The following is a 55,203-nucleotide window of genomic DNA, read 5'->3' on the forward strand; positions in this document are numbered from 1 at the left end:
ACTTCTCCTCGTCGGACACCGCCGCGTGTACTGCCGCCCGGGTCAGTTCGCCGGCCTCGGCCAGTATGGCGGCCAGGTCCGGATCCGGGCCGGAGTCGGAGGAGGCACCGTCGTCGTCGTGCGCCGCACTTGCGGAGGCACCGCCGTCGTTGTCCTTCGCCGCGCGCCGCTCGGTAAACCGCGTCACCATGCCGATCAGCGCCGCTGCCTGCGCCGCGTGGATTGCGCCGACCGCTCCGGCGCCGGGCGTCGGCTGGTTGGAACCGAGCCGTCCCAGGTACTCGTCGATGGTCTCGGATCCGCTCACGGCCCGGCTCCTTCCGTTGATCCAGCGGCCGGGCCGCTGCTGCCTGCTTCCATGTCTGCATCATGCCCAACAACGGATCGGCAGGAAAGTGCCGGCCGGGCTGGTGGACACAGGACAGCCATCCCCTGGACTGAAAACGGGAGCTGCCGTGCGGCGAGCTCCCGTTTTCTACCCGAGGAATTTGTTGCTGATCAGGCGCCTTCGATGGCCGCCCTGGCGTTCGGGTCCGAGTCGGCCAGGAACTTGCCGATCCGATCCACTTCTTCCGCCTCGCCGATGGCACCGGCGGCGCGGCCCAGGGCGTAGAGCGCCCGCAGGAATCCGCGGTTGGGCTCATGCTCCCAGGGGATCGGACCAGCTCCGCGCCAGCCCGCCCGGCGCAGAGAATCGAGACCGCGGTGGTAGCCCACGCGGGCGTAGGCGTACGACTCGATGGTCCGGCCTTCGGAGTAGGCCTCGTCGGCAAGGATTGCCCAGACCAGCGAGGAGGTGGGGAACTTCGCGGCCAGGTCCTGAGCTTCGTCGCCGGCCTCCAGCCGGGCCAGGACGTCGGTCTCCTCCGGCAGGTAGGTCGGCTCGGGGCCCAGCAGGTTGGTGCGGAAGGGCTCGGTCATCACTTCACCGACTTTCCGGCCGAGCCCAGGCGCTCGGCGGCCTCCACGACCCGGGCGGCCATCGACTTCTCGGCCGCAGCGCCCCAGACACGGGGGTCGTAGGCCTTCTTGTTTCCGACCTCGCCGTCCACCTTCAGAACGCCGTCGTAATTGCTGAACATGTGGCCGGCGACCGGACGGGTGAAGGCGTACTGGGTATCGGTGTCCACGTTCATCTTGATGACGCCGTACGCCACGGCGTCGGCGATCTCCTGCTCGGAGGAGCCGGAGCCGCCGTGGAAAACCAGGTCGAACGGATTGGTCTTGCCGATCTTGGCGCCGACCTCGGCCTGGATCTGCTTGAGCAGCTCGGGGCGCAGTTTCACTCCGCCCGGCTTGTACACGCCGTGCACGTTGCCGAAGGTCAGCGCGGTGATGTAGCGGCCCTTCTCCCCTGCGCCAAGCGCCTCGATGGTCTTCAGGCCGTCGTCGACAGTGGTGTAAAGCTTTTCGTTGATCTCGTTTTCGACGCCGTCTTCCTCGCCGCCGACGGTGCCGATCTCCACTTCCAGGATGATCTTGGCCGCGGCAGTGCGGGCCAGCAGGTCCTCGGCGATGCGCAGGTTCTCCTCCAGCGTCTCCGCCGACCCGTCCCACATGTGCGACTGGAAGATGGGGTCCTCGCCGCGCTTCACGGCAGCCTCGGACTCGGCCAGCAGCGGCAGCACAAAGCCGTCCAGCTTGTCCTTCGGGCAGTGGTCGGTGTGCAGCGCCACGTTGACCGGGTACTTCTTGGCCACTTCGCGGGCGAAGGCGGCGAAGCCCAGCGAGCCGGCGACCATGTCCTTGACCCCGGCGCCGGACCAGTAGGCGGCGCCGCCGGTGGAGACCTGGATGATGCCGTCGGAACCGGCGTCGGCAAAGCCCTGCAGGGCTGCGTTGAGGGTCTGCGAGGAGGTCACGTTGATGGCCGGGTAGGCGAAGCCGCCCGCCTTGGCGCGGTCAATCATGTCGGCATAGATCTCAGGGGTTGCAACGGGCATGCTGACTCCTTGGCTAGCGATACGGATTCGAAGGCGTTGCCTCTGAGCCCATCCTATCGACTCGTGTCCGGGCAGCAGCGGCGGCGGCGACTGTGAAGCGGGGTTACACCCGTTGCCTGGTGGAGCCGGCGGGCCTTGCATCGCTCTCAACCTCGGCCGTGCCGCGTTCTTCATGTGGCCGTTCCTCGGTCTCGACCTCGGCCGTGCCGACCCTCCACCTCGCCGTTCCTAGGCTCCGTGTGGCCGTTCCTCACTCTCCGCCCGGCCGTTCCTCGCTCTCCACGTGGCGCCGCCGACCGTGGCAAGCTGGAATCATGACTGAAACCCCGCCGCCATTCCACGGTCCGCGCGATCCCGGCGACGCCTGGGTGGAGGGGCCGGACGGCACGCGGATGTGGGGCCGGTTCGGATCCGCCGGGCTGTTGGCGGTGGATCGCGAGCGCGGCATCCTGCTCCAGCACCGCGCGCAGTGGAGCCACTTCGGCGGCACCTGGGGAATTCCCGGCGGGGCCCGGCATCAGGACGAGCCGGCCGTCGATGCCGCCCTGCGCGAGGCTAACGAAGAAGCCGACGTCCCTGTCGACGCGCTGGCGCCATTGTTCACTTCGGTCCTGGACTTGGGCTTCTGGTCCTACACAACCGCCGCCGCCAGGACCGTTCGCCCCTTCGAACCGGAAATTACCGACGCCGAGAGCCTGGCCCTGGCCTGGGTCCCGCTGGATGAGGTGGACCAGCTGCCGCTGCATCCGCACTTCGGCGAGGCGTGGCCCCGGCTCCGGACGCTACTGGAACACCCGCCGGTGCTTGTGGTCGACGCGGCAAACGTCGTCGGCTCCCGGCCGGACGGCTGGTGGAAGGACCGCCCCGGCGCGGCGCGCCGGCTGCTCGCCTCGTTGCACGCCACCCTGGAGGCGGGGCTTCCCGCCAACCTGCTGGAGGTGCCCGCCGGCACCGTGTGGCCGCGCACCGTCGTCGTGCTGGAAGGCGCCGCGAAGGAGGCCGCCCCGGCGGGGCCGGCAGGTGCGGCACGTACGGAGAGCCCGGATGGGCAGGCACGTCCGGCAGAATTAGCAAGCCAGGACGGGCACGACGGCGGGGCAGCAGCCCAGGCCTCGGCCGCGCGCCGCCGAGGTGTGGAGCTGGAGGTGGTGCACGCGGCCGGGTCGGGCGACGACGAGATTGTGGCCCAGGTGGAGAAGGCGTTCGGCACCGACCCCGAGGCGCGGGTGACAGTGGCAACGTCGGACCGCGGGCTGCGCGAACGGGCCGAAAGCCTCGGGGCGCGCACCGTCGGCGCCGGAGCGTTGCTGGACCTGCTCGGCTGACTGCGGGGCCTTTCCCCGAAGCGGCACCCGGCGCGTCCCCCACCCGCTCCCTTCGCTCCCACGTTTCGGATGGCCCGGAGAACGTTTCCGCACGTCAGGGGCAGATGGACAGCCCCAAACATGGGCAGATACGGCTATACGTGGGAAGTTAGCTACGGGACCGACCGCTGGGGCCGGCTACCCGAGGCCGGACGCGTGACCTGCACGCTAAGGCGCGGTCGGAACCACCGGCTGGGCGAAAACGTGGCGCCGGATCCACGCGTGCATCGCGATGGCCGCGGCGGCCGAAGCGTTGATCGACCGGGTCGAGCCGAACTGCGCGATGGACAGCGTGGCATCGGCTGCGGCGTGGACCTCCGGGGTCAGCCCGGGCCCCTCCTGCCCGAACACCAGCACGGCGTTCTCCGGCAGATCGTAGGTCTCCAGCGGCACCGAGTCGGGGAAGTTGTCGATCCCGATGATCCGCAGGCCCTCGCCCTGCGCCCACGCCACGAAGTCCTCCACGGTGGGATGGTGCCGGACGTGCTGGTAGCGGTCGGTGACCATTGCCCCGCGCCGGTTCCACCGCCGTCGTCCGATGATGTGCACTTCCTTGGCCAGGAAGGCGTTGGCGCACCGCACCACCGAGCCGATGTTGAGGTCATGCTGCCAGTTCTCAATGGCCACGTGGAAGTTGTGCCGGCGTGTGTCCAGGTCCGCGACGATCGCCTCGTGCTTCCAGTAGCGGTACTGGTCAGTCACGTTGCGTCGGTCGCCTTCGGCCAGCAGTTGTGGGTCCCATTGGTCGCCTTCGGGCAACGGTCCGTCCCACGGTCCGACGCCGATGGCCGGCTCCGGCCCGCCAGTTTCGGAACCGTTCGGGGCGGCCTCGCGCCCGCCAGTCACGGAACCGTTCGGGGCGGCCTCGCGCGCGCCGGTCTCGGAACCGTTCGGGGCGGCTTCGCGCGCGCCGGTTTCGGAGCCGTTCGGGGCAGCCTCGGGCCCGTCGGTTTCGGAGTCATTGGGGGCCGCCTCCGGGGCGGCCGGCCGTTCGCCGGAACCGCCGGTCACCCTCGGTCCACCCCCGGTTTCACCTGCTTTTTCTTCCACCCCACAAGCCTAGGGGACAGACCGCAGCCCCATGCACCGTGGCGCGGAAGGGCCGCGGCAGGAGCCGCCCGACGGGCCTGCGGCAGGTTGTGCACGATCAATCGGGGATGATAAGCATGCTGAGTAACGATTCATCGGAAAAGGAGTTTCAATGGCTGAACTGACCACCCCCGAGGAACTTTTCGCTTTCAAGCTGGGCGTCGCCCTGCGGTCGGAACATGACGTGCTCAAGATGCTCGAAGAGAACCAGAAGGTTGCACGGAGCCAAGAGCTGAAGGAAATGCTCAGCCACCACCAGGACGAGACCCGCGAACAGATCACGTATATCGAAAAGTGCTTCAAGGTCCTGGGCCTGGAGGCCAAGGAGCAGCGCTCCCCGGTGAGCAAAGGCCTGGCCGAGGAAGCGCAGGCCGCCTTGGACAAGGTGGACCCCAGCTTGGTGGACATGGTCATCGTGGCCGGGGCGCTGGACACGGAACACCATGAGGTCGCCTGCTACACCACTCTGATTACCTCCGCGGAGGCCCAGGGCCAGACCGAAGTCGTGGAGCTGCTTCAGCAGATCCTGGGCCAGGAGGAAAGCACTCGGGACAAGCTGACCGAGTTCGGCCGGAAGCTCGCCCAGGAAGCCGTCGCCAAGTAGGCCGGCCGGGAAGCGCGAGGGCCGGGTCGGCGCACGGATAACGTGGCCGGCACGTAATTAACCCGGCCGGCCCACGCGGACATACCAAAGGGGAGCGGAGCCGTGCAGCGGCACCGCTCCCCTTCACGTGCCTGCGGCATCGCTCCCCTCCGCATGTCTGCCGCTCCGCTGCCCGAGGCGGCCCCTCAGCTTCCAGCGGCGCCGCTCCCCTTCGCGTGCCTGCCGCCCCGCTTCCCGTGACGCTCGGCCGGTGGAACCTCGCCGTCGCCGCTGCTCTTGTCAGTAGTAGCGCTTGCGGGCGCCGACCACCGGCAGCGGGAAGAATTCGTCCGCCACCTGCTGGATGATCGGCACGTAGATTGCTGAATTCCACTGCGGGCTGGCATGCGCCGGCCGGGCGCCTTCGGTGACCAGATTGTTGGTGAGGAAGTTCGCCTCGTAGTTCACCTGCCAGCTGCGCCGGGCGGTCGAATAGTTGACCGTCTGGTCTCCCGGGTTGCCCATCCAGGCGATGCGGGTGTCGCCGATACTGTGGCGGAAGCGATGCGCGTCGAAGTGATAGATGTACGAGGACTGGGACTGGATCAGCGTGCTGGACACGGCCAGCGGCGACAGCTGCTCCATGGTCTGCTCCACGATTTGCCGCCAGGTGCGCTCGTCCTTGTGCACGATCCGCTCGCCCAGCTCGTATCCGCCCCGCAGGTAGCTGGGCACCCGGTAGCCGGCCTCGTACAGGAAGACCACGCCTTCGAACATGGTCTTGTCCAGCACATCGAAGCGGCTGTATGGGGACGAATCCATCAGGATCAGCTCCACCGGGAAGCCCTTGGCGCGCAGCCGTGCGGTCATTTCCACGGCCACCATGCCGCCGAAGCTGTGCCCGTAGAAGTAGAGCCGTTGCAGGTCGTTGTCCTGGATGTGCTTCTGCAGCACCTCGGTCAATTCGGCCAGGTCAAGGCCGCGGTTCGAATACCCCGCCACCGCCAGCCGGCCGCGGTCCACCAGGCCGCCACGCAAGGAGTTCAAGATCCACAGGCCCTCTTCCCAGCTGGTCTTGTACCCCGGGAAGAGCACCCAGCTGGTGCGGGGGAAGCGCCGGTCCGCGCGTTCGTCGTCCAGCGTGAGGATCTGCGCTTCGTTGCGCATCTCCTGGATGACCCGGGTGGCCGCCAGGTCCGCGGCGGTGCCCAGTCCGAAGGCGGCACCGATCAGGAACGAGCGGCGCGAAACCCGGTGCAGGCTGCTGGCCAGGCGCAGCTGGCGGAAGGCGTGGTTCCTGCGAACATCCATCATGTGAGCTGGCCGGCCACCGGCGGCTAGTCCAGCTCCAGTTCGTCCTTGCCGAAAGCAAAGAGATACGGCACGCCGGCTTCGGCCTCGATGCGTTCCTTCGCGCCGGTGTCGCGGTCCACAATGACGGCCACCGCCTTGACCTGCCCGCCGGCCTGGCGCACGCCTTCCACCGCGGTCAGCGCGGAGCCGCCGGTAGTGGAGGTGTCTTCCAGCACGACGACGGGGCGATCCTTCACCTCCGGGCCCTCCACCTGGCGGCCCATGCCGTAGGACTTCTGCGCCTTGCGCACGACGAAGGCGTCAACGGCCCGCCCGTCGTCTCCGGCCGCGTGCATCAGCGCCGTCCCCACCGGATCGGCCCCCATGGTCAGGCCGCCGGCCGCCTGGAATTGGATTCCGGCCTCGTCGAGCATCGCCAGCATGACCCTGCCGACCAGGCGGGACGCCTCATGGTGCAGGGTGACCCGGCGCAGGTCGATGTAGTAGTCGGCTTCGGCGCCGCTGGAGAGGGTGACCCTGCCGCGCACCACGGCCAGTTCCTTAATCAGTTCGAGCAGGCGGGCGCGGTCGGCCGCTGGATCGGCCGCAGGAGTCTGGGTCATGGCTCTTAGTCTATGGGGTTGCCCCCGCCGCACCCGGAATCCATGACAGGTCGTGCGGGCCCAGGGCTGGCCCCAGACCCGACGCCGCCGGCCCCCAGACCGGACGCCGTCGGACGGCGCCTGAGCCGGCTAGAGCCCGCGGACCAGCAGGTTCGGGTGCAGCTGCTCCCAGCCCTCGGCGAGGTCTTTGCCGGCGTCGTAGTTGTCCTGGACCAGCTTGGCCCACACCCCGGAGGTGCCGAGTTCAACCGGCTCCTGCCCAGTGCCGCCGCAGCTGCTTGACGCCCCGGCAGCCTCCACATCCACGATGATCACACACACGCCGTGGTCGGCCGGGTTGTCCGGGACGGCAGCATAGAAGGCGAAATCGCCCTTTTCCGCCAAGGACCGGACGCTGCCTGCCGCCACGCGCAGGACTTCGGCTCCGCCCACCAGCTTGTCATCCGGGCCGGCCGGAGCCTCCAGCGCGCCGATTCCGGACGTCGACCCGGCGCAGCCGGCGAGCGACAGCAGGACGGCGGCACCGGCCGCTAATGTGGTTAATCTGCGCATGGCGCCCCAGCCCCCTCGATAGACGTTTTGTCTCACGCTAGCCGCGGAGGCACGCGCCCGGGAGGCTCGCCCCCTTACGAAGCGATAACTTCGCAGTCAGGCGGACGCGGCCGCTTCGATCGCTTCGGGCGAGAGCACATGCCCGATGGCCAGCGCCACCGCCCCCAGCACGCCGGCGCGCTGCCCGGCCACGGACGGGGCGATCCGCAGATGCTCGGTCGCCAGCGGCAGCGAGCGCCGGTAAACCACTTCCCGGATCCCGGCCAACAGGTGCTCGCCCGCCTGCGCCAGCCGCCCGCCGATCACGATGACCGAGGGGTTGACCAGGTTCACGCAGGTGGCCAGCACGTCGCCAATGTCCCGGCCGGCCTGGCGCACCGCCTGGATCGCCTGCGGGTCGCCGGCGCGGACCAGATCGATCACGTCCTGGCTGCTTTCGGCCTTCTTCCCCTCCGCCGAGAGCACGGCCGCCAGGGCCGGCCCGCCGGCGAGCGCCTCCAGGCAGCCGGTGTTCCCGCACCGGCACACCACGTCGTCGCCCCGGGGCACGCGCACATGCCCCAGGTCCCCGGCGGTGCCCTGGGCGCCGCGCTGCAGCTGCCCGGAGGAAATGATGCCGGCCCCGATCCCCGTGGCCACCTTGATCAGCATCAGGTCGGCGGTGTCGGGCCAGGCCATTGCCTGCTCGCCCAGCGCCATGATGTTGACGTCGTTGTCCACCAACACCGGCACGGCGAAATGCTGCTGCACCAGTGCCGGAACGTCCACCCGGTCCCAGCCGGGCATGATCGGCGGATTGATCGGCCGTCCCGTGTCATGTTCGACCGGCCCCGGCAGCCCGATGCCGAACGCGCCCAGGTCCTCCGCACTCCGCCCGGCCTCGTGCAGCAGCCGCGCCACGGCGTCGGTCAGCCAACCCAGCACGATGTCCGGGCCGCTGGCGATGCTCAGCTCGGCGCGCTCCTCGGCCAGCACGTCGCCGGAGAGGTCGGCCACGACGACCCGGGCGTGCGTGGCGCCGAGGTCGGCGCCGATCACCAGGCGGGCGGCCGGGTTGAGCGCAAACAACGACGGCGGCCTTCCGCCGGTGGAGGTCGCTCCCCCAATGGGGGCAATAAGCCCCAGCCGCATCAGCGAATCCACCCGGGCGGTCACCGTGGACCGCGCCAGGCCGGTCAACTGCGCCAGCTCGGCGCGGGTGCGCGGCTGGCCGTCGCGCAGGAGTTGGAATACCTCGCTTGCTCCGGCGGCCGGCTGGGTGGCCAGGCGTTGCGGCGGGGCGACATCGGACTTCAACACGCTTTCAGTACAGCACGCACCACTTCTGTTTGTCTCTAGCGAAACTAACAATTCGTGTTCAAACAACTTTTGCCTGACTCTCGACAAAACTATGTGACCCGTGCCACAGTAAGTGGGTGGAGCAGACGAGCAACACTGTGGCCGACAGCGGCGCCGGACGGGGGGAACCCGTTCTCGAAGTCCGCGGCCTGACCAAGAGTTTCTTCGGCAATCCCGTGCTGCAGGACGCGTCGCTGACGCTGCATGCCGGCGAGGTCCACGGCGTCGTCGGGGAAAACGGGGCAGGAAAGTCGACCCTGATGAAGATCCTGGCGGGCGTGTACCAGCGCGACTCGGGAACGGTGCTGCTGGACGGCCAAAGCGTCCAGTTCAGCCATCCCACCCAGGCGCACGAAGCCGGCCTGTCCACTGTCTTCCAGGAATTCAACCTGCTGCCGGACCGCACGGTGGCGGAGAACATTTACCTGGGCCGCGAGCCCCGCAAGGGCCTGCTGGTCAACCGGGCCAAGATGAACGCCGCCACCGCGGAACTGCTGGAGTCGCTGGGCATCGGCTCCATCCGACCCACGGCGCTGGTCCGGTCGCTCTCCGTGGCCGAGCAGCAGATCGTCGAGATCGCCAAGGCCGTCAGCTACGACGCCAGGATCATTTCCATGGACGAGCCGACCGCCGCATTGTCCGGGCCGGAAGTGTCCCTGCTGTACGGGATCGTGCGGAGGCTGGCCGAACGCGGCACCGCCATCCTCTACGTCTCGCACCGGCTGCGCGAGGTCTTCGACCTCTGCCACACCATCACCGTGCTCAAGGACGGGCGGATCGTCGGAACCAAACCGGCAGCCGAACTCGACGACGCCTCGCTGGTGCGGATGATGGTCGGCCGCCCCATCTCCGCCTATTTCCCGGACAAGCTTCCGCCCGCGCCCGCGGCACCAAGCCCCGATACCAACGCCCCGTTGCTCGAACTCGCCGACGCCGGCAACGACCAGCTGGACGGCATCAGCCTGCGCCTCATGCCCGGCGAGATCGTCGGCATCGCCGGACTGCAAGGGTCCGGCCGCACCGAACTGCTGCAGGCGATCTTCGGCGCCGCGCCGTTCAACCGCGGCAGCATGCAGCTGGGCGGCCGTTCGGTCCGTCCGCATTCTCCCCGCCAAGCAGTGCGGCACGGCATCGCGCTGATCACCGAGGACCGCAAGGCGCAGGGCCTGAGCCTGAACCAGTCCCTGCTGGACAACGCGCTGGGCGTGGTCCGCGCCGTGTTCCCCAAGCGAACCGCAACGGTGCGCCGCGCCGTCGCCGGCTCGTTCAGCGCCTTGGAAGTCGTCGCCCGGGACCTGGACCAGGAGGTGCAGTACCTCTCCGGCGGCAACCAGCAGAAGATTGTGCTGGCCAAGTGGCTGGCGGTGTCCCCCGGCGTGGTGCTGCTGGACGAACCGACCCGGGGCATCGACGTCGGGGCCAAGGTGGCGGTGTACCGGCTGATGCGCCAGCTGGCGGCCGAGGGAAAGGGCGTCCTGATGGTTTCCAGCGAGCTGCCCGAGGTGATCGGGATGTCCGACCGGATCCTGGTGATGCGCGACGGACAGATTGCCGGCGAACTGCCCGCCGGCGCCACCGAGGAGGAGATCCTGCGGCTGGCCACCGGCGCGCGGGTACCGGGCGCGGCCTCCGACGGCCCGCCGCCGGCTCCGGATAACGACGGCGGCGCCCCTCTTCCGGACGCGGGGAACGACGGCGGGGATCGCCGCGCGGAAGCGAAGCACGACGGCGGTGCCCGGCTTGCGGACGCAGGGAGCGACGGCGGTGCCCGCCTGGCTGACGCAGGGCACGAGGGCGGGTCACACCTCGCGGAGGACCGCGGCACCACGGGAGGGACACCATGACGACCACGCAAACCCCGGCCCGAACCAAGCGGGCACGGGTCGGCGGCGGCATCTTCGCGCGGCTGACCTCCACCCAAATCGTGTACCTGGTGGCCCTGCTGACCCTGATCGCCGGCAGCATCCTGGTGGCTACGGCCGGCCGGAACTTCTTCAGCCCGGGCAACATCTCCGCCATCCTGACCGGCACCAGCGTGCTGGGCTTCATCGCCATCGGCCAGACCCTGGTGATCCTGGTCGGCAGCCTGGACCTCTCGGTGCCCTACGTGACCAGCCTGGCCAGCCTAATAGCTGCCGGGGTGATGGCCAACCGGAGCGAAAACGTGCCGGCCGCCGTGCTGCTGGCATTGGGTGTCTCCGCCGTCATCGGTCTGGCCAACGGACTGATTGTTGCCGGCCTCAAGGTGCACGGCTTCATCGCCACGCTCGGCATGGGCCTGGTGATCAGCGGCTACCTGGGCACCAACTACAAGGGCAGTTTCGGCCAGACGCCGTTCTCCTTCCGGCTGATCGGCGCCACCGGCATAGGGCCGGTGCCGATCTCCACCCTCATCATGCTCGCCTGCGCCGCCCTCGTGCTGCTGATGCTGCACCGCACCCGCATGGGGCATCACATCTACGCCGTGGGCGGTGACAGCAACGTGGCCCGGATGTCCGGCATCCGCGTCCCGGGAGCGGTGATCACCGCCCACGTCATCTGCTCCACACTCTCCGGCATGGCCGGACTGCTGCTGGCCAGCCGGCTGGGCGTCGGCAGCCCCACCGTGGGCTCGCAAGGCGGCTATGACCTGCTCTCGATCGCCGCCGTCGTCCTGGGCGGAACCCTGCTGGCCGGCGGCAAGGGCTCCGTTACCGGCACCCTGGGCGGCGTGCTGATCTTCGCCATGCTGGACAACATCATGTCCGTGCTCCAGATCAACCCGTTCCTTAAGGACGTGGTCCGCGGCGTGGTGATCGTAGTCGCCGTCGCCGTCTATGCCCGCCGAACCATCGTCGCCCGGCCGCCGCGTTACGGGCACGGCGGCCAACAGCAGGAGGCGCAGGCATGAGCACAGTTCTGGACTCGGAGGCTGGCGGCAGGGTCCTGCAGCACAACCGGGCCGGCCTCGGCCAACGCTTCCTGCGCGGCCTGCGGACTCCCGGCGGCGGCATCTTCGTGCTCCTGGCCGCGCTGCTGGTCGCCATCATCATCCTGAACCCGTCGTTCGGCGAGCCCGGGTCCTTCATCCGCTTCATCGGCCGGACCGCGCCGATTGCGATCGCCGCCATCGGGCAGTACTTCGTGATCGTTTCCGGCGAGTTCGATCTGTCCATGGGATCGGTAGTGACCATGCAGGTGATCGTGGCCGGCAACCTGATCGGCCAGGACGACGCCAAGGTCCTCCCCGTGCTGGTGCTGATGTTTGTCCTCGGGGCGCTCATCGGGCTGATCAACGGCCTGGTCACCACCTTGCTCAAGGTCCCCAGCTTCATTGTCACCCTGGGCATGATGCTGGCGCTGCTGGGCCTGGTGCTCAACTGGACCGGCGGCGCCGCCCAGGGCAACCCGGCGGACAGCTTCCGGCAAATCGGCCGCGGCGGCATCGAAAACGTGCCGGTGCTGGAGGTCATCCCCTATCCGGTGATCATCCTGGCGGCCGTCGCCGTGCTCGCCGTCTGGATGATGCGCCGGCCCTACGGGCGCACGCTGGTCGCCGTCGGCGACAACGACGTGGCCGCGGCCCTGACCGGCGCCCGGGTCTGGTGGGTGCGCACGCGGGCTTTCATGCTTTCGTCGCTCGCGGCCACCGTCTCGGGGATCCTGCTCGTCGGGTATGCCGGGGTCCATCCGTCGGTGGGCCAAGGCTACGAGTTCACGGCGATCACCGCCGTCGTCCTGGGAGGGGTGGTGCTGGGCGGCGGCCGCGGCTGGGTGCTCTCTGCCGCAGCCGGTGCGTTCGCCCTGGAGTTGCTGTTCACGCTGCTGAATTTCCTGGGCGTGGCGTCCACCTGGCGGGACACCGTGCAGGGCGCCATCATCATCGTCGCTGTTGCTGCCGCCGCGCAGTCCTGGCAGCGCAAGCGGCGCGGGGGCTCTGCGGCCGCGCATTCCGAACAACACATCATCGCGGCACCAGAGCCCGCTGAGGGCACCGACAAGGGAGGGAACTGACATGACGGGAAAACGTCTAAGTACCGCGGTCGCGCTCACAGCGGCCGCGTCGTTAATGGCCATGACCGGCTGCACCACCGATCCGTCCATCACCGAGGAGACCGGCGGCCCCGGCGGCGCGGCCAGCCCGTCACCGGCGGAAACCACCGCGGCTTCCACGGAATGGTTCGACCAGGCCGTGTACGACGAACAGTTCGAACAGCGGACGGCGGAATTCCAGGGCGATCCGGAGCAGCCGTGGCTTCAGTACATCGACGGCGAGATGACCGACACCGCCGACTTCGCCTCCGAGGGCGCCAAGAAGGTCTGCTTCGCCAACGCGTCGATTTCCAACCCGTGGCGGCAGACCGGCTGGATCACCATGAACCAGCAGTTGCAGGTGCTGCAGGACGAGGGCGTGATTTCCGAGATGGAAACCCGCGATGCGCAGGACGACTCGAATACCCAGATTGCCGACATCGATTACTTCATCAGTGAAGGCGACTGCGACGCGTTCATCATCTCGCCGAACGCTACCGCGGCGCTGACGCCGGCGGTGGAGCGCGCCTGCGAGACCGGCAAGCCGGTGGTGGTGTTCGACCGCGGCGTGGAAACCGACTGCGCCACCACGTTCATCCACCCGATCGGCGGGTTCGCCTGGGGCATCGACACCGCCAACTTCCTGACCGAACGGCTGCAGGAAGGCGACAAGGTGGTGGCACTGCGCATCCTGCCCGGCGTGGATGTGCTGGAGCAGCGCTGGGCCGCGGCGGAGAAGATCTTCGAGGAGAACGGCATCGAAGCCACCGATTACTTCACCGGCGCCGACCCGACCGAGATCAAGAAGATCATCTCCGACGAACTCGCTACCGGCGACGTCCAGGGCGTCTGGATGGATGCCGGCGACGGCGCGGTGGCTGCGATCGAGGCGTTCGAGGACGCCGGCAAGGACCTGCCGGTCATGACCGGCGAGGACGAGCTGAGCTTCCTGCGCAAATGGAAGGACACCGGCATCGAGGCGCTGGCTCCGGTCTACTCCAACTTCCAGTGGCGCACGCCGCTGCTGGCCGTGCAGAAGATCTTTGCCGGCGAGGAAATCCCGGCCGAGTGGGTGCTGCCGCAGGTTCCGATCCCGGCCGACGAGCTGGACGACTGGCTGGAACGCAACGACGGCATGCCTGACGGCCACTACGCCAAGTTCGGCGGCGAGGACCTGCCGGGCTACCCGGAGGTCTGGCAGCAACGCCAGATTCCGTAGAACTTGCGGGCCGGCCGGGCCCGGGAGGGTGCCCGGCCGGCCCGCAACTTCCCGTTCGGACGCATGTCCGCCGGGAGCCCCGCGGGAGCCCGGGCCGCCGGCGCGGACCCGGCAGGTTCCCGCGGGACCCCTACGGTCCGGCACGACGGCGTCCGGCGGCAACCGGACGAGGTGCCACCAGCAGCCGCAGACATAAGGAGACGGATCAATGGACCGGCCGATCGGCGTCAACACCTGGGTGTGGCAGTCGCCGCTGCGCGACGCCGAGCTGCCCGGGCTGCTGGCGAAGATCGCCGGCATGGGCTTTGACGGCGTCGAACTGCCGCTGGAGAACGTCGGCGACTTCACCGCCGGCACCGCCCGGGACGCCCTCGCGGCTGCCGGCTTGAAGCCCTACATCGTGGGCGCCATGGCACCCGGCCGCGAATTGGTCCTGGCCGACGCCGGGTCGGTGCAGGCAACCCAGGACTATCTGGCGGCCTGCATCGACCTGGCGCACGACGTCGGTGCGCCGGCGGTGTGCGGTCCGTTCTACTCCAGCACGGGGCGGGTGTGGCGGATCGACGCGGAAGACCGCGCCGAAGCGTACCGCCAGCTGCGGGAGAACCTGGCGCCGCTGGCCGCCCAAGCCGAGGCGGCCGGCGTCGTGCTGGGAATTGAGCCGCTCAACCGGTACGAGACCTCGCTGGTCAACACCGTGGAACAGGCGCTCCACGCGCTGGGACCGCTGCTCGGCCACGGGGTGGGGCTGGCGCTGGACAGCTACCACCTGAACATCGAAGAACGCTCCAGCGCCGCCGCCATCCGCGCCGCCGGTGAACACCTGGTCCACCTGCAGGTGTGCGGCAATGACCGCGGGACGCCCGGCGGCGACCAGACCGACTGGCCGGCGCTGGTCAAGGCGCTGGACGACGTGGGCTACGCGGGCCCGCTGAACATCGAGAGTTTCACCGCGGACAACGCGGCCATCGCGACGGCCGCATCGATTTGGCGGCCGTTGGCGCCGAGCCAGGATCAACTGGCAGAGGACGGGCTGGCATTCCTGCGCAGCCTCTAGCCCGTCCCGGCGTCGAGGTGCAGCCCGGACCCGGACGTCAGCCCATCCCGCCGCACCACCGACCGACGAGCACGAAGGAGAAGACGATGACCGCCAATCCGGAGTCGCCGCCGCTGGGGGTGGCGGTGCTGGGACATGCCTTCATGGGCAAGGCACACTCCAATGCCTGGCGCAACGTGTCCGCCTTCTATCCCGCTGGGCCCGCGGTGGCCCGGCGGGTCCTGGTCGGCCGGAATGCCGACGGGGTGGCCACGGACGCGGCCCGGTACGGCTGGGCGGAGGGCTCCACCGACTGGCGTGCCGTGCTCGAGCGCGACGATGTGCAGATCGTGGACATCTGCACCCCCGGCCACCTGCATGCCGACCTGGCCGTGGCCGCGCTGGAGGCGGGCAAGCACGTGCTGGTGGAGAAGCCGCTGGCCAACTCGGTGGCCGAAGCCGAGCGCATGGCGGCCGCGGCGCGCGCCGCCGGAGCGGCCGGCGTCCGGTCGATGGTCGGCTTCAACTACCGGCGGGTCCCGGCGCTGGCGCTGGCGCGTCAATTGATCGCCGAAGGAAGGATCGGCGACGTGCGGCAGGTGCGCGTCGCCTACCTGCAGGACTGGCTGGCCGACGACACCGCCCCGATGACCTGGCGGTTGCGCCGGGAGACCGCCGGCTCCGGGGCGCTCGGCGACCTGGCTTCGCACGCGGTGGACCAGATCCACTTCCTGCTCGGCGCCCGGGTCACGTCGGTCTCCGCAACGCTCAACACGTTCGTCGAAACCCGGCAGGGACCGGGCGGGCCCGAACCGGTGACGGTCGACGACGCCGCGTGGGCGACCCTGCGGCTCGATTCCGGCGCGGTGGCCAGCCTGGAGGTCAGCCGGATGGCCGCGGGCCGCAAGAACGCGCTGCGGATCGAGGTCTACGGGTCCGCCGGGCACCTGACCTTCGACCTGGAGCGGCTCAACGAGCTCTCCTATTACGACGCCGGTGCCCCGCCGGGGCTCGCGGGTGCGGCGAGGATCCTGGTCACCGAGGAGACGCACCCCTACCTGCAGGCCTGGTGGCCGCCCGGGCACGTGCTCGGCTGGGACCACACGTTCACCAGCCAGGCCGCCGATTTCCTGGCCGCGGTGGCGACCGGCCGGGCGCCCAGCCCAAGCTTCGAGGACGGCCTGGCGGTGCAAAAGGTGCTGGACGCCATGGTGCGCAGCTCCGCGCAGGCGGGCGCCGCCGTCGTCCTTGCCGAAACCGACACCCGCGCCGATTACGCAGGAGCAACCGATGGCACGTAATTTCACGCTGTTCACCGGCCAGTGGGCGGACCTGCCCCTGGAGAAGGTGGCGGAACTGGCCGCGGGCTGGGGCTACGACGGCCTGGAGATCGCGGTCTCCGGGGACCACCTGGATGCGTGGCGCTGGGACGACGACGACTACATCGCCGAGCGGCTCGGCATCCTGGAGCGCTACGGGCTGCGGGTGTGGGCGATCTCCAACCACCTGAAGGGCCAGGCGGTGTGCGACGACCCGATCGACTTCCGCCACCAGGCGATCGTCGGGGCACGCGTGTGGGGCGACGGCGAGCCGGAGGGCGTGCGGGCGCGGGCGGCCGAGGAGATGAAGCACACCGCTCGGCTGGCACAGCGGCTCGGGGTGAAGACCGTGGTGGGATTCACCGGGTCCTCGATCTGGCAGTACGTGGCAATGTTTCCGCCGGTTTCCGCTGATGTGATCGACGCCGGCTACCAGGACTTCGCCGACCGGTGGAACCCGATCCTGGACATGTTCGACGAGTGCGGGGTGCGGTTCGCGCACGAGATCCACCCCTCCGAGATCGCGTACGACTACTGGTCCACGGTGCGGGCGCTGGAGGCCCTGGGGCACCGCGAGGCGTTCGGCATCAACTGGGATCCCAGCCACATGATGTGGCAGGACATCGACCCGGTCTCGCTGATCTGGGACTTCAAGGACCGGATCTACCACGTGGATTGCAAGGACACGAAGCTGCGGATCACCGGGCGCAACACGCGGCTGGGGTCGCATCTGCCGTGGGGCGACCCGCGGCGCGGCTGGGACTTCGTCTCCACCGGGCGCGGTGACGTGCCGTGGGAGGCCAGCTTCCGCGCCCTGACGGCGATCGGCTACGACGGGCCGATCTCGGTGGAGTGGGAAGACGCCGGCATGGACCGGCTGCAGGGCGCGCCGGAAGCCCTCCGGTTCCTCAAGCGGTTCGACTTCGATCCGCCGCAGTCGTCCTTCGACGCCGCGTTCAAGCAGTAGGGGCGGCGCCGGGTGGCACCGTGGCCGACCCGTTCACTCCCAGGTATGGGCCTAACTTCCCACGTCTAAGAGCCCCGCAAGCCGCTGACCTGCGGCGATGCCGGAAGCCTATTCAAGACGTGGGAGCGAAAGTGCTCCCTGCCTGCTGCCAGCCCCCCTGCCTCCCGAACACGCTGGCTGTCCAAGTTCAACAGGAATTGTCCACGTTCTGGAAACCGATGCGGCCCTGACCTGCGGCGATGCCGAACGGCCGCCCAAAACAAGGACAACCGGGTCCTCTGGCTTGAGCCGTGCGGACCTGCCCGCCGGATTCTCTGCAGCTGGCCAGGATCCTTTAGTAGGCTGTGGCCATGCGCGAACTCCAGGCCACGATCATTGACGAACTAGGCGTCCAGCCCTCCATCGACCCGTCACAGGAAGTCGCACGGCGCGTCGGATTTTTGAAGGACTATCTCAAGACCACCGGCACGAAAGGCTTTGTGCTGGGCATCAGCGGCGGCGTCGACTCCAGCCTCGCCGGCAAGCTGGCCCAACTGGCGGTCGACGAACTCGAAGCAGAAGGCGTCGACGCCAACTTCGTCGCGGTGCGCCTGCCCTATGGGGTCCAGCACGATGAAGCCGACGCGCAGGCAGCCCTGGATTTCATCCGGCCGAAAGCTTCGTGGACGTTCAACATCAAGTCGGCGGTCGACGGCTTCGAAGCCGAATTCACGACGACGACCGGCGAAGAGATCACCGACTTCAACAAGGGCAACATCAAGGCCCGGGCCCGGATGATGGCCCAGTACGCGCTGGCCGGCCAGCACAACTACCTGGTGCTGGGCACGGACCACGGCGCCGAGTCGGTCACCGGCTTCTTCACCAAGTTCGGCGACGGCGCCGCCGACGTGCTGCCCCTGTTCGGGCTCAACAAGCGCCAAAACCGTCAGCTTTTGGAGCACCTTGGTGCCAGCAACCAGGTGGCGCACAAGGTCCCGACGGCAGACCTGCTGGACACCACGCCCGGCCGCACCGACGAGGACGAGCTGGGGATCAGCTACGACCACATCGACGACTACCTTGAGGGACGCGCAATCCCCGACGAGGTCGCCGAAAAGATCGAGCAGCGCTACCTGATGACCCGGCACAAGCGGACCACGCCGGTGTCAATCCTCGACAAATGGTGGCGGAGCTAGGCTGAAGCGTCAGCCGGCGAGGCGCTGCTGGCCGAAGCCTTTGACACCGTTGGCCCGGGCACCCGCTGAACCGTCACCCGGCCAGGTAAAGCGCAGCCGGCCCGCTGAACCGTCACCCGGCCAGGTAAGGTGCGGCCGACCCGCTAAACCGTCAGCCGACCAGGCTCTTCGCCCGCATCACTGCCTTCCGGAACTCTTCCTGGTTCTTCCTGCTGATCATCGCCCTGCCGCCGGGGCTGGGCGCCTTGATGACGGTCGGGCGGGTGAATGCACCCATGTGCTTCGCCCACTGGGTCTTGGTGAAGGTCCCGCACAGCACGACGGCTTGGAGACGAGGCAGCAGCCCCAGGACGGACTTCAGTGCCTTGACGCCGGCGATTGTCTGGACGGCTGTCGGTTCGGCGCCGTCGAGGAAAAACGGCACCGTATTCCAGAGGAGAACCCCCTCGTGCAGCCCCGCTTCCCGGCGTTCGTTCCAGCACCGCTCGGCCGCTTGGTCGGGGTTGTCTACTGAAACGAATCCCGGCCCCTCGGCGGGGACCGTTTGGCTCCCGGGACTATCGAGCAGAAAGAGCACCCGCGCCTCGACGCCTGCATCCGCCGGGTCAAAATGCGGAACGGGCTCCGTGCGGGTCTGCGCGTAGGCGTCCCGCCATTCCTCAAGCTTCTGTATGGACGGCTCCGACGACAGCATGGCTTGCCGCCGCTGCCGTTCGAGTGGATCTGCTAAAGACTGCGGCTTATCGGCAAACATCTGTCCAACATACCCTGAAGCCAGAACGCCGTTGGAGGTCCGACGGCGAGCGCAGCCGCCCGGAGCGGCGAGCCCGGTCGCCCCGAACGGCGAGCACAACCGCACCGAGCGGCGAGCCCAGCCGCCCCGAGCGGCGAGCACAGCCTGCCGCCGTTGGGTAACGTAGCTGTTGTGAAGATTGCTACCTGGAATGTGAACTCGATTCGTGCCCGCGCCGACCGCGTTGAGTCTTGGCTGCAGCGCTCCGACGTGGACGTGCTGGCCATTCAGGAGACCAAGGCCAAGGATGAGAACTTCCCGTGGGACCTGTTCGAGAAGAACGGCTACGAGGTGGCTCACTTCGGCCTGAACCAGTGGAACGGCGTGGCCATCGCCTCCCGCGTGGGCCTGGATGACGTGGTCCGGACCTTTGACGGCCAGCCGCACTTCGGCAAGTCGGAGGACAGCACCGCCGCCGAGGCCCGTGCCATCGGGGCAACCTGCGGCGGTGTTCGGGTGTGGAGCCTGTATGTGCCCAACGGCCGGGCGGTCAACGATCCGCACATGCCCTACAAGCTGAATTGGCTCAAGGCCCTCAAGGAAGAGGCCGCCGGCTGGGTTCAGGAGGACCCGACGCTCAACCTCGCGCTTATGGGTGACTGGAACATCGCCCCGACGGACGACGACGTCTGGGACATCGATTGGTTCCGCGCGCAGAACGCCACGCACGTGACCGAACCCGAGCGCGCCGCCTTCCGCGCGTTCGAAGAAGCCGGATTCGTCGACGTCGTCCGCCCGCACACGCCCGGGCCCGGCGTCTACACCTACTGGGACTACACGCAGCTGCGCTTCCCCAAGAAGGAAGGCATGCGCATCGACTTCATTCTGGCCTCCCCGGCGCTGGCCGCCCGCGTCACCGGGGCGATGATCGACCGCGAAGAGCGCAAGGGCAAGGGCGCCTCGGACCACGCACCGGTCATCGCGGAGCTGGACTGAGATGAAGTTCCCGTACGTCTCCTACCTGCGGGTCTTCGAACCACTGGATGTGTTCGACGACGACCAGCAGCTGCTCATCATGAGCCAGCGCGGCCGCGGCCGGGACGTGACGGAGGATATGGACCGCGGTGACTCGCTGCGCCGGATCACGCGCACGGTGTCGGACCCGTTCCCGCACTCCAGCGACGACCTGATCCGGGTCCTGCATTATCCGACGCCCGAGGGCATCACCACGCCGCGGTACTGCCCCAACCAGCTGGCCGTCCGCAGCACCCTGGCCGCCGAATCGCTCTCCAGCAGCCTGCGCGATCCGCTGCTGGGGCTGCTGGTGCCCGAAGCCGCGCGGGACGCCCAGCAGTCCCGGCTGGACCCGGACAACTTCGTGGACGCACTGGCCAAGCTGCACACGCGCAGCTCCACCTGGGGCATCCCGTTCGGTTGGTTCGTGCTGTTCCGCGAGGACGACCATACCGAAAAGGTGGAGAGCGACCACACGCTGCAGACGGTCCGCCTGGCCGCCCCGGTTCCGCAGTGCATCGACCGGGCCCGCTATGCAGCGGCTTCCCTGGCCCTCGCGGCCCCGGGTTTGGACCTGCTGGAAGAACTGACCGAGTTGACCGAATGGCTGGAAACCTTCACCGCGGACGGCATCGTGGAACTGGATTACGGCCGCGTGGCCGAGCTGGTCTACCCGGACGAATCCCCCTCGGACGTGCACGCCGGCATCGAATCGCTGGCCGACGGCGACATGACCGGCGCCGCCGCCGCGTACCGCCGCCTCGCCGGCCGCTGGATCAAGATCCGCCAGCTGGCCCGCGCGTCCTGACCGCCGGCATGACGCCGGCCGACAATTACGACGACGGCGGCGCGGTCGAGGCCCGGACCACCAGTTCGTGGGGCTGGATCCGCGGCACGTCCAGCCGGGCCTTCCCCTGCAGTTCGGCCAGCAGCAGCCGCGCCGCGTAGGCCCCCTGCTCGTCCGGCCGTTGCCTCACGGTCGTCAGCCCCATCGGCTCGGCGAACTCGTGGTCGTCGATGCCCACCACGGAAACGTCCTCGGGGACCCGCAGTCCGCGCTCCTGCGCGGCCCTGAGCGCGCCGAAGGCCATCTCGTCCGCGGAGGCGAAGATCGCCGTCGGCCGTTCCCCCGGTGTATCGAGCAGCGTGCCGGCGGCAATCCTGCCGCCGGCGAACCGGAAGTCCCCCATGGCCAGCCATTCCGGCCGCACCCGCAGCCCGTGCCGGGCCATTGTGTCCCGGAAGGCCAGCTCCCGCCGGCGCGGCACGTCGAAGTCGATCCCGTAGGCGCCGCCGCCCTGCAGGTGCGCGATCCGCGTATGCCCCAGCCCGATGAGATGCTCGACGGCGTCGGCGGCCGCGGCGTTGTCATCCACACTCACGCTGCGCAATCCGTCCACCTGCCCGCCCACGATCACGTTCGGATACTCCAGCGCCTGCAGCGCCGCCAGTTCGTCCGGGGTCAGCTGCATGCACATAATTAGCAGCGCGTCGATCCGCTTGCGCAGCATGGACCGGTGGAACACCCGTTCGCGGTTGGTGCCTGTGCCGCCCAAGCTGAACACGATCAGGTCGTAGCCGGCCGCCCGCAACACACGATCCACGCCTTCCAGGGCGGACGCGAAGTACCACCGGTCGATCACCGGCAGCAGCACGCCCATGGCCCTCGTGCGGCCGGAGGCCAGGTGGGCCGCCGACGACGACGGCACGTAGCCCAGCGAGTCGGCTGTCGCCAGCACGCGGTCGCGGGTGGCCGTGGACACCCCGGACAATCCGCGAAGGGCACGGGAAACCGTTGCGGTCGAGACGCCGGCGGCCCGCGCGACGTCGTCGATCCCGGTCACGGTGCGCTCACCCCTTAAGGCCACCAGCCAGCAGGCCGCGGACAAAGTAGCGCTGCAGGCCGAAGAACACCGCAAGCGGCACGATCATGGAAACGAACGCGCCGGCGGTCAACCGGTGCCACTCGTCGCCGCGGGTGCCCGTCAGCTCGGCCAGCCGCTGGGTAATCGGGGCGACGTCGGCCGTGCCGCCGGAGAACACCAGCGCCACCAGCAGGTCGTTCCAGACCCACAGAAACTGGAAAATGCCGAAGGATGCAATCGCCGGCACGGACAGCGGCAGGATGATCCGCCAGAAGATCGTCGCGTGCCCGGCGCCGTCCACCCGCGCCGCCTCGATGACCTCACCCGGGATCTCGGAGATGAAGTTGTGCAGCAGGAAGATGGCCAGCGGCAGCGCGAAGATGGTGTGCGCAATCCACAGCTGGGCGTAGGTTCCGGCCGGCAGCACCTGGAGCTCGCCGATCTTGAGGTTGATGAACAGCGAGAGCAGCGGGATCAGCGCCATCTGCAGCGGCACGATCTGCAGCGCGAACACGACGATGAACAAGGTGTCCTTGCCGCGGAACCTGCCCCAGGCGAAGACGTAGGCTGCCATCGAAGCGATCACCAGGGGAATCAGGGTGCCCGGGATGACGATCGCCAGCGAGTTGATGAAGTACTGGCCCAGGTTGGACGCGGAACCGCCCTGGGAGTCCAGCACGTCGGTGTAGTTCTTGGTGGTGAACTGCAGGTCGCCCAGGATGTTCCACCAGCCGTTGGCCTGGATGTTGTCCTCCGGGCGCAGCGAGGAAATGAACAGGCCGAAGGTCGGCACGGTCCAGATGACGGCGATGATGATCGCCGCAGCGGTGGCCCCGCGCGAGGTCAGGCGCTGCTTCACCCGCCGGGAGATCGGGATCTGCTGTTCGGTGGTGCTGGCCAGGACGGCGTCGGGAGCGGTCGGGATGGCAGGCGTTGCGCTCATCGGATTTCCCTCTGCTTCTTCAGCTGCCGGGCGTTGTAGATGACGATCGGCAGCACCATCAGGAACAGGATCAAGGCCAGCGCGGCGCCGCGTCCGGGCTCATTTGCGCGGAACGCCTGGGTGTACATCTCATTGGCCACCACCGATGTTTCGAAGTTCCCCGCGGTCATCGTCCGCACAATGTCGAAGACCTTCAGCGTGCCGATGGTGATGGTGGTGACCACGACGATCAGCGCCCCCCGGATGGACGGGATGGTGATGGAGCGGAACTGCTGCCAGGCGCTGGCCCCGTCCAGCCGGGCCGCCTCCACGATTTCGGTGGGGATGCCCTTGATCGCCGCGGAGAGGATCACCATGGCGAAGCCGGTCTGGATCCAGACCATCACCGCGATCAGGAAGAACGTGTTCTCCGGCGCGTCCAGCAGGAACTGCTTGGGTTCGCCGCCGAACCAAACCAAAACCTGGTTCAGCAGGCCGATCTGTTCGCGTTCGCCGCCGCGGTACGTGTACATGAATTTCCAGATCACGCCGGCGCCCACCATGGAGATGGCCATCGGCATGAACACCAGCGCCTTCAGCGCCTTCTCGCCGCGCGCCCGGTCGATGAACACCGCGTAAGCCAGGCCGATGCCGGTGGACAGCAGCGGCACCAGGACGACCCACAAAAGCGTGTTGCGCAGCGTGACCAGCGCTTCGGGTTGGGTGAACATCCACACGAAGTTGTCCAGGCCGTTAGGCGTTCCGGTGCGGTCCGTGAACGCCAGGTACGTGGTTTGGATGGCCGGCCACACCAACCCAATGGCCAGGAGTACGACGGCGGGGGCCAGGAAGCCGATGATCGTCGCCTTATCGCGGAACGACTTCGGAGCCCGGTCCACCAACAGCATGATCACGGCGATGATCGCAGCGAAGACCGCCAGGGCGATCGCCACCTGCATGAGCTTCTCGCCAACGTCCTCCATGGGCACTTGCCTCCTTGGTGCGTGGAAGGGACAGACAGTGCCGGGCCGCACCGCCTGCATCGGGTCACAGGCGGTGCGGCCGGGCTACCGGTACCGGTTTAGTCCTTGGGCCAGCTGGCTTCGATGGAGTCCACGACCTCTTGCGTCGACTTGCCGTTGATCCACTCCACGATGCCGCTCCAGAAGGAGTTGGCGCCCACCGCGCCCGGCATCAGGTCCGAGCCGTCGAACCGGAAGGTGGTGTCCTCCGACTGCAGCAGCTCGATGGACTGGCGGTCCAGGTCGCTGGCGGCCAGCGCCGGGTCGAGGCCCTTGTTGGCGCTGATCGCGGCACCCTGCTCCACCCGGTTGTTGGCGAACTCGGCGGAGGCCATGAACTGCAGGTAGGCCGAGACCTCTTCGCTTTCGGTGTAGGCGGCCACGAACTCGCCGCCGCCGGTGATGGCGGTGGCGCCGGCCTCCTGGCCGGGAGTGATGAACGCCCAGACGTCGCCGTCCTCAGCCACGTTGGTGCCTTCCGGCCAGTTGGCGGCCTGGAACGTGGCCTGGTGGTGCATGGCACAGGTACCGTCGATCACCGGGATGCCGCCGTCGTCCACCGAGGTGGAGATGATCGAGCGGACGTCGCCGATGCCGCCGTTGACGTAGTCCTCGTTCTTCAGGATGTCGCCGACGGCGTCGAACGCCTCGGCCACCTGCGGGTCGTTGAACGGGATCTCGTGGTTGACCCACTGGTCGTACACGTCCGGTCCGGCCTGGCGCAGCAGCGCGTCCTCGATCCAGTCGGTGCCCGGCCAGCCGGTGGCCTCGCCGGACTCGAACCCGGCGCACCAGGGCTTCATGGTGCCCTCGTCGGCGATGGTCTGGGTGAGTTCCATCATTTCGTCCCAGGTCTGCGGAACTTCCCAGCCCTTTTCCTGGAAGGTAGCCGGAACGTACCAGATGTAGCCCTTCACGCTGGCCAGCATGGGGGCGGCGTAGAAGGTGCCGTCCACGGTGCCGTAGGTCTTCCAGTCCTCGGACCAGTTCTCGTCGACCAGGTCGGATACCTCCTGCGGCGCGGGCTTCAGGTAGCCGGCCTCGGCCTGGGCGGCCAGCAGGCCGGGCTGCGGGAAGATCGCCACGTCCGGCGGGTTGCCGGCCTGGGCGCGGACGCCGATCTGCGTCTCGAACTCGTTGGATCCCTCGTACACCACGTCGATCCCGGTGCACTCCTCAAAGTCCACCCAGGAGTTCTCCAGCAGATCCTGCTCGGCATCGGTGATGGTCGAGTAGACGCTGACCTCGGCGCCGTCAAAGGTGCCGTAGGCCTCGTAGGCGGCACAGTCTGCGGCGGGCGCCGGCGACTCCTCGGATTCTGTCCCTCCCCCACAGGCGGAAAGCGTCAGTGCCATGGCGCCGAGCGCTGCCACCGGCAGGACGGCCTTTCTGGAGCGTGCAAAGTGCATGATGTGACTCCTTTGTCCGGTGGCTCCGAGAGAGCTGAACAGGTCAGAGTGCAGCCACCAAGTACCCTTCTGATAACTCGTAACGTAAACGCTTACGGAGTGTGTCGCAAGGCACATTTTCGGGGCGGTGGCCTTCGATGCCGAATCGTGATCTGCGCCGCATCCGCGGTCTGTGCTGCCTGTTCGGCTGGAATGATCATTAGGCTGGAAGTGGTCCTGACCCCCCGAGTCGAGGAGAGCCAATGACCGCAGCAGCCGTTCCCTGGTGGCGCGACGCCGTCATCTACCAGATCTATCCGCGCTCTTTCGCCGACCATAACGGCGACGGAATGGGCGACCTGGCCGGAATCAGCGCCAAGATGCCCTACCTGAAGAACCTGGGGGTGGACGCCATCTGGCTGTCGCCCTTCTACGTCTCCCCGCAAAACGATGCGGGCTACGACGTTGCCGACTACCGCGACGTCGACCCGCTGTTCGGCAGCCTGGACGACTTTGACTCGCTGCTGGCACGCACCCACGAGCTCGGCATGCGGGTGATTGTCGACCTCGTGCCGAACCACACGTCCGACCGGCACGAATGGTTCGTGAGCGCGCTGACCTCCGAGGCTGGATCGCCTGAACGTGCCCGCTACATCTTCCGCGACGGCAGGGGCCCGGACGGCAATGAGCCGCCCAACAACTGGCAGTCGGTATTCGGCGGCGATGCCTGGACCCGGATCACCGAACCCGACGGCACGCCCGGCCAGTGGTACCTTCACCTGTTCGATTCCACGCAGCCGGACCTGAACTGGGAGAACCCGGAGGTCCGGGCCGAAATGGTCTCCGTCCTGCGGTTCTGGCTGGACCGCGGCGTGGACGGCTTCCGGATTGACGTGGCCCATGGCCTGGTCAAGGCCGAGGGCCTGCCGGATTGGGCGGCCAAGACCTCGATGGTGGCCGGCAGCGAGCGGCTCCCGGGCGAAGACGCGCTGCCCGGCGGCGACGGGGCGGCGGTAGGCCAACCCGCCGGCGCCTCGCCCACCCCCGATGCCCGCGCCTCCGGGGAACAGGTCCTGGAACCGGCCGGGGCGGATGCCCCCGGGGCGGCGGCACAGCAGGTGGCTGCGCTGCCGGAGGCCGGCGTCCATCCGGAGACTCCGCCCTACTTCGACCAGGACGGCGTGCACGGGATCTACCGCGAGTGGCACAAGGTCTTGGCCGAGTACGACGGCGACCGCATGCTGGTGGCTGAAGCCTGGGTCGAGCCGGTCGAGCGGCTCTTTGCCTACGTCCGCCCCGACGAAATGCAGCAGGCCTTCAACTTCGATTTCCTGCTCGCGGGCTGGGATGCCCGGCGGATGGCCCGCAGCATCGAGGATTCGCTGGCTGCCGCAGCTTCAGTGGGTGCGCCGAGCACCTGGGTGCTGTCCAATCACGACACCGTCCGCCACAGCACCCGCTACGGACTGACCGACCCCACCACGTTTCCCAAGGGCATTGGCCCCGGCGACGAACAGCCCGACGAGGAACTCGGTCACGCCCGCGGTCGCGCCGCTGCGCTGGTGATGCTGGCCCTGCCCGGCTCCGCCTACATCTACCAGGGCGATGAGCTTGGCCTTCCGGAGCACACCACCCTGCCGACCGAGGTGCGCCAGGACCCGGCGTTCTTCCGCACCGGCGGCGAAGAGCGCGGCCGCGACGGCTGCCGGGTGCCGATTCCCTGGCGCGCGGAGGCGCACGGCTACGGCTGGGGCTCCACCCAGCATGAACCGTGGTTGCCGCAGCCCGAGAGCTTCGCGCGCTATGCGGCGGACCAGCAGGTGGGAGTACCCGCTTCCACCTACGAGTTGTATCGGGCGGCGCTGCGCCTGCGTGCGGAGCAGAAGCTGGGCCAGGGCAGCGTGGAGTGGGCCGCGGAGCACGACCCGGCGTCGGGAGTCCTCAGCTACCGCAACGGGACATTGCAGGTGCTGGCCAACCTGGGCAGTACACCAATCCGGCTGCCCGCCGGCGCCTCCTTGCTGCTGGCGTCGCAGGAGGGCGCGGTCGCCGACGGGTTGCTGGAGCCCAACGGGGCCGTCTGGCTGACGCCTGCCACCGACGGACAGTCGGGCTAGCGGACGCGGTCGGCGCGGACCAGCCGCGAGCGCGCGCCGGCCACCAGGTGGATGACCACCGGGAAGCTGATCCCGAGGGTCAGGTCCAGCGCTTCGACGAGGTCGGAGACTTCGTCCGCCACGGCCTGCGGGGATACCCCGAGGCGCGGAACCACCCGGACGCGCAGGCCTCCGCCGCCCTCGTAGTCGTAGGCGGTGACCGTTGCCTGCAGGATGCTGTCGCGTTCCCGCAGCGCGTCGCGCAGCGCCTGCTCGGCCACAGCGGCACTCAGCCAGACGGCGCCGGGTTCGCCTACGCCGTCGTAATCAGCGGCGATGGTACCGGTGCGGCCCTTGCCCTGCTGGGCGGCCCACGCGATCATCAGGAGCACCATCAGGAGCAGCACCAGCGCCACCACAATCCACAGCCAGCTGTCCCGCTGTCCGGGCAAGGTGGCGGCGTCCAACACCGTCCGCAGGTTGGCGCCGGCCTGCTCCGTGGCGGCGTGCCACCAGCCGGCGAGCGCGGGAACCAGCGCCAGCGCCAACGCGGTGCCGCCGGCCAGCATGAGCAGCAGCCCGAGAAGGGTGATCAGGATCCGGTTTAGTGCCCGGGGCGTCTGGTTCACTGTCCCACCACCCCGGAGCTGGAAACGAAGACGCGCACCTGCGGAACCGGACTGATCCGCGCCCTGTGGACCTCGTCCTCCACCGCCGCCTGGACGGCACCGGCGTCCACCGGTTGGCCGGAGGTTGGCCGGAGCCGGACGTCCACCACGCCGCGCGAGACGACCACCAGCACCTGCTCGCGCGTCACTTGCGCCTCGATGCGGGCACGCCGCGCCAGCGATGCGGCGATGACTTCATCGTCCACCACCACGACGCCGCGGCGGCCGGGAATGCGGTGCCGGTGCAGGTGTCCGGGGAGCACGCCCTGCAGGAAGAAGAGCAAGCCCAGGAACAGGATCAGCGCACCGGAGGCGCCCAGGACGGTGGGCGCGATGTTCCCCGGCAGTTGGTGGATCCAGCCCGCCATCTCTTCCGGCGAGGCCAACCACGGGCGCTGCCCGATCGCCTTCAACGCCGCTTCGAGCAGCAGGTAGAGGCAGGCCAGTGCGACGAGAACGGCGGCGATCACAGCTGCGGTAGCGCGGGAACTGCGCAGTTCGCGGCCGGCCAGGCGCTCGTCGGCCGGGCGTTGGTCAGCCGTTCGCTCGCCGGTTTTGACGTTGGTGCTGCTCACCGGACCCGGCCTCCTTCCTGCACGCGGATGCCGGTGACCCTGATGTCCACCCGGCTCAACGTCGAACCGCTGATCCGGGAGATTCTCTCCAGGATGGTTCCCTTGGCGGCGTGTGCCCGGTCCCAGACCGACCCGCCAAAACCGTCCACCAGGTGCGGGTCCCGCACCACCCGGTTCAGCGAAGGAATGCCCATGGGAAGCGCCAGGGACAAGGCGAGGGAACCTGCATCGTCGCGCCACGTCGCGCGGATCAGGCCCGGTGAAATTCCCAGCAGCTCTGCGGCAACCCCCTGCGCGGTGCTGGTCAACGCCTGCGTGCTGACGCGGGTGTGTCCGGCGTAGCGTCGCCCGGGCGGCCCGGCGGGGAGCGACGCCTGGGGCGGTGAGTCCGGGCGGTCCGCGGGCGGCGGTCCTTCCGGGCGGGGAGGCATCTCGTCGGCGTCCACAACGGGGTCCGTCATGAAGACGAGCGGCGTCCGGTCAGCGCATCGCGGATGCTGCGCCAGTCAAGCTTGCCCTCCGCGGCGCGGCCCAGCAAGGCCCCCACCATCAGGAAGACCGCCATCAGGAGGAAGCCCCAGAAGTTAAAAACCAGCGCGGCCCACGCCAGCACCGCACCGACGGCCATGCCGACTACCGTGTAGCTCATCCTTGCTCCTCTCGCCGTCCCGAACATCCTGTTACTGGGCGGCCTGTCGGACCGGCTTCTCGGCCGGCGCCTTGGCGTCCAGGCCGGGCACGTGGACGTCATTGATCTCCACGTTCACCTCGATCACGTCCAGCCCCACCAATTGCTCGACGGCGGTGTACACCGCCGCGCGTACGCCGCCCGCCAGCTCCTGCAACGGCTTGCCGTAAACGGCCACCAGGCTGATGTCCACGGCAACCTGCGTCTGGCCGACCTCCACATGGACGCCCTGGCCGGCATCGCTTCCGCCCACGACATCGCGTAGCGCACTCAGTGCACGGGCTGTGCCGCTGCCCAGCGCGTAGACCCCCGGGACGGAGCGGGCGGCAACCGCCGCGACCTTAGCCACCGCGGCCTCGGAAATGGTGGTACGGCCGGGAGCGTCCGGGATGCCAACGGCTGCAGGCTGGTTCGGGTCCACCGCTGACTGGTCGGACGCCGGCCCGCCCGGGACGTCGACAGGTGCGGTGACAGGGCGTGCCCCGGGCGATACTCCGGCGGACGGGGCAGCCGGCCGATCCTCGTTGTGCATCTGTTCTCCCCTGACGCTGTGATGACTCTCAGGGCAAGCCTAACGCCTCATTCCCCGCAGTGTTCGGCCAGCCAGTCCTCCACCGGTTGCAGGGCGCCGGCAAACCCGGCGGCGTCGAGGTGGCCGGTTGCAGCTGCGTGGTCCAGCTGGTCCTCCACCCGGGCCAGGTCGTCGCCCAGCTGGGGCGGAACGCCGCGGCTGAATTCGTCCAGCTCCTCCTGCAGCGCCTTCAGGTCGGAGTCCTCCACGCCGGTCATGAAGCCGAGCGGGACCAGCAGCAGGGAGGCGACGTTGGCGGCCACGGCGGCGCAAGCGTGGTCTCGGCTTTCGTAGCTGCCCCAGTGGGTGGAGCCTCCGTCGCCTCCCCCGCTTCCGTCGGCGGGACCAGCGGAGTCCGGCGGCGTCACCTGGCCGGGCGGTGCCGTGGCCGGTTGTTCAGCGGGGGCAGGCGCGGGGGGTGTTTCCGCCGGAGCCGTCGCTTCGGCGGCTGACGAAGCAGTGGGGGCGGGCGCCGTCGTCGTTGATTCCGACGCTGAGTCCGCGTTGCTGCAGGACGTCAGCAGGACGGCGGTTGCCAGGCCGATTGCGGTCGCCTTCAGAAGGGCCTGCACTATGCTCCTCGCTCCAATCGTCCCCCTAATCCGGTGCCTCATCAGGTGCAGGCGGCACGGGAATCCCTTCCATGGTAGGCCAGTGATCCTGAGTGGAGACTGGGAACGTGGAGCGGCTGAAGCGGGCGGGTCAGCCGCCGGCATGCCGGGTTACAGGGCCACTTTCCGTCCCGGAGTGGGGATGCGGAGCCGGTCTTCGAGGCCGGTGGCGGAGAACCGGGCGCGGAGCTCTTCGTGGCCTTCGCTCAAGTGCTTCCAACCCTCTGCATGGACCGGCACGACGGTGGCCGCGTCCAGTTTGCGCGCCGCCTCCACCGCGGCTTTGGCGGTGAGGGTTAGCGCGGCATTATCGAAGGCTCCCACGCGGGCGGCCCCGGCGAAGAGCACCGCCGTGCCGATCGGGGCGAAACGTACCGCGACGGCGTCGACCACGTCCAGCGAGGCGTTGTCGCCGCTGATGTAGACAGTCGGCAGGTCGGATCCTGTCAGGACGAATCCGGTCACGGTACCGGTCACCGGTTCGCATCCTTCCGGTCCGTGCCGGGCCGGGACGGCGGTGACCGTGATCGTGGTCCGATCGGCGGCCTCGAGTACAGTCCGCTCCCACGGGGCCATGCCGGTGACCGTCGCGAGCCGGTCTGCCGCCTCCAGGGTGCCGAGGACCTTGGCTCCGCCGGATTCCACCAGACGCCGACCGGACGCATCCAGGTTGTCCGCATGCTGGTCATGCGAGAGGAGGATGGCGTCCACCACCGGCAGGTCTGCGACTTGAACGGCAGGCCCGGCGGTTTTCACGAGCGTTCCGGCTGCTCCCGGGTACTCGCCGGGTTCATCGAACGTGGGGTCGGTCAGGAACGTCCAGCCGCCGAACTCCAGCAACGCTGTCGGACCGCCAATGTGGGTGATTGCGGTTTCGTTCATGCACCCATGGTGCCCGACGAAGCCGGAGGTGGACAGAGTGGCCGGACACGACGAAGCCCCGCATCCTGAACCAGGACTGCGGGGCTTCGTTTGTGCTGGTGGCTCCGACCGGCGTCGATCCGGTGACCTTTCGATTTTCAGTCGAACGCTCTACCAACTGAGCTACAGAGCCGTGGCAACATCTTGCGATGATCACCGATGGCCTTCCGAAATCGCTCCGGAAACCAAAGCGACCCTGACGGGACTTGAACCCGCGACCTCCGCCGTGACAGGGCGGCGCGCTAACCAACTGCGCTACAGGGCCTTGCATTTTTTACGAGACTCAATCCTACCAGCCTTTCGAAGCGGTTCTGACCACTCCAGCGGCTGCCATTCATGACGTCTCGCGTACCCCCAACGGGATTCGAACCCGTGCCGCCGCCGTGAAAGGGCGGTGTCCTAGGCCGCTAGACGATGGGGGCCAGGACCACTTGGGATTCATTTCCCCGCTGTGGACCTATAAAACTATAGGGCCTGTCCGGGGAAAAACCAAAACCGGCCACCGCGGCCTGCCGAGGCCGGCGCCTCGGCGCTTTTGCGGCCACCGCCCGCGGGTAAAGTCGGCTGCATGCCGATGGAGATGTCCCTGCCGGAATTCGAGGACGCGGTGAACGACGCGATCGACCAGATCCCGGAAGACATCATGCGCGAGATGACCAACGTGGGCATCTTCGTCGAAGAGGAATACCTCCCGCAGCCTTGGGAGGACCCGGAGACGGAACTGCTGGGCGTCTACGAGGGCACTCCGCTCACCGAGAGGGACCACTGGTGGGACGCCGGGTCCATGCCGGACCGAATCGTCGTTTTCCGGGGTCCGCTCCAACGGATGTGTTCTTCCCGCGAAGAATTGGTCCACGAGGTCCTGGTGACCGTGATCCACGAAGTGGCCCACCATTTCGGCATCGACGACGACCGCCTCCACGAACTGGGCTGGGGCTGACCGCCGCGCCGCCTAGTTGAATGCAGTTCGCCGGCGAAAGCTGGCCGGCTTCTTCGCCTGCCAGCCCGCCTGGCTCGACGCCTATTCGAATGACCGCGGCGGCTCAGCACCTGCGCGGAGGGCCGCACTCCCTCGGTGGACCATGCGCGCCCGGCCTCCGCCGCCCTGCAATCCAACTGCTATGGGAAACGAGGGGCCGACACGCCGATCTCTCGGCAATACACCGCAAATGACACTGATGTTGTTTATGTTACTGCTGGGACAAATGTTGCAACTGTGAATGAAGTTGCATATCCTCAACGTGCTGTGTGAATGCAGTTCGGTCTAGTTGGGGTGCCACCAGTTCGCACATTGACCGCTCCGGTCCCAAGGCCGGCCGTCCTGAAAGGGCGCGTGCATTTACAGCGCTCCTAGTAAGGACCCGTTCGGATGAGGCTGCTTCCCGCGGGGCGTCCTGCCCCGCATCGATCGACGACGCCGATGCGCGCCGTCGTGCTCTTCTCGGCTACCGCCCTGTTAATCTGCGTTCCGGCCCTGGCGCCGGCCGTAGCCGCACCGGCGGGACAGTTGCCGCAGATGACGTCGCAGCGCATCATCCTGCCGGCCGCACCCACGCTGCCGTCCGGCGAGGAGATCGACGACGCCAAGGGCGATGCAGCGGCCACCCAGGCCCTTGTGGACCGGATCGAAGAGCAGCTCAGGGCAGCTTCTGGAAATCTTGCCAACGCGCAGTTCGATTCAATGCGATCGCAAAACGCCTACAGCGAGTCGCTGTTGAAGCAGCAGGAGCGGACCGCCGAACTCGATGACGCCAAGGCCAAGGCGTCGCAAGCCGCGGAGTACTTCGAGTCGGTCAAGAATCAGGTGGGACAGCTGGCCGGTGAGCTGTACCGGAACGGCGGCGTCAACCCCGCCCTCAGCTCGCTGCTGGACAGCAGGGCAGCCGGCGACGTCCTGTACAAGGCCTCAACTCTCGACGCCCTGACGACGAACCGCTCGCAGACGCTGAGCGAATCCCAGCAGGCCGCCCAGCTGTGGGCATCCTGGGAGCTCTACGTCACGCAGGCCGAAGAGGCCGCGCGGGACGCGGCAGTAGCCGCGGAGGCCGCGGAATCGGACGCGAAGGCCGCCAGCGCCGCACAGGAGCAGCTCGTCGTGCGCTACGAGGAACAGCGGCAGGCCCTCCTGGTGCATCTGGCCGAACTGCGTGGGACCAGCACCGGCGAAGAGGACGCACGCATCACCGCTCTGGAGCGCGGCGAGCAGGAACGAGCGCTCCAGGCCCTGGTCGAGCAGTCGGCGCAGGAGGCCGCTGCGGCCCAGCGGCCCTCCGGCGGCAGTTCAAACGCGCAGGACTCTACGGTTGCGGCGGCCAGTGAAGACATCTCGCCGGCCCGGCCGGCTGCCCCGCCGGCAACCTCCCGGCCGGAAGCTCCGTCCACCCCGCCGGCAACCTCCCGGCCGGCTCCGTCCACTCCGCCACCGGCGTCACGTCCCGCGGCGCCTGCGCCGTCCCGGCCCTCGACGCCCGCCCCGGCCCCGCCTCCGCCGCCGGCCCCTCAACCGGCCCCGGAGGCCAAGCCGAGCCCGGCACCGCCCGCACCGGCTCCGGCCCCCGGCAGCAACGCGGGCATCGCCAACGCTGCCATCAACTACGCGATGGCCCGGCAGGCCGACCCGAAAGCAAAGTATGTCTGGGGCGGCAACGGTCCGGTCGGATTCGACTGCTCCGGTCTGACGCAGCAGGCGTTCGCCAATGCAGGCCGCAGTCTCCCCCGCGTTGCCCAGGCCCAGTTCGACTACGCACCGTACAAGGTGCCGCTTGCCCAGCTCCAGCCGGGCGATTTGGTCTTCTGGGGCGAGCCGAACGCCCTCTGGCACGTTGGCATCTACGTCGGCAACTGGCAGGTGGTCCACGCCCTGAATCCAGAGGTCGGCTTGACCGTCACCAACATCAGCCACATGTACGGCAAGCTGCACACGTTCGGTGCCCGCTGGGCCGTCTAAGGCAGACGCCGCTTAACCGAGCCGGGCCCGGAACCTTTGGGGTTCCGGGCCCGGCCCGTTTCCAAGCTGCTGCTATCCGGTGTCCGGCAGGGGACTGCTATTCGACGTCCGGCAGGGGACCAAAGTTCCGGCGGTCGTCCAGGCGCGGATCGTGCTTGTCCGGTACCACCATGACGGGACCCTTGGCATGGTGCAGCACACCCTGGCTGGTGGAGCCGAGCAACATGCCGGCGAAGCCGCCGCGGCCGCGGGTGCCAACCACCAGCAGTTCGGCGGTGCGTGACGCCTCAATCAACAGTTCCACCGGGGAGCCGTCCTGTACTTCACCGGTGACGTGCAGCCCGGGGAAGTGGCTCTTGAGCCATGCCACGCCGGCGTCGAGCTGCTCACGGATGTCCGCATAGAGCGCCTCGCGGTCCAGCGGTGCCGGCACCCAGGCCAGCGAGCCGGTGAACGGCGGCACGGCGCATATGACCTTCAGCGGATAGCCGAGCCGCTCGGCCTGCTCTGCGGCCACCAGGGTGGCGTTGCGTGCCTGCTCGGAACCATCGACCCCGACCACGACCACCTTCTGGACGTCCTCGGGGCGGATCGCCTGGTCCTTCGACCGTGGAACCTCGATGTCCAAGTCGCCGAGACGCGGCGCGCAGGCCAGCGGAATCGTCACCGTCGGGCAGGAGGCGTGGGCCGGGACAGCGCTGCTCACCGAGCCCAACAACCGGCCCATGAAGCCGCCGCGGCCGCGCGTACCGACCACGACCAGCTCGGCCTGTTCGGAGAGTTCCAGCAGGACCCCGGCGGCGTCGCCGGTTTCCACCCGGGCATCGATATCCAAGCCGTAACCGGTGACTTTGGACACTGCCTGCTCGAGCACGGCTTCGGCGCCTTCGCGGATCACCGAATCATCCAGCGTGGCATAGCCGGCATCCATGCTGGAGGCAGCGAAGACCGGAACGGTGTAGGCGGTCACGACGTGCAGCGGGGTCCTGCGCCGTTGCGCCTCCTCCGCAGCCCAAACCAACGCGCAGATACTCTGATCGGAGCCATCGACTCCGACGACAATGCCGCGGGGTGCGGCGCCCTGTCCGGCGTCTGAACCTGTGGCTTCTGTCATTAGTTCCGCCTCCCTCAACGTCGCGCGGGCCTCCTCGCCCGTTACCCTCAGCTTACTCTGCAACAAGGTGCTTCTCAGTGGCCGAAAAGTTATGTAGGCTTCGATGAAAATTGTGTTTAATAACAGTTTCACAATGCGTTTGCGGGCGGTCCGTCGCCGTCCGAGGTTCTCCCTACCGTCCAAGGAGTCCGTGCAGTGAGTGGCGTTTCCGTACCAGAAGTGCCTACCGAATACACCACCACGGTGGTCATCGGTTCCGGGCTGCCCGGGCTGGCCGTGGCTAGTGAACTGAGCCGCCAGGGCGTGTCATCGATCGTCGTGGAGGGGTTGCTCCCCCAGCCGGCCGACCACGGCCGCCGGTCCCCGTTGGCTGATTCGGCGCACCGGAGCGAACGCAACGACCTGCTGCGCTTGCTGCAGGCGTACGCCGCCAGCCACGCGCTGGACATCCGCCACAGCACCCACGTTTGCGGCGTCACCAAGACGTCGGAAAAAACAGCGCCCGCGGCACCGGCGGATGCATCCACGCCGCTGGATACCCGCGCGGCCCCCGCGATCAGCAGGGACAAGGACCAGAAGTGGGTGATCCGCACCGAAAACGGCTTGCTCGTAGCCGATTCCATCGTCCTGACGGGCTGCGCGCAAAACCAGATGCGCCGGTTGCTCCGAAGCCTGGGCATCGCGGCCGGCGAAAACCTTGCCTCCGTCCTGAAAGCGATCAGCCTCTACCTGGTCGGCGTGGCGGACCTGCTGGCCCCGAGCACGCGGGAGATCATTCGGCAGGCGAAAGTGGCCGGCAATGCCATCGCTTCCACCTCCCGGCCGGCCGTCGCCTGACTTCGGGAAGGCGGGGAACAGCGGCGTCGTACGCCTCCGCGTGCCGTAGGGGCTAGAATTTTGGGGAAATTCCCGACCATACCACTTACCTGTGGAGGACATTCCCTATGCCCCAAAAGGGAGCAGTAGCCGCCAAGACTTCGGTGCTCGACCGTTACTTCGAGATCACCAAGCGCGGTTCCAACTATTCGCGCGAAATCCGCGGCGGCCTGGCCACGTTCTTCGCAATGAGCTACATCGTGGTGCTGAACCCGCTGGTCCTGGGCGGCGCCGATTCAACCGGCGCCATGCTCGGCGCCGAACGCGTCGCGGCGGTCACGGCCCTCGTGGCCGGCGTGCTGACGATCGTGATGGGGGCGTGGGCCAAGTACCCGTTCGCCCTCGCTACGGGCCTGGGCGTCAACGCCTTCATCGCCATCACAGTTGCCACCAACCCGGGCCTGACCTGGCCCGATGTGATGGGGCTGGTGATCCTCTCCGGCATCACCATGCTGATCCTAGTCCTGACCGGTTTCCGGACCGCGGTGTTCAACGCCGTGCCGCAAAGCCTCAAGACCGCCATCGTGGTGGGCATCGGCATGTTCATTGCCCTGATCGGCCTGGTCAACGCCGGCTTCATCCGCCGCATTCCCGACGCAGCGGGCACCACCGTTCCTGTTGGGCTCGGGTTCGACGGCGTCCTGCTGGGCTGGCCGATCCTTGTCTTCGTCTTCGGCCTCATCCTGACGATCGCCCTGGTGGTCAAGAAGGTCAAGGGTGGCATCCTGATCGGCGTCATCGCCGCCACCGTGCTCGCGGTGGTCATCGAGGCAGTAGCCGACGTCGGCCCGTCAATGGGTCCCGACGGCCCCAATCCGCTGGGATGGTCCCTGGTGGTGCCCGAGCTGCCGAGCGGCAGCTGGGTGGGGCTGCCCGACCTGTCCCTGATCGGCCAGGCCAGCCTCTTCGGTGCCTTCGGGACGCTGGGTGTCACGGCCGCTTCCCTGCTGGCGTTTGCGATCCTGTTGAGCATCTTCTTCGACGCCATGGGCACGATGGTCGGCCTGGCCAACGAGGCCGGGCTGACGGACAAAGAGGGCAACATCCCGCATGTTGACCGCGTGCTGCTGGTCGACGCAGCGGGGGCCATCGCCGGCGGTGCGGGATCCGTCTCCTCAAACCAGATCTACGTCGAGTCCGGCGCCGGGATCGGGGAAGGCGCGCGCACAGGCCTGGCCAACGTTGTCACCGGCCTGCTGTTCCTGGTGGCCATGTTCTTCACGCCGCTGATCTCGCTGGTGCCGTTCGAGGCAGTGGCGCCGGCGCTCGTCGTCGTCGGTTTCATGATGGTGTCGCAGGTGGGCAAGATCGACTGGTCCGACTGGGGCGTGGCCATTCCGGCCTTCCTGACGTTCACGCTGATGCCCTTCACGTATTCGATCGCCAACGGCCTGGGCGCGGGCTTTATCGCCTATGTGCTGGTGCGCACCTTCCAGGGCCGGGCCAAGGACATCCACCCGCTGATGTGGGCGGTGGCCGCGGCCTTCGTGCTCTTCTTCGGCATGGGCCCGGTCGAGCAGCTCATCGGCTTCCGCTGACCGCAGGTCAGCCGAGGCGAAAGGGACCGGTACCGCCCGCAACGGGTGGCACCGGTCCCCTCGGTTTTACTCGCTTGGCTTGCGCCGTCGCGTCTAGGCCTGGGCCCGCACTTCTGCTTCCGTGCGTGCCAGGTCGGCCCGGTCCAGGTCGCGCAGGGAGGCGCCCTTCGTTTCGCGGGTGAAGATCACTGCCACGACGGTGATGGCCGAAGCGACCACCAGGTACAAGGCAACCGGCAGCCAGTGCTCGAAGTCCTTCAGCAGCGTGGAAGCGATGATCGGGGCGAGCGAACCGGCGAAGATCGACGTCACCTGGTAGCCCAGCGAGACACCGGAGTAGCGCATCCGGGTCGGGAACATCTCGGCCATGATGGCCGGCTGCCCCGCATACATCAGCCCGTGCACGGCAAGGCCCAGGAAGATCGCGGCCAGGATGATGATCGGGTTCTGCGTGTCGAACATCGGGAAGGCGACGAAGGCCCAGACCCCCGACAGCACGGCGCCGGCCATGTAGACCGGGCGGCGGCCAATGTTGTCCGACAGGCGCCCGTAGAACGGGATCACGACGAAGTGGAAGGCGTGCGCCAGGATCAGCAGGCCCAGTACCGTGGTGACATCGAAGTCATGAACGGTCTTCAGATACGTGATGGAGAAGGCCACCACGATGTAGTAGATGATGTTCTCCGCCACGCGCAGCCCCATGGCAGTGAACACGCCGCGCGGGTACTTCTTCATCACTTCCACGACGCCGTAGGACGTGGACTTCACCTTGGCAGACTCGGCCTGGGCTTCCAGGAAGATCGGCGCCTCGGTGACCTTGGTGCGGATGTAGTAGCCGACGAGCACGATGACTGCAGAGAGCCAGAAGGCAACGCGCCAGCCCCAGGCCTGGAACTCGGCCTCTGAGAGGATGCCGGACATCACCCACAGCACTACCGTGGCCAGCATGTTGCCCATCGGCACACCCGCCTGCGGCCAGGACGCCCAGAAGCCGCGCTTGGCAGCCGGGCTGTGCTCGGCCACCAGGAGGACCGCGCCGCCCCATTCGCCGCCGATGGCAAAACCCTGGACGAACCGCAGCACCACCAGCAGGCCCGGTGCCCAGTAGCCGATCTGGTCGAACCCTGGCAGGCAGCCCATCAGGAACGTGGCGGCACCGATCAGGATGATGCTCACCTGCAGCAGCTTCTTCCGGCCCAGCTTGTCGCCGAAGTGGCCGAACACGATCCCGCCCAGCGGCCGGGCAATGAAGCCGACGGCGAAGGTGACGAAGGCGGCGATGATCGCGTCCAGTTCGGTGCCCGCATTCGGGAAGAACAGGGCACCGAAAACCAGCGTGGCCGCGGTGGCATAGAGGAAGAACTCGTACCATTCCACGACCGTGCCGGCCATGGAAGCGGTGACGACCTTGCGCAGGACCGACGGCGGCGACTCGTGCGTCGTGCCGGATCCGGGTCCGGTGGGGGTAGCGTGGGCGCTCATCATTCTCCTTGCATGGCGTGCGGATACTGCGGCGTTTGCCGCCGGACTCCCCCCGCACGCTGTGAGTGTGGTCACAATCAGACGTAGCCGAGTATTCCCCGCTCCCGCATGTGCATCAATGACAAACTTTGCAGGCATGGTCTGCAAAGATGCAGATATGCCTCCCGCGCCCCAGTCCGCCAAGCCGGACGACCTGATCATCCTCCTCGCGGTCGCCCGCACCGGCCGGTATACCTCGGCGGCCGAAAACCTGGGCCTGAACCACACCACCGTCTCGCGTCGCATCGCCGCCGTCGAAAAGGCCCTGGGCGGCCGCGTGTTCTCCGGGGCGCCGGGCGGCTGGGAGCTGACCGACCTGGGCCGCAAGGCGGCAGCGGTGGCCGAGCGGATCGAAGAATCGCTGACGGAGCTCGGGCGCACGCCGGATCAGGCCGACCGGTTGGCCGGGGTCGTGAGGATGTCCGCCACCGACGGTTTCAGCGCGTTCGTCGCCGCCCCGGCGATTGCCCGCCTGCAGCAGCACCATCCCAGGCTCAGCGTGGAAATTGTTACCGCCGCCCGCCAGGCCTCGCAACACCGGCCGGGCCTGGATTTCGAAGTCGTCGTCGGGCGGCCGCAGGTCATCCGTGCCCGATCCATCCGGCTGGGCAACTATGTGCTGGGCCTCTACGGTTCCCGGGACTATCTGGCCGAACACGGCGCACCGGACAGCGTGCGCGCGGCCATGAACCACCCGCTGGTCTATTTCGTGGACTCCATGCTGCAGGTCGACGATCTCGACGCCGCGCGCCGCTTGCTGCCGGCGATGGCCACCGCCCTGGGTTCCACCAACGTGTTCGTCCACGTAGAGGCAACCCGCGCCGGTGCCGGCCTCGGCCTGCTGCCCTGCTTCATGGCCAACCACCACCCGGACCTGGTCCGCATCCTGCCGGGGGAACTGGAGGAGCGGCTCGGCTACTGGCTGGTGGCACGCCCGGAGTCGCTGCGGCAGCCGGCGGTGGCGGCGGTCGTTGATGCGCTCAGGCGTGAGACACGCAGCCGGGAAGCCGAGCTGCTGGGGAAGGGTACCGAGAGCAAGCTCCGGTGAAAGGATTAATGACCGAGATGCCGGGCACTGGACCTAACTTGGGGGGATTAGGTTGTCAGCACCCGGCATCCGGCGCCGGATCGAATCCGGCTGAGCAGACATAGCGCTCCAGCCACCATCCATAGTGTCGAAGCCGTTCTTTCTATGCCTGCCTCCGGAGAGCCAGCCGCAAGCGGCTCACTCCCGGGCCTAGTACGGCCGCTGCACGGCCGTTCGTGTCCATCTTACAAACAAATTCCGGCCGAAGTCATAACGTTCCGGGAAAGGCCCCTAATTGGCCGGCCGGTCTTGCCGGATCGCCGATCCTCTGCAAAACTTCTCTACCCTCGGCCCGTCCCACAGCTGTGCCGGCACGGCACCGTGCAGCAACTCCCGGACGAGTCCCGGACCGGTTTCCAGCGGCTGGTCGCTGGCCGCGATCACCACGTTTCCGTGCCGGCGGCCCTTGAGCATTGGCGGATCGGCAATGATCACCCGATGCTCGAACACCTCGCCGATGGTCGCAACTTCCTCGCGGGCACCGGCCAGCTGGGGCGTATCGCCGCAGTTCACCAGGTAGATCCCGCCGGGCGAGAGGACGCGCCGCGCCGCCCGGGTGAATTCCAGCGTGGTCAGTCCGTACGGGGTCTCGCTGCCGGAGAAGACGTCGCGGACCAACAGGTCCCGGCTGTCCTCGCTCAGTGATTCGGTGACCGCCCTCGCTTCGCCCACCCTGATGCGCACCAACGGCGCACGCGGGATGTCGAACCACTGGCGCACCAGGTCGGCCAGCTTCGCGTCGATCTCGACGACGACCTGCCGCGCCTGCGGGTAGGCGGCCGCCAGGTAGCGGGCCATTGAGCACGCTCCGCCGCCCAGGTGGAGGGCCCGCAGCCGTGCCTCGGGGCCCCAGCGGGATGCGATCAGCGCCGCCATCCAGCGCATGTATTCGAAGTCCAGCCGCATCGGATCGCCGACCACCACGTGGGAGGACTGGACGCCGTTGATCTTCAACAGCCAGCTGTCCGCCGAATCGGGTTCGCGGACCAGCTCCGCAATCCCGGAGGAAATTTCGTAGCGTCCCTCGACGGGCCCGCCTGACGCCTCCGGCTCCCGTGCCGTCTCGGCACGGGTGCTTCGCCGCGCCATCGGCTACTTGACCAGCGCCAGCGCGAAGCCGTCCCAGCCCTTGCCGCCCACGGTCTGGATCGCGGTGGCGTCCAAGCGCTCGTCGGAGCCCAGCAGCGCCAGTGCATCGCGGGTACCGCGGATGTCGCGGTCCTCCGCGCTGGCGTCGCCGCCATTGGTCAGCACCTTGCCGGAACGGACCACGTTATCCACCACAATCAGGCTGCCGGGGCGGGTCAGCTGCAGGGCCCACTCAACGTAGTGCCGGTTGTTTTCCTTGTCCGCGTCGATGAACACCAGGTCGAACGGCCCGACATTCTCGTCGGCCAGTTGCGGCAGGGTTTCCAGCGCGGCGCCTACCCGGATGCTGACTTTCTCCGCGACGCCGGCGGCCTCCAGGTTCCGCTGCGCCACCTCGGCGTGCCGCGGTTCGTACTCGCAGCTGACCACCTCGCCGTCGTCCGGCAGTCCGCGGGCCAACCAGATGGTGCTGTAGCCACCGAGCGTGCCGATCTCCAGCACCTTGCGCGCACCGGTCAGCCTGGCCAGCAGCATCAGCAGCTTGCCCTGGGTTGCGCTCACCTCGATCGCGGGCAGGCCTTCTTGTGCGGCCCCCTCCCTGGCCGCGACCTGGGACTGGTCCTCCCCCACCAAGGTGACGGTCAGGTAGTCTTCGACGGCGGTCCACGCCGCTGCCGAATCGACGTCCGGCATGCCCGGTTGGACGGTCACTGCTGCTCCTGCTCGGCGATGGCAGCCTCCAGCCGGTCCACCTTGCCGTTGAGCTCGCCGTAGTATCCCGGACGAATGTCCGCCTTGAGCACCAGCGACACGCGGGATCCGTGACGGCCCACGGCCTCGGTGGCACGCTTGATCACGGCCATCACCTCGTCCCACTCGCCCTCGATGGTGGTGAACATCGCGTCGGTATGGTTCGGCAGCCCGGATTCCCGGACGATCCGGACGGCCTCGGCCACCGCGTCATGGACCGAGGCGTCATGGGGTGCGGGACCGGCGACGGGCACCCCGGAGGGTGCAACAGAGAAGGCTACAAGCATGGCTTCAGTCTTCCACAGCACCCGTGCCGGCGCACAGGTCCGATGTCACCTGCCGCAACCGGGAGGCCTCAGGCAGCACTGTACGTGACGCACTTTACATGCATATGCATAAAAAATGGGGTGTTCTGTAGCTAAACTGGACGTGCGGGTTCGCACCCGCACGTTCCGCCGCACCGTTCCGCCGGTTGCCTGCGGAATGCCACCATCCGCGCCAAGCCAAAGGAGACCCCATGAAAGCCTGGCAGTTCACCAATACCCACGAGCCGCTTGAACTGAACGAAGTCGAGGAGCCAACCGCCGCACCCGGCGGCGTCGTCATCGACATCAAGTCGGCCGGGTTGTGCCACTCCGATGTCGGCATGCTCGAGGACGAGGGCTGGCTCTCGACGCTGGCCAAGCGCCCCATCACCCTCGGCCATGAGGTTGCCGGCGTCATCACCGAGGTCGGCGAAGGCGTCACCGACTGGAAGGTCGGCGACCGCGTGGGCTGCTGCCCGACCACCCCGGCCGGCGCTCCCGGCTACGCTTTCGACGGCGGCTTCTCCTTCAAGACCGCCATCGACCAGCAGGCCCTTGTCCGCATCCCGGATAACGTCAGCTTCGCCCAGGGCGCGGCCGGCACCGATGCCGGCATGACCAGCCACCACGCCGTCATCGCCAACGGTCAGGTCAAGGCCGGCGACAAGGTCGGCATCATCGGCTTCGGCGGCCTGGGCTCCATTGGCGCCCGCGTGGCCGTGTTGGCCGGCGCCGACGTCTACATCGCCGAGGTCAACGAGAAGATCTGGGACCAGGCCAAGGAGATCGGCGCCAAGGACGTGGCGAAGTCCATCGCCGAGTTCAAGGAGATCGGCCTGGACGTCATCGTTGATTTTGCCGGCTTCGGCACAACCACCGCCGAGGCCATCGAGACGGTCCGCCGCGGCGGCCGAGTGGTCCAGGTCGGCATGGGCCGGCTGGAATCGACCATCAGCACCAAGGCCCTGATTCTTTCCGAGGTCACCTTGGTCGGCTCGCAGGGCGGCACCAGGGACGACGTGCAGGGCGTCTACGATTACTTCGCCACCGGCAAGCTCACTCCGACCATCACCGAGATCACCTTCGAGGAAATCCCGGAGGGCCTGGAGAAGCTCAAGAAGGGCGAAGTCGTCGGGCGCCTGGTCGCCAAGATCGCAGACTGACCCTTAACTGCAAGATTGACGACGGCGGTGCGCACCGCCGTCGTCAATCTGCCATAAGCCGTATTCCGCGGTCGCGGGCCGCCCTCGGTTACCCCCAGCCGGCCAGGCGGAGCAGCGCGGCCGCGGCGGCACCGGCGATGACCACCACCAGGAACGGCGCGCGCAGCAGCAGGGCGACGGCGGCGGCCAGCAGGGCCCCGACCCGGGCGTCGAACGCCAACTGCTGGCCGGTGGAGAAGGCGTTGACAACGGTCAGCGAAGCGAGCAGGCCGATGGTCATGGTGGCGGCGACCCGGGACATCCGCTGGTTCTTCATCCACTTGGCGGGCACCAGGTAGCCTGCCAGCTTCGTGAGGTAGGAGATGAGGCAGGCGGCCAGTATCCAGATCCACAGGCTCATGGCGTCTCCCTTCCGTCCCCGGTGCCGGCCGGGTCGTCGCGTCCCGCGGCCCGGCGCTCGGACCTGGCGAGCGTGCGGGGGCCGTCGTGCTCGGAATACGGCTCCTCGTAGGGCTCGATGTCCGGCGCCATGCCGGCCGGAATGGGTTTGTGGGTGAACCAGCCGATGGCAGCCGCGACCGCCGCCGCCACCAGGATGGGCACGCCGCTGGGCACGAACGGTACGGCAAGCAGGGTGGCCAGGGCGCAGGCAATCGCAATGGCAGCCGGTTCCTTGCCTTTCAGCCTCGGCCACAGCAGCGCCAGGAACGCGGCAACGGCGGCTCCGTCCAGGCCCCACTGCCTCGGATCCCCCAAGGCGTTGCCGGCCAAGGCGCCCACCAGGGTGAATAGATTCCAAAGCAGGAATATGCCCACGCCGGCGGTCCAAAAACCGCGCCGCTGCTCGCCGGGGTCGTCCTGGCCGGACGCCGTGGCGGTGGATTCGTCGATGGTCACGTGGGCGGCCAGCGGCCGCCACCAGCGGGACGGCGAGACGAGGGCGTTCATCTGCATGCCATAGATGCCGTTGCGGATACCCAACAGGGCGGAGGCCGTCATGGCGGCCAGGCCGGTACCGCCGCCGCCGATCACTCCGATGAAGGCGAACTGGGAGCCGCCGCTGAACAGCAGCAGGCTCAGCGCCATGGTCTGCCAGAGGTTGAGCCCCGATGCCACCGACAGCGCGCCGAAGGACACCCCGTACAGCCCTGTGGCGATGGAGATGGACAGCCCCACTTTAACGGCCGGGGACTGGAGAAACTTCACCCGTCTACAGTAGCCGGGAAGGCTGCCGCAGCGCCCCGCCCCCAGCCGTGGATACCTCTGTGGAAACTGTGGACACGGCCGGGGAAGCGGCTGCGGCTACACGGCTTCCTGCGCGTGGCCGTTGATGGCGTCCGCCGCACGGATCAGCGCCAGGTGCGAGAACGCCTGCGGGAAGTTGCCGGCCATCCGTTTGTTCACCGTGTCGTACTCCTCGGCCATCAGCCCCAGGTCGTTCGCGTAACCGACCAGCCGGTCCATCAGGTCGCGGGCGTCGCCGATCCGCCCGGAGCGGGCATACTGTTCCACCAGCCAGAAGCAACAGGCCAGGAACGGGTGCTCGCCCGGAGCCAGCCCGTCCAGCCCCGACTCGGTCCGGTAGCGCAGGATCAATCCGTCCGCATCCACCAGCTCCCGCTCCAGGCGGGCGACGGTACCCAGCATCAGGTCGTCGTCGTACTTCACGAAGCCCACCTGCGGCAGTACCAGCAGCGAGGCGTCCACCTCGGTGCCGTCATAGGTCTGGGTGAAGGAGTTGATCTCGCGATTGAAGCCGTGCTCCATGATCTCTTCGCGCAGCGTGTCGCGCAGCTCCGCCCAGTGCTCGGCTTCGCCGTCCAGGCCGTGCTCCTGCACCGCCCGCACACCGCGGTCGAACGCCGCCCACATCATCACCCGGGAGTGGGTGAAGTACTTCCGTTCGCCGCGCATCTCCCAGATGCCCTGGTCCTTCTGGTCGAAGTGCCTCTCGATGTAGTGCAGCATGGCCTTCTGCAGCGGCCAGGAGAAATGGTCCTCGGTGCCGCCCATGTTGCGCAGCTTCTCCAGCGCGACCATGACCTCGCCGATCACGTCCGCTTGGTACTGGCCCACCGCGCCGTTTCCCACCCGGACCGGTGCCGACCCTTCATAGCCGGGCAGGTGCGGGATGATCCGTTCCTCCAGGTCGCGTTCCCCGGCCACCCCGTACATGATCTGGAGGTCTTCCGGATCGCCGGCCACCGCGCGCAGCAGCCAGTTGCGCCACTGCAGCGCCTCGTCTTCGTAGCCGTGGGTCATCATCGATTCGAGCGTCAACGCCGCATCGCGCAGCCAGACGTAGCGGTAGTCCCAGTTCCGTTCCCCGCCGAAGGACTCCGGCAACGAGGTAGTCGGCGCGGCGACGATCCCGCCGGTCGTCTCGTGCGTCATCGCGCGCAGCACCAGCAGGGAACGCTTGACGATGCCGTGGTAGTCCCCCTGGGGCGGGAACCGTGAACACCAGTCCTGCCAGTACTGCACCGTTTCCGCCAGCGCGGCATCGACGTCGATCCCCGGCGGCACCGTCCGGTGGGACGGGAACCAGCACAGTTCAAAGTCGACCGTCTCGCCGGCCTTGACCGTAAATTCGCCTTCGTGCCGGCGGTTCGCGGCGTGCGGCAGGTGCTCCCCGTGCAGCACCAGCGCGTCCGGGCCGGCGATGGCGACGATCGATTCCCGGCCGGTAGTTTCGTCGTGCACGCGGTTCACCCACGGCACCACGTCCCCGTAGTGGAACCGCATGATCAGCTCCTGCCGGATGGTCATTTCGCCGGAAAGGCCCTCAACCCTGCGGACAAGGGATGCCCGGCGGTCGCCCACCGGCATGAACTCGGTCACCAGCGCCTCGCCGGTGTCGCTCTTCCAGCGGGTCTGCAGCACAAACGTCGACTCAATATACGAGCGTTCAACGACGACGGCGGACGGCGCCTCTGCTGCCTGTGCGGCCTGTGCGGCCTCCGCGCCCTCTACGGCAACCGTGGTGTCGTTGCGGTCTCCCGCAGCCTCGGTGCGGGCCGGTGCCGACACAACGCCGCCGCGGGACAAGGTGTCCGTGATGGTCGAGCGTGCGGTCCCCTGCCCTGCCGTCGTCGGGCCGCCGGTGCCGCCGGTGGCGGCCAGGGATGGGCCGGTTTCCGTGGCGCTAGTGGCTCCCACGGATGCGCCGGCCTCGGCGGTGCCGGCCGCGTCGCCGGTTTGTCCGGCTTCCGCGGCCCCGGTCCTCACCGCGGCAGTCTTGCCGGCCTCGTCCGTCGCGGACCGCCCGGGGTTCCCCGGGGCTGCCGACACTGCTTCATCTTGTTCCCGCGTGGACACCGGCGGCCTGCTGCGTTGGACTTCCAACGGGTCCTTGCCCGGTTTGCCGTGCACCTCCGCCCCCATCGGTTCCCCGCCCTGCGGATGCGCACCGTCCGGGGCCAGCAGCCAGCGGCCGTGCCCGGGGTACCCGAGAAGCGCACCGAAGACGGAGGGAGAGTCGAAGCGGGGAAGGCAGAGCCAGTCCATGCTTCCGGACCGGGACACCAAGGCTCCCGTGTGCAGATCCGATATGAGTGCGTAGTCCTCAATTGGAGATGCCATTTCTCCACTCAATCACACGGGACCCCGGTTGCGGCAACGGCAATTTTTCAGGCCGGCGCGGCCTGCAGCTGCCTGCGAACCGCGGCCGGCCGGTTGGTAGTGATTTCGCCGAAGCCCAACTCCCGGCACAGCTCCACGTCCTGCGGATCGTCCACCGTCCAGACGCGGAACTGCGTGCCGGCGTCGAGCCAGCGGCGGATGAGCGGCAGATGCGAGCGCACGTAGTCCACGCCGGGTCCGGCCCACCCGACGCGGTGCGCTTCGATGAGCCCTTCGCCTTCGGACAGCGCCCGCCGCAGCAGTACGGCGACGGCGCCGACGGTCAACTCGCCCATCATCAGGCTGGCCTTGAGTTCCTCGGCGTCGATGTCGTCCAGGAGTTGGCAGAGATACTGGCCGGGGATGTGGTCGGCCAGGTATTTCACGGCGTCCGGGTGGAAGCTCATGAAGGACAGCTGAATGTTGTTTAGCCGGGAGGTTTCCGGATCCCAGCCCTCCGCCATCAGGTACTTGAGCACCTCGTCTTCCAGCTCCTGCCCGTACGGGCTGGGGTGCTTGAGCTCTATGGCCAAGCCCAGCGGCCGGCCGGCTTCCCGCATCAGGTCCACCAGGTCGTCCAGCGTCACCAGTTGGTCGGCGGTGCCGCCGTACTCGGCCGGAATCGGCGTGCCCTTCCACGAACTGACGTCCAGTTGCAGCAGCTCGTCCAGCGTGTGATCGGACACGTTGCCGGTACCGGTGGAGGTGCGGTCCAGCGTGAAGTCGTGGAAACAGACCAGCCGGCGGTCCTTGGTCAGGTGGATGTCGCACTCAATCCCGTCGGCGCCGTCGGCGATCGCCTGCAGGTAAGCGGCCCTCGTATTCTCCGCGTACTGCTCGCTGGAACCACGGTGGGCGTAGATCCTCTGGTGCATAAATTCACCGTACGCGATGACCGGACATCCGGACCCGCCGTAGGGTTGACTGATGGGTGAACGAACGATGATCGTTCGGCAATTCGGTTTCGGAGGCAACATGGGCACTCAGACGGGCGGCGGCGTCGCACCTGAAACGGTGGAAGGGCAGACGGCCGGATACGCGGCGCAAAACATCCCGGGAAGCGCGCCGAGAGGCAGTACAAGCCAGGTTTCCGTGTTGCCGGACAGCGTCCGTGCCGCTGGCCTGCGGCGGATGAAACTGCTCGCCACGGGGTTGCTGCTGGTTTTGGCGGTGGTCTTCGTGGTGTCCTTCGCGCTGCAGGACCGCTACCCGTGGCTGAGCTATGTCCGGGCCGCGGCCGAGGGCGGAATGGTGGGCGCACTCGCGGACTGGTTCGCCGTGACCGCACTGTTCAAACACCCGATGGGGCTGAAGATTCCGCACACCGCGATCATCCCGCGCCGCAAGGACCAGATCGGCGCGAGCCTGGGCCAGTTCGTGGAAGAGAATTTCCTGGCCGAGGACGTGGTCAAGGCCAAGATCGGCTCCCTGGGGATCACTGCGAAGGCCGGTCTCTGGCTGGAACGGCCGGAAAACACCGAACGGATTGCCCGCGAGGGCGCCACGGCGATCCGCGGAGCCTTGACGGTCCTCAATGACGAGGACGTGCAGGAACTGATTGAGTCACTGGCCCGCCGGCACTTGATCGACCCGCAGTGGGGGCCGCCGCTGGGCCGGCTGGCCGAGCACCTGCTGCGCGACGGACACCACCTGAAGCTGGTGGATCTGCTGCTGGACCGCGCCGCCGACTGGGTGTTGGACAACCAGGACACGGTGGCGCGACTGGTATCGGACCGCTCACCGACCTGGGTCCCGCCGTTCCTGGATTCGCTGGTCGGCGACAAGGTGCATCTGGAGTTGTACAAGTTCCTCATCGCAGTGCAGGCCGACCCGGATCATCCGATGCGCCAGCAGTTGGACGGGTACCTGAACTCCCTGGCGCAGGACCTGCAGCACGATCCGGAGATGATGGCGCGGGTGGAAGCGATCAAGCACAACGCCTTGGGCGACCCCGAAGTGCGTTCACTGGCGGCCCGCACATGGGAGACGCTGAAGACCGCCCTGTTGGAGGCGGTGGAGGACCCCCAGAGTGGGTTGAGCCTGACGTTCAAGCGGGCGGTCCGGGACTTCGGCCACCGGCTGGCCACCGACGCGGAGCTGGCCGCCAAGATCGACGGCTGGATCGAGGAGTCCGCCGGGTACCTGGTCCGCACCTATCGTTCGCAAATTGCCGCCGTGATCACCGAAACGGTGGAGCGCTGGGATGCGCAGGAGACGTCGCGGAAAATCGAACTCCAGGTGGGCCGCGACCTGCAGTTCATCCGGATCAACGGCACCGTGGTCGGCTCCCTGGCCGGGCTGGCGATCTTCACGGTGGCCACCGCCGTCTTCGGCTAGCCGGCGCTAGGCTCCCTGTGGAGCATCCGCTCCAGTTCGTGACTAGTGCTCCGGTTTGAACCGGAGCACTAGCCCGAAACGGAGCGCAAGGTCCGCCGCGCGGCTCCTAGCCCGCCCAGAGAAAGCGGAGCCGTTGGCCGGGCCGCGTCTGGGCCAGCAGCGGGAGGTCGGCCGCTTCCACCACGGCCGGCACGGGATAGCCGCCGGTCACCGGATGGTCGGCCAGGAATACGGTGGGCAAGCCCGACGGCGGCACCTGCACCGCGCCGGTGACCATGCCTTCGCTGGGCAGTTCCCGGTCGACCGCGCGCTGCAGCGGCAGGCCCAGCAGGCGCAGCCCGATCCGGTTGCTCTCGGCGCTGACCGTCCAATGGCCCAGCACCAGGCGCTGGCGCGCGTCGGCGGTGAACCAATCCAACCGCGGCCCGGGGCGCAGCCGCACTGTCACGGCAGCGGCGGGCGGCAGCGGCACCGGCGTCCAGCGGGAATCGACGGCGGGCCGCTGGCCGGGAACGGGCGCTTCGCCCGCGGCGGGTCCTTGGCCAGTACCGGGAAGCGCGGCGGCGACGTTCGAACCGGTCCGCGCGGCCGGTGGAACAGCCCCGGTCTCCACCACGTCCCCGTCCCGCAGCGGAGCCGGCCCCATGCCGGAGAGCAGATCCGTGGCCGCCGATCCCATCAGGGTGTCGGCCACGATGCCGCCGACCACCGCCAGGTAATACCTCAGCCCGGACGCGGCGGGGGCGATTTCCAGCCGCTGGCCGGCACGGACACGGAAGGGCCGGTAAAGATCCGGGTGGACCTTCCGCGGCCGGCCCGCTGCCGGGGATTTCGCCGCCGGGCCCGCCGAACCCGCCACCGAAAGTTTGCCCGAGGCCCCGGTCACCGCCACCACCGTGTCGGCGCCGAACTGCAGGACAGCGCCGCCCAGCAGCAGCTCCAGCCCGGCCGCGGTTTCGGGGTTTCCGACCAGCCGGTTGGCCGTGCGCAGTGCCCGGTGATCCAGTGCGCCGGACGGGCTCAGCCCGATCGCGGCATGGCCCGGCCGTCCGAGGTCCTGCACCAGGAGTTGCGGTCCCGCCGTGACCACGGTGATCACCGGGCTACACCGCCCTGAACCGCACGCGCGTTCCCGGCGAAATCAGCGCCGGCCGCTCCCGCGCGGCGTCCCACATCCGTTCACCGGTCCTGCCAATCAGCCGCCAGCCACCGGGCGACGCGGAGGGGTAGATGCCGGTGAACTCGCCCGCCAGGCCGACCGATCCGGCCGGCACCCGGGTCCGCGGTTCGGCCAGCCGCGGTACCTGCAGCGGGTTCCCGGGGGCCACCAGATAGGCGAAGCCCGGCGCGAAACCGGTGAAGGCGGCACTCCACTCGCACTGCTGGTGCCGGCGCACTACCTCCGCCTCGCTCACGCCCAGGGTGCGCGCCACCTCCGGCAGGTCCTCCCCGGAGTAGTCCACCTCAACCGTGACCTCGTCGCCGGTGGCGCCTGCGCCGCCGTCGTGCGGTGGGGTGTGTTCCAGCCAGCGGCGGACGACGTCGGCCGCCGCCGGATCGTCGAAGGTCACCAGGATGGTGCGGGCCGCGGGAACCAGCTCCGTCACGCCTGGCGGCGGCGCAACCTTGAGGGCGTTGTAGTGCGCGAGGACGTCGTCGAGGGTGTCGAATTCGGCGAGCAGGGCGGCCGCGCCGAAGGGCAGGATCCGCACCCTACCGTCCAGGGGTGGGCGGCGCGGAGGGAGAGGGAACGGGTGCCGCGCCGGCGGCGCGGGAACCGCCGGCATCGGGCGGGCGGTGGCCGGCCCCGTAGCGGGCCGCACCCGCGAAGGGACGCAGCGGGATCCCGGCCGCGGCCAGCCGTTCCCGGACCAACCGCGCCATCGCCACCGCGCCCGGGGTATCGCCGTGAACGCAGAGCGAATCCGCGGCGCCGCTGCGGGCGAAGTCCACGACACGGTCGGCAATCTGCTCCAGGTCTTCCAGCAGGGCGCCGGGCTCGCCGCGCGGAATCAGCGTTCCGTCCGCCCGGTAGCCGCGATCCACGAACGCCTCCCGGAACACCGGGAGTCCGGCGGCGGCCGCCAGCTCAAGCACCGCGGATCCGGGCAGCCCCAAGAGGGGAAGCCGGGGGTCGAAGGCGCCGATGGCTTCCACCACCGCCGCGGCCTGGTTACGGTCGTGGACTATCCGGTTATAGAGCGCGCCGTGCGGCTTCACGTAAGCCACGCGTGTTCCCGCGCTCCGGGCAATCCGGTCGAGGGCGGCGAGTTGGGCAGCCACGTCGGCGGTCAGATCGGCCGCCGCGACGTCCAGGGTCCGGCGGCCGAATCCGGCCCGGTCCCGGTAGGAAACGTGTGCGCCCACCGCCACCCCGTGTTCCAGGGCGCGGCGGCAGCTGGCCAGCATCGTCTCGTCATCGCCGGCATGGTAGCCGCAGGCGATGTTCGCGCTGGTGATCAGCGGAAACATCGCGGCGTCGTCGCCCATCAGCCGCCCGTCGACCGATTCCCCGAGATCGCTGTTCAGGTCGATGCCCGGCCGGCCCCCCGATTCGGCTCCGCGTACCGCATCGCCGCCGCCGGCAGGTCGGCTGCCGGATGCTGTCACGGCCCGGTTCCCTCCTCGACGGGTCCGCCGGCGGAGCGGCCGCGGGCGGCGCCGTCCTGGTCAGCGGACGCCTCGAGGGCCGCCGGCGCCTTCCGCCTGCGGCCGGGCAGCCTCTCCAGCATGCCGGCGGCGACCCGGCCGGGCACCGCCGGCAGCTCGCCCAGCCGGTACCGGTTGTCGGTTAGATCCTCCACCAGGGACATCGGCAGCACCAACGGGGGCTCCCCGAAGGCGGTCCGGGTGGCGTCGATGACGCGCCGGCCCATCACGTGGTTGCCGGCACCCCCGACCGCAGCGCCGATGCCGAAGGGAACCGCCCGGCCGAGCATCGCCGTCCCCTGCTTGGCCAGCAGTTTGGTCAGGAAACGCTTCTTCATGCTGTCCACCAGCGAGCTGACCATGCCGGAGGGCATGCTGCTGCCCACCGCGTTTCCCCAGGCCCGCGACGGATTTCCGCCGCGGCCGCCGGCCTGCCCGGCGAACTCCTTGATCAGGGAGCTGCCCTCGTCGCCCATCAAGATGGCCATCACCATGGCCTGGGAGCGCTCCGGGTTCTCCGTATCGATGCCATGCAGTTCGGCGATCGACTGGGCGAACAGGGCAGTGGCTTCCAGGAAGCCCACAGTTGCCGCCGCGGAAAGGCCCAGTGCCGCCACCGTGCCGACGCCCGGTACGACGGCGGATGCCCCAACCGCGGCACCGCCAGTGGTCACCGCGGCCAGGTATTTCTTTTCCAACTTCGCGGCCAGCTCGGCCGGCGTTGCGTCCGGGTTCTTGCGCCGCAGCCGGTCCAAGTGGGCCAGTACCAGCGGCCGCTGGACGTCGAGCGCCTTCATGATGCCGGTCGTTACGCCGGGCTTTGGGTTGCCGTGCTTGTCGAATGCCGCATCGGCGGCGACGCGCATGGCTGGATTGATCTTCCGTCCTCTGGCCACAAACCCTCCTGGAGCAATCAGCACCGTGATGGTGTTCCGGCCTTAAGCGTAAGTCACCGGTTGCGGGACGTTCCTCCCAACACCAAGTATGCTGACAAAGCACCGCGTACTTCCTGTACGACGGCCGGAGGCAGCGCCTGCTGCGCCGGCCGCCCAACCCAAAGGAGTTGCTGGCTATGAGAATCGGATCATCAATTGCCTTGATTGCTATCGGCGCAATCCTGGCCTTCGCCGTTGCTGACGTCGTGGATTTCATCGACCTGACGCTGATCGGCTGGATCCTGATGGGTGTCGGCGTGCTCGGCCTGATCATCTCCATCATCATGGCCATTCCACGCCGCGAGCACCGCGTGACGGAAAGCCGCCGCGTCGAGGATCCGAACACGGGCGAGACCGTCCGGCGGGACGAAACCCGCGGCCTCTAAGCATTCCGGCTGAGGCACGGCCTGCCCGCGCCCCACGGCCCGCGGGCAGGCCCGCCGTCGGCGATCAACGGGGTTTCTTGCTGCCCAGCGCCACGAGGGACAGGACAATGCCCGCCCCGCACACCAGCGTGGCCAGGTAGGCCAGGCCCACACCGTCCTCGCCGCCCATGCCCAGCGTCAGGCTGAGCGGCAGCCAGAGCACGGCCCAGCCGAGCACCGCGAACAACGGCGCATACCGCTCGCCGCGGGCCGTCCAGCGGTAGGCAAAAACCGCGAGGACGACGACGGCGATGGCGCCGGCCAGGGCGAAGCCAGCCAAGGTGCCGCCGCCCTCCGGGGCCTGCCGCAAGCCCAGTGAGAAGGCTGTCATGGTGTCGATGGCCACGACGACGACGCCCGCGGCGATGGCGAACTGCAGGACGTTGCCGGCCTGGATCAGCAACATCCGCCGCACGTCGGGCCTCATAGCGTATTCCTCCCCTAGCTCCGCCCGCTCGGGCGCCCTCCTGCCACCCTATATAAGGCACAGGGCACCCGGTTCCCCGGGCGCCATCCGCAGGACCGGCTTGCCTTCAACACGGCGGCGCACCTTGGAACAGGCGGCGCACCTTGAAACAGGGCAGTGCCCCGGCGGAATCTTCCACCGGGGCACTGGTCGGCGCTCTGCCGGCAGGTGTTACCAGCGGACCTTTTTCTCGGGCGGTCCCTGCCGGCCGCTGGCGTGCTTCGGCTTGTGGCTGTTGCCGATGCTGTGCCAGCCAGCCAGGTCGCCGGCATTCGCCGCACGGCGGGAGGCCAGCCTCGCCTGTTGCTCCTCGGTCAGTTTGGCCGCGGCGGCCGGAGCGAGGTGGATGTTTAGTTCACGGGATTCGGCGGGCTTATGCGCCCGCGGATCGATGTCAGTCATGGCTCTCCTTCGATATTTCAGGAGCCTGCTGGAAACTGGTCCGCCGCACCAGTCGTAGAGACTGGAGACGCCACAATACCCGGAGCATCATCCGGGTGAGAGCGGGGGTGGGATCAGGGAACCACTCGCGAGGTACAGCCTCAGCAAGCCTTGTTTGGTTGTCGGCTTGACCGGTCCAAGACCTGGTTACTCGAAAATCAGAATTCCCATGGCGCACAGCCTAACAGCGCCGCCCGGCGTCCGGTAGATTCAAGCAAAGGCCGGCGAGAAGGGGGACCATGTCCGCATCACAGTTCGACCAGCGGTACGACGCGATCTACCAGCGCGGCGGTGAAGCGGCCGGCACTCCGCGGACGGCGGCCCGGCCGGCCGCGGCCCGGCTTCCCCAGCCC

The 55,203-nt window shown here is 68.3% G+C and carries 57 protein-coding genes and 3 tRNA genes (2 of these 60 only partly in view); 22 read left to right on the forward strand and 38 right to left on the reverse strand.

The features are described 5' to 3' along the window. The 3 genes from AC5RUK_RS10655 to fbaA form a co-directional block, all read right to left on the reverse strand. A protein-coding gene (locus AC5RUK_RS10655; protein WP_494152173.1) for a cyclodeaminase/cyclohydrolase family protein crosses the window boundary here: on the reverse strand, nt 1–307 show its beginning. The gene continues 380 nt to the left of window position 1, outside the view; the window shows 307 of its 687 coding nt (coding positions 1–307); its start codon is at nt 305–307; the stop codon falls past the left edge of the window. Nucleotides 308–498: 191 nt separating this feature from the next. Next, the gene (locus AC5RUK_RS10660) at nt 499–921 is read right to left on the reverse strand and encodes a DUF3151 domain-containing protein (RefSeq protein WP_494152174.1); all 423 of its coding nucleotides are present in this window, start codon (nt 919–921) and stop codon (nt 499–501) included. Continuing rightward, nucleotides 921–1,943 carry a class II fructose-bisphosphate aldolase gene (fbaA, locus tag AC5RUK_RS10665; RefSeq protein WP_493977221.1) on the reverse strand — a complete coding sequence of 341 codons (1,023 nt, stop codon included), beginning with the start codon at nt 1,941–1,943 and terminating at the stop codon, nt 921–923. Before fbaA ends, AC5RUK_RS10660 begins: the two co-directional genes overlap by 1 nt. 314 nt (nt 1,944–2,257) lie before the next feature. Here fbaA and AC5RUK_RS10670 point away from each other — a divergent pair, with 314 nt between their 5' ends. Next, nucleotides 2,258–3,268, forward strand: coding sequence for an NUDIX domain-containing protein (locus AC5RUK_RS10670; RefSeq protein WP_494152175.1), 1,011 nt, complete (start codon nt 2,258–2,260; stop codon nt 3,266–3,268). Between the two features lie 207 nt (nt 3,269–3,475). Here AC5RUK_RS10670 and AC5RUK_RS10675 read toward each other — a convergent pair whose 3' ends face one another. Next, nucleotides 3,476–4,153, reverse strand: coding sequence for a TrmH family RNA methyltransferase (locus AC5RUK_RS10675; RefSeq protein WP_494152278.1), 678 nt, complete (start codon nt 4,151–4,153; stop codon nt 3,476–3,478). 355 nt (nt 4,154–4,508) lie between these two features. On the opposite strand from AC5RUK_RS10675, the gene AC5RUK_RS10680 reads away from it, so the two are divergent. Further along, nucleotides 4,509–5,000 carry a YciE/YciF ferroxidase family protein gene (locus AC5RUK_RS10680; RefSeq protein WP_494106917.1) on the forward strand — a complete coding sequence of 164 codons (492 nt, stop codon included), beginning with the start codon at nt 4,509–4,511 and terminating at the stop codon, nt 4,998–5,000. Between the two features lie 279 nt (nt 5,001–5,279). Here the strand turns inward: AC5RUK_RS10680 and AC5RUK_RS10685 are convergent, their stop codons facing one another. The 4 genes from AC5RUK_RS10685 to AC5RUK_RS10700 all read right to left on the reverse strand — a co-directional run bounded on the left by AC5RUK_RS10685 (nt 5,280) and on the right by AC5RUK_RS10700 (nt 8,746). Beyond that, nucleotides 5,280–6,290: a thioesterase domain-containing protein gene (locus AC5RUK_RS10685; RefSeq protein WP_493988540.1), complete on the reverse strand. Its 1,011-nt coding sequence runs from the start codon at nt 6,288–6,290 to the stop codon at nt 5,280–5,282. 26 nt (nt 6,291–6,316) lie between these two features. Continuing rightward, complete coding sequence (gene pyrE / locus AC5RUK_RS10690) at nt 6,317–6,895, reverse strand: orotate phosphoribosyltransferase (protein WP_494152176.1); 579 nt, start codon at nt 6,893–6,895, stop codon at nt 6,317–6,319. Nucleotides 6,896–7,024: 129 nt separating this feature from the next. Continuing rightward, entirely contained in the window at nt 7,025–7,447 is a 423-nt protein-coding gene (locus AC5RUK_RS10695) for a hypothetical protein (protein WP_494152177.1), read from the reverse strand. 96 nt (nt 7,448–7,543) lie between these two features. Beyond that, nucleotides 7,544–8,746, reverse strand: a complete 1,203-nt coding sequence (locus AC5RUK_RS10700; RefSeq protein WP_494152178.1) for an ROK family transcriptional regulator — start codon at nt 8,744–8,746, stop codon at nt 7,544–7,546. 116 nt (nt 8,747–8,862) lie between these two features. Here AC5RUK_RS10700 and AC5RUK_RS10705 point away from each other — a divergent pair, with 116 nt between their 5' ends. The 8 genes from AC5RUK_RS10705 (at nt 8,863) to nadE (ending at nt 18,512) form a co-directional block, all read left to right on the forward strand. Continuing rightward, entirely contained in the window at nt 8,863–10,629 is a 1,767-nt protein-coding gene (locus AC5RUK_RS10705) for a sugar ABC transporter ATP-binding protein (protein ID WP_494152179.1), read from the forward strand. Continuing rightward, complete coding sequence (locus AC5RUK_RS10710) at nt 10,626–11,675, forward strand: ABC transporter permease (RefSeq protein ID WP_494152180.1); 1,050 nt, start codon at nt 10,626–10,628, stop codon at nt 11,673–11,675. Before AC5RUK_RS10705 ends, AC5RUK_RS10710 begins: the two co-directional genes overlap by 4 nt. Then, complete coding sequence (locus AC5RUK_RS10715; RefSeq protein WP_494106921.1) at nt 11,672–12,778, forward strand: ABC transporter permease; 1,107 nt, start codon at nt 11,672–11,674, stop codon at nt 12,776–12,778. Before AC5RUK_RS10710 ends, AC5RUK_RS10715 begins: the two co-directional genes overlap by 4 nt. Before the next feature lies 1 nt (nt 12,779). Next, nucleotides 12,780–14,015 (forward strand): substrate-binding domain-containing protein, encoded by a 1,236-nt coding sequence (locus AC5RUK_RS10720; protein WP_494152181.1) that lies wholly within the window; start codon nt 12,780–12,782, stop codon nt 14,013–14,015. Between the two features lie 208 nt (nt 14,016–14,223). Further along, the gene (locus AC5RUK_RS10725; protein WP_494152182.1) at nt 14,224–15,072 is read left to right on the forward strand and encodes a sugar phosphate isomerase/epimerase family protein; all 849 of its coding nucleotides are present in this window, start codon (nt 14,224–14,226) and stop codon (nt 15,070–15,072) included. Nucleotides 15,073–15,158: 86 nt separating this feature from the next. Then, the gene (locus tag AC5RUK_RS10730; RefSeq protein WP_494152183.1) at nt 15,159–16,352 is read left to right on the forward strand and encodes a Gfo/Idh/MocA family protein; all 1,194 of its coding nucleotides are present in this window, start codon (nt 15,159–15,161) and stop codon (nt 16,350–16,352) included. Continuing rightward, a complete protein-coding gene (locus AC5RUK_RS10735; RefSeq protein WP_494152184.1) occupies nt 16,342–17,337 on the forward strand; it encodes a sugar phosphate isomerase/epimerase family protein in 996 nt (331 codons plus the stop codon). The genes AC5RUK_RS10730 and AC5RUK_RS10735 overlap by 11 nt, the downstream gene beginning before the upstream one ends. A 350-nt stretch (nt 17,338–17,687) precedes the next feature. Next, a complete protein-coding gene (gene nadE / locus AC5RUK_RS10740) occupies nt 17,688–18,512 on the forward strand; it encodes an NAD(+) synthase (protein ID WP_494152185.1) in 825 nt (274 codons plus the stop codon). A gap of 151 nt (nt 18,513–18,663) precedes the next feature. Here nadE and AC5RUK_RS10745 read toward each other — a convergent pair whose 3' ends face one another. Further along, on the reverse strand, nt 18,664–19,266 hold the full coding sequence (locus tag AC5RUK_RS10745) for a uracil-DNA glycosylase (protein WP_494106926.1): 603 nt from the start codon (nt 19,264–19,266) through the stop codon (nt 18,664–18,666). A gap of 171 nt (nt 19,267–19,437) precedes the next feature. On the opposite strand from AC5RUK_RS10745, the gene AC5RUK_RS10750 reads away from it, so the two are divergent. Together AC5RUK_RS10750 and AC5RUK_RS10755 are read left to right on the forward strand one after the other, a co-directional pair. Further along, nucleotides 19,438–20,241, forward strand: a complete 804-nt coding sequence (locus AC5RUK_RS10750; RefSeq protein WP_493988527.1) for an exodeoxyribonuclease III — start codon at nt 19,438–19,440, stop codon at nt 20,239–20,241. A gap of 1 nt (nt 20,242) precedes the next feature. Further along, nucleotides 20,243–21,067 carry a DUF8083 family protein gene (locus AC5RUK_RS10755; RefSeq protein WP_493988526.1) on the forward strand — a complete coding sequence of 275 codons (825 nt, stop codon included), beginning with the start codon at nt 20,243–20,245 and terminating at the stop codon, nt 21,065–21,067. A gap of 25 nt (nt 21,068–21,092) precedes the next feature. Here the strand turns inward: AC5RUK_RS10755 and AC5RUK_RS10760 are convergent, their stop codons facing one another. The 4 genes from AC5RUK_RS10760 to AC5RUK_RS10775 all read right to left on the reverse strand — a co-directional run bounded on the left by AC5RUK_RS10760 (nt 21,093) and on the right by AC5RUK_RS10775 (nt 25,477). Then, entirely contained in the window at nt 21,093–22,103 is a 1,011-nt protein-coding gene (locus tag AC5RUK_RS10760; protein WP_494152186.1) for a LacI family DNA-binding transcriptional regulator, read from the reverse strand. Between the two features lie 7 nt (nt 22,104–22,110). Next, nucleotides 22,111–23,067 (reverse strand): carbohydrate ABC transporter permease, encoded by a 957-nt coding sequence (locus AC5RUK_RS10765; protein ID WP_494152187.1) that lies wholly within the window; start codon nt 23,065–23,067, stop codon nt 22,111–22,113. Then, entirely contained in the window at nt 23,064–24,029 is a 966-nt protein-coding gene (locus AC5RUK_RS10770) for a carbohydrate ABC transporter permease (protein ID WP_494106928.1), read from the reverse strand. Before AC5RUK_RS10770 ends, AC5RUK_RS10765 begins: the two co-directional genes overlap by 4 nt. Before the next feature lie 98 nt (nt 24,030–24,127). Then, nucleotides 24,128–25,477, reverse strand: a complete 1,350-nt coding sequence (locus tag AC5RUK_RS10775; protein WP_494106929.1) for an ABC transporter substrate-binding protein — start codon at nt 25,475–25,477, stop codon at nt 24,128–24,130. A gap of 242 nt (nt 25,478–25,719) precedes the next feature. On the opposite strand from AC5RUK_RS10775, the gene AC5RUK_RS10780 reads away from it, so the two are divergent. Next, complete coding sequence (locus tag AC5RUK_RS10780; protein WP_494152188.1) at nt 25,720–27,573, forward strand: glycoside hydrolase family 13 protein; 1,854 nt, start codon at nt 25,720–25,722, stop codon at nt 27,571–27,573. Here the strand turns inward: AC5RUK_RS10780 and AC5RUK_RS10785 are convergent. The 10 genes from AC5RUK_RS10785 to AC5RUK_RS10830 all read right to left on the reverse strand — a co-directional run bounded on the left by AC5RUK_RS10785 (nt 27,570) and on the right by AC5RUK_RS10830 (nt 32,008). Next, nucleotides 27,570–28,181, reverse strand: a complete 612-nt coding sequence (locus AC5RUK_RS10785; protein ID WP_494152189.1) for a hypothetical protein — start codon at nt 28,179–28,181, stop codon at nt 27,570–27,572. The two genes, AC5RUK_RS10780 and AC5RUK_RS10785, sit on opposite strands and share 4 nt — an antisense overlap. After that, entirely contained in the window at nt 28,178–28,795 is a 618-nt protein-coding gene (locus AC5RUK_RS10790; protein ID WP_494152190.1) for a hypothetical protein, read from the reverse strand. Before AC5RUK_RS10790 ends, AC5RUK_RS10785 begins: the two co-directional genes overlap by 4 nt. Further along, the gene (locus AC5RUK_RS10795) at nt 28,792–29,256 is read right to left on the reverse strand and encodes a hypothetical protein (RefSeq protein ID WP_493988518.1); all 465 of its coding nucleotides are present in this window, start codon (nt 29,254–29,256) and stop codon (nt 28,792–28,794) included. Before AC5RUK_RS10795 ends, AC5RUK_RS10790 begins: the two co-directional genes overlap by 4 nt. Then, on the reverse strand, nt 29,253–29,444 hold the full coding sequence (locus AC5RUK_RS10800; protein ID WP_493977246.1) for a hypothetical protein: 192 nt from the start codon (nt 29,442–29,444) through the stop codon (nt 29,253–29,255). The genes AC5RUK_RS10795 and AC5RUK_RS10800 overlap by 4 nt, the downstream gene beginning before the upstream one ends. A 31-nt stretch (nt 29,445–29,475) precedes the next feature. Then, nucleotides 29,476–30,015, reverse strand: a complete 540-nt coding sequence (locus AC5RUK_RS10805; RefSeq protein ID WP_493988517.1) for an Asp23/Gls24 family envelope stress response protein — start codon at nt 30,013–30,015, stop codon at nt 29,476–29,478. Between the two features lie 47 nt (nt 30,016–30,062). Next, nucleotides 30,063–30,626, reverse strand: a complete 564-nt coding sequence (locus AC5RUK_RS10810) for a hypothetical protein (protein WP_493988516.1) — start codon at nt 30,624–30,626, stop codon at nt 30,063–30,065. A 150-nt stretch (nt 30,627–30,776) separates the two neighbouring features. Beyond that, nucleotides 30,777–31,547 (reverse strand): MBL fold metallo-hydrolase, encoded by a 771-nt coding sequence (locus AC5RUK_RS10815; protein ID WP_494152191.1) that lies wholly within the window; start codon nt 31,545–31,547, stop codon nt 30,777–30,779. 96 nt (nt 31,548–31,643) lie between these two features. Next, nucleotides 31,644–31,719: transfer RNA gene (locus AC5RUK_RS10820), tRNA-Phe, on the reverse strand. Nucleotides 31,720–31,777: 58 nt separating this feature from the next. After that, nucleotides 31,778–31,851, reverse strand: a tRNA-Asp gene (locus AC5RUK_RS10825). A gap of 84 nt (nt 31,852–31,935) precedes the next feature. Continuing rightward, nucleotides 31,936–32,008, reverse strand: a tRNA-Glu gene (locus AC5RUK_RS10830). Between the two features lie 152 nt (nt 32,009–32,160). On the opposite strand from AC5RUK_RS10830, the gene AC5RUK_RS10835 reads away from it, so the two are divergent. Beyond that, a complete protein-coding gene (locus AC5RUK_RS10835; RefSeq protein ID WP_494107297.1) occupies nt 32,161–32,526 on the forward strand; it encodes a metallopeptidase family protein in 366 nt (121 codons plus the stop codon). A 429-nt stretch (nt 32,527–32,955) separates the two neighbouring features. Then, on the forward strand, nt 32,956–34,533 hold the full coding sequence (locus AC5RUK_RS10840; RefSeq protein WP_494152192.1) for a C40 family peptidase: 1,578 nt from the start codon (nt 32,956–32,958) through the stop codon (nt 34,531–34,533). 97 nt (nt 34,534–34,630) lie between these two features. On the opposite strand, the gene AC5RUK_RS10845 is transcribed toward AC5RUK_RS10840, so the two are convergent. Then, complete coding sequence (locus AC5RUK_RS10845) at nt 34,631–35,647, reverse strand: universal stress protein (RefSeq protein ID WP_494106938.1); 1,017 nt, start codon at nt 35,645–35,647, stop codon at nt 34,631–34,633. A gap of 195 nt (nt 35,648–35,842) precedes the next feature. On the opposite strand from AC5RUK_RS10845, the gene AC5RUK_RS10850 reads away from it, so the two are divergent. After that, nucleotides 35,843–36,484 carry an FAD-binding protein gene (locus tag AC5RUK_RS10850; RefSeq protein WP_494106939.1) on the forward strand — a complete coding sequence of 214 codons (642 nt, stop codon included), beginning with the start codon at nt 35,843–35,845 and terminating at the stop codon, nt 36,482–36,484. Between the two features lie 107 nt (nt 36,485–36,591). Continuing rightward, nucleotides 36,592–38,061 carry an NCS2 family permease gene (locus AC5RUK_RS10855; RefSeq protein WP_494152193.1) on the forward strand — a complete coding sequence of 490 codons (1,470 nt, stop codon included), beginning with the start codon at nt 36,592–36,594 and terminating at the stop codon, nt 38,059–38,061. Nucleotides 38,062–38,154: 93 nt separating this feature from the next. Here the strand turns inward: AC5RUK_RS10855 and AC5RUK_RS10860 are convergent, their stop codons facing one another. After that, nucleotides 38,155–39,543, reverse strand: coding sequence for an MFS transporter (locus AC5RUK_RS10860; protein WP_493988510.1), 1,389 nt, complete (start codon nt 39,541–39,543; stop codon nt 38,155–38,157). A gap of 157 nt (nt 39,544–39,700) precedes the next feature. Between AC5RUK_RS10860 and AC5RUK_RS10865 the strand changes: the two genes are divergently transcribed. Continuing rightward, nucleotides 39,701–40,630: a LysR family transcriptional regulator gene (locus AC5RUK_RS10865; protein ID WP_494152194.1), complete on the forward strand. Its 930-nt coding sequence runs from the start codon at nt 39,701–39,703 to the stop codon at nt 40,628–40,630. A gap of 270 nt (nt 40,631–40,900) precedes the next feature. On the opposite strand, the gene AC5RUK_RS10870 is transcribed toward AC5RUK_RS10865, so the two are convergent. Genes AC5RUK_RS10870 through AC5RUK_RS10880 form a run of 3 tightly spaced genes read right to left on the reverse strand, consistent with a single transcriptional unit; the run spans nt 40,901 to nt 42,795 of the window. Continuing rightward, nucleotides 40,901–41,758 carry a spermidine synthase gene (locus AC5RUK_RS10870; RefSeq protein ID WP_494152195.1) on the reverse strand — a complete coding sequence of 286 codons (858 nt, stop codon included), beginning with the start codon at nt 41,756–41,758 and terminating at the stop codon, nt 40,901–40,903. 3 nt (nt 41,759–41,761) lie between these two features. Further along, the gene (locus tag AC5RUK_RS10875) at nt 41,762–42,451 is read right to left on the reverse strand and encodes an O-methyltransferase (RefSeq protein ID WP_493988904.1); all 690 of its coding nucleotides are present in this window, start codon (nt 42,449–42,451) and stop codon (nt 41,762–41,764) included. A 14-nt stretch (nt 42,452–42,465) separates the two neighbouring features. Beyond that, nucleotides 42,466–42,795 (reverse strand): thiamine-binding protein, encoded by a 330-nt coding sequence (locus AC5RUK_RS10880; protein ID WP_493988507.1) that lies wholly within the window; start codon nt 42,793–42,795, stop codon nt 42,466–42,468. A 230-nt stretch (nt 42,796–43,025) separates the two neighbouring features. On the opposite strand from AC5RUK_RS10880, the gene AC5RUK_RS10885 reads away from it, so the two are divergent. After that, complete coding sequence (locus tag AC5RUK_RS10885; protein ID WP_493988506.1) at nt 43,026–43,976, forward strand: zinc-binding dehydrogenase; 951 nt, start codon at nt 43,026–43,028, stop codon at nt 43,974–43,976. 88 nt (nt 43,977–44,064) lie between these two features. Here AC5RUK_RS10885 and AC5RUK_RS10890 read toward each other — a convergent pair whose 3' ends face one another. The 4 genes from AC5RUK_RS10890 to AC5RUK_RS10905 form a co-directional block, all read right to left on the reverse strand. Next, on the reverse strand, nt 44,065–44,376 hold the full coding sequence (locus tag AC5RUK_RS10890) for an AzlD domain-containing protein (RefSeq protein ID WP_493988505.1): 312 nt from the start codon (nt 44,374–44,376) through the stop codon (nt 44,065–44,067). Next, nucleotides 44,373–45,182 (reverse strand): AzlC family ABC transporter permease, encoded by an 810-nt coding sequence (locus AC5RUK_RS10895; RefSeq protein WP_493988504.1) that lies wholly within the window; start codon nt 45,180–45,182, stop codon nt 44,373–44,375. The genes AC5RUK_RS10890 and AC5RUK_RS10895 overlap by 4 nt, the downstream gene beginning before the upstream one ends. Nucleotides 45,183–45,278: 96 nt before the next feature. Beyond that, nucleotides 45,279–47,558 carry a glycoside hydrolase family 15 protein gene (locus AC5RUK_RS10900; protein WP_493988503.1) on the reverse strand — a complete coding sequence of 760 codons (2,280 nt, stop codon included), beginning with the start codon at nt 47,556–47,558 and terminating at the stop codon, nt 45,279–45,281. 47 nt (nt 47,559–47,605) lie between these two features. Further along, nucleotides 47,606–48,472, reverse strand: coding sequence for a glycerophosphodiester phosphodiesterase family protein (locus AC5RUK_RS10905; RefSeq protein WP_494106942.1), 867 nt, complete (start codon nt 48,470–48,472; stop codon nt 47,606–47,608). Nucleotides 48,473–48,728: 256 nt separating this feature from the next. Between AC5RUK_RS10905 and AC5RUK_RS10910 the strand changes: the two genes are divergently transcribed. Further along, nucleotides 48,729–49,934 carry a DUF445 domain-containing protein gene (locus AC5RUK_RS10910; RefSeq protein WP_493988903.1) on the forward strand — a complete coding sequence of 402 codons (1,206 nt, stop codon included), beginning with the start codon at nt 48,729–48,731 and terminating at the stop codon, nt 49,932–49,934. Nucleotides 49,935–50,040: 106 nt separating this feature from the next. Here AC5RUK_RS10910 and AC5RUK_RS10915 read toward each other — a convergent pair whose 3' ends face one another. The 4 genes from AC5RUK_RS10915 to AC5RUK_RS10930 all read right to left on the reverse strand — a co-directional run bounded on the left by AC5RUK_RS10915 (nt 50,041) and on the right by AC5RUK_RS10930 (nt 53,479). Then, entirely contained in the window at nt 50,041–51,033 is a 993-nt protein-coding gene (locus AC5RUK_RS10915) for a 5-oxoprolinase subunit C family protein (protein WP_494152196.1), read from the reverse strand. Between the two features lie 4 nt (nt 51,034–51,037). Then, nucleotides 51,038–51,646 (reverse strand): 5-oxoprolinase subunit B family protein, encoded by a 609-nt coding sequence (locus tag AC5RUK_RS10920; protein WP_494152197.1) that lies wholly within the window; start codon nt 51,644–51,646, stop codon nt 51,038–51,040. Between the two features lies 1 nt (nt 51,647). Beyond that, entirely contained in the window at nt 51,648–52,469 is an 822-nt protein-coding gene (locus AC5RUK_RS10925) for a LamB/YcsF family protein (protein WP_494152279.1), read from the reverse strand. Between the two features lie 71 nt (nt 52,470–52,540). Continuing rightward, entirely contained in the window at nt 52,541–53,479 is a 939-nt protein-coding gene (locus tag AC5RUK_RS10930) for a hypothetical protein (RefSeq protein WP_494152198.1), read from the reverse strand. A 176-nt stretch (nt 53,480–53,655) separates the two neighbouring features. Between AC5RUK_RS10930 and AC5RUK_RS10935 the strand changes: the two genes are divergently transcribed. Further along, complete coding sequence (locus tag AC5RUK_RS10935) at nt 53,656–53,904, forward strand: DUF6458 family protein (protein WP_494106946.1); 249 nt, start codon at nt 53,656–53,658, stop codon at nt 53,902–53,904. A 64-nt stretch (nt 53,905–53,968) separates the two neighbouring features. Here AC5RUK_RS10935 and AC5RUK_RS10940 read toward each other — a convergent pair whose 3' ends face one another. Both AC5RUK_RS10940 and AC5RUK_RS10945 read right to left on the reverse strand, forming a co-directional pair. Next, entirely contained in the window at nt 53,969–54,370 is a 402-nt protein-coding gene (locus tag AC5RUK_RS10940) for a hypothetical protein (protein ID WP_493988497.1), read from the reverse strand. A 210-nt stretch (nt 54,371–54,580) separates the two neighbouring features. Further along, nucleotides 54,581–54,811 carry a hypothetical protein gene (locus AC5RUK_RS10945; protein ID WP_494106948.1) on the reverse strand — a complete coding sequence of 77 codons (231 nt, stop codon included), beginning with the start codon at nt 54,809–54,811 and terminating at the stop codon, nt 54,581–54,583. A gap of 278 nt (nt 54,812–55,089) precedes the next feature. On the opposite strand from AC5RUK_RS10945, the gene AC5RUK_RS10950 reads away from it, so the two are divergent. After that, nucleotides 55,090–55,203, forward strand: partial view of a hypothetical protein gene (locus AC5RUK_RS10950; RefSeq protein WP_493988495.1) — the start only. The gene runs 417 nt beyond the window's last position; 114 of the gene's 531 nt are visible here — the first part of the coding sequence; its start codon is at nt 55,090–55,092; its stop codon lies beyond the right edge, outside the window.

The sequence above is a fragment of the Arthrobacter sp. Y3223065 genome (assembly GCF_059090885.1).

Coding starts and splice junctions, on each gene's coding strand:
- AC5RUK_RS10660 (WP_494152174.1), bottom strand. CDS start 921: ATGACCGAGCCCTTCCGCACCAACCTGCTGGGCCCCGAGCCGACCTAC.
- fbaA (WP_493977221.1), bottom strand. CDS start 1,943: ATGCCCGTTGCAACCCCTGAGATCTATGCCGACATGATTGACCGCGCC.
- AC5RUK_RS10670 (WP_494152175.1), top strand. CDS start 2,258: ATGACTGAAACCCCGCCGCCATTCCACGGTCCGCGCGATCCCGGCGAC.
- AC5RUK_RS10680 (WP_494106917.1), top strand. CDS start 4,509: ATGGCTGAACTGACCACCCCCGAGGAACTTTTCGCTTTCAAGCTGGGC.
- AC5RUK_RS10685 (WP_493988540.1), bottom strand. CDS start 6,290: ATGGATGTTCGCAGGAACCACGCCTTCCGCCAGCTGCGCCTGGCCAGC.
- pyrE (WP_494152176.1), bottom strand. CDS start 6,895: ATGACCCAGACTCCTGCGGCCGATCCAGCGGCCGACCGCGCCCGCCTG.
- AC5RUK_RS10695 (WP_494152177.1), bottom strand. CDS start 7,447: ATGCGCAGATTAACCACATTAGCGGCCGGTGCCGCCGTCCTGCTGTCG.
- AC5RUK_RS10710 (WP_494152180.1), top strand. CDS start 10,626: ATGACGACCACGCAAACCCCGGCCCGAACCAAGCGGGCACGGGTCGGC.
- AC5RUK_RS10715 (WP_494106921.1), top strand. CDS start 11,672: ATGAGCACAGTTCTGGACTCGGAGGCTGGCGGCAGGGTCCTGCAGCAC.
- AC5RUK_RS10720 (WP_494152181.1), top strand. CDS start 12,780: ATGACGGGAAAACGTCTAAGTACCGCGGTCGCGCTCACAGCGGCCGCG.
- AC5RUK_RS10725 (WP_494152182.1), top strand. CDS start 14,224: ATGGACCGGCCGATCGGCGTCAACACCTGGGTGTGGCAGTCGCCGCTG.
- AC5RUK_RS10730 (WP_494152183.1), top strand. CDS start 15,159: ATGACCGCCAATCCGGAGTCGCCGCCGCTGGGGGTGGCGGTGCTGGGA.
- AC5RUK_RS10735 (WP_494152184.1), top strand. CDS start 16,342: ATGGCACGTAATTTCACGCTGTTCACCGGCCAGTGGGCGGACCTGCCC.
- nadE (WP_494152185.1), top strand. CDS start 17,688: ATGCGCGAACTCCAGGCCACGATCATTGACGAACTAGGCGTCCAGCCC.
- AC5RUK_RS10745 (WP_494106926.1), bottom strand. CDS start 19,266: ATGTTTGCCGATAAGCCGCAGTCTTTAGCAGATCCACTCGAACGGCAG.
- AC5RUK_RS10755 (WP_493988526.1), top strand. CDS start 20,243: ATGAAGTTCCCGTACGTCTCCTACCTGCGGGTCTTCGAACCACTGGAT.
- AC5RUK_RS10765 (WP_494152187.1), bottom strand. CDS start 23,067: ATGAGCGCAACGCCTGCCATCCCGACCGCTCCCGACGCCGTCCTGGCC.
- AC5RUK_RS10770 (WP_494106928.1), bottom strand. CDS start 24,029: ATGGAGGACGTTGGCGAGAAGCTCATGCAGGTGGCGATCGCCCTGGCG.
- AC5RUK_RS10775 (WP_494106929.1), bottom strand. CDS start 25,477: ATGCACTTTGCACGCTCCAGAAAGGCCGTCCTGCCGGTGGCAGCGCTC.
- AC5RUK_RS10780 (WP_494152188.1), top strand. CDS start 25,720: ATGACCGCAGCAGCCGTTCCCTGGTGGCGCGACGCCGTCATCTACCAG.
- AC5RUK_RS10795 (WP_493988518.1), bottom strand. CDS start 29,256: ATGACGGACCCCGTTGTGGACGCCGACGAGATGCCTCCCCGCCCGGAA.
- AC5RUK_RS10800 (WP_493977246.1), bottom strand. CDS start 29,444: ATGAGCTACACGGTAGTCGGCATGGCCGTCGGTGCGGTGCTGGCGTGG.
- AC5RUK_RS10805 (WP_493988517.1), bottom strand. CDS start 30,015: ATGCACAACGAGGATCGGCCGGCTGCCCCGTCCGCCGGAGTATCGCCC.
- AC5RUK_RS10815 (WP_494152191.1), bottom strand. CDS start 31,547: ATGAACGAAACCGCAATCACCCACATTGGCGGTCCGACAGCGTTGCTG.
- AC5RUK_RS10835 (WP_494107297.1), top strand. CDS start 32,161: ATGGAGATGTCCCTGCCGGAATTCGAGGACGCGGTGAACGACGCGATC.
- AC5RUK_RS10840 (WP_494152192.1), top strand. CDS start 32,956: ATGAGGCTGCTTCCCGCGGGGCGTCCTGCCCCGCATCGATCGACGACG.
- AC5RUK_RS10845 (WP_494106938.1), bottom strand. CDS start 35,647: ATGACAGAAGCCACAGGTTCAGACGCCGGACAGGGCGCCGCACCCCGC.
- AC5RUK_RS10855 (WP_494152193.1), top strand. CDS start 36,592: ATGCCCCAAAAGGGAGCAGTAGCCGCCAAGACTTCGGTGCTCGACCGT.
- AC5RUK_RS10860 (WP_493988510.1), bottom strand. CDS start 39,543: ATGAGCGCCCACGCTACCCCCACCGGACCCGGATCCGGCACGACGCAC.
- AC5RUK_RS10865 (WP_494152194.1), top strand. CDS start 39,701: ATGCCTCCCGCGCCCCAGTCCGCCAAGCCGGACGACCTGATCATCCTC.
- AC5RUK_RS10870 (WP_494152195.1), bottom strand. CDS start 41,758: ATGGCGCGGCGAAGCACCCGTGCCGAGACGGCACGGGAGCCGGAGGCG.
- AC5RUK_RS10875 (WP_493988904.1), bottom strand. CDS start 42,451: ATGCCGGACGTCGATTCGGCAGCGGCGTGGACCGCCGTCGAAGACTAC.
- AC5RUK_RS10880 (WP_493988507.1), bottom strand. CDS start 42,795: ATGCTTGTAGCCTTCTCTGTTGCACCCTCCGGGGTGCCCGTCGCCGGT.
- AC5RUK_RS10885 (WP_493988506.1), top strand. CDS start 43,026: ATGAAAGCCTGGCAGTTCACCAATACCCACGAGCCGCTTGAACTGAAC.
- AC5RUK_RS10890 (WP_493988505.1), bottom strand. CDS start 44,376: ATGAGCCTGTGGATCTGGATACTGGCCGCCTGCCTCATCTCCTACCTC.
- AC5RUK_RS10900 (WP_493988503.1), bottom strand. CDS start 47,558: ATGGCATCTCCAATTGAGGACTACGCACTCATATCGGATCTGCACACG.
- AC5RUK_RS10905 (WP_494106942.1), bottom strand. CDS start 48,472: ATGCACCAGAGGATCTACGCCCACCGTGGTTCCAGCGAGCAGTACGCG.
- AC5RUK_RS10910 (WP_493988903.1), top strand. CDS start 48,729: ATGAAACTGCTCGCCACGGGGTTGCTGCTGGTTTTGGCGGTGGTCTTC.
- AC5RUK_RS10935 (WP_494106946.1), top strand. CDS start 53,656: ATGAGAATCGGATCATCAATTGCCTTGATTGCTATCGGCGCAATCCTG.
- AC5RUK_RS10940 (WP_493988497.1), bottom strand. CDS start 54,370: ATGAGGCCCGACGTGCGGCGGATGTTGCTGATCCAGGCCGGCAACGTC.
- AC5RUK_RS10945 (WP_494106948.1), bottom strand. CDS start 54,811: ATGACTGACATCGATCCGCGGGCGCATAAGCCCGCCGAATCCCGTGAA.